Genomic DNA, 57,671 nt, shown 5'->3' with positions numbered 1-57,671 from the left:
GCTCCGAGAAAATAAAGGCGCTGGGCTTTTACTATGTGCTCCACCCCGTTCTATTTGGCGTGCTGGTTTTGTTTCTGGTGGCTGTGGTGGTAAACAACATTCCTAAAAACAGGACTTATCCTTATAACGCCTCCAAGGCATTTATACCCTGGAAAAAACGCCTGAAGCACCGGAGAACGAAGTCCCTTAACCGGAAGCGAAAGCCCCAAGAAGCTTTCGCAGATGGCGGACTTCAGATGTAAGCAGGTATCGAACTGTTTCAGGGTTTTCCGGCACCAGGCTGTTAATTAGCTGATTCATAAGGGCAGCAACATATGCCCCCCGGGCATAGCAGTAACCTGGCAATCACAATTATTCTAATAAAAAAGGCCCTCCGGGTAAGTTTATAAAGCTGCTGCTGCACCTGCTGCTGAACACTTAGATCGGAACAGCAGGTGCAGCAGCAGCTTATAGCGCCTCAGGATGGGCCTTTTTATTAGAATAATTCCGGTTAGTTGAGTTGGGTCCCCGGCTTTAGGTCCGGGTTGAGCAGGTGGCGCTCCAGGAAGTTGGTCATCATCCGGAAACGGTGCAGCGACGTTACTCCCCCACCTACACCATGGTTACGGTTCGGGTAATAAAAGCTCTCGAACTGCTTGTTGGCACTTATCAGCGCATCCTGCATGGCTACCGCATTCTGGAAATGCACGTTATCGTCGCCGGTGCCGTGTATCAGCAACAACTCACCCTGCAGTTTGCCGGCATGTTGCAGCGGAGAGTTGTCGTCGTAGCCGGCTGCGTTGTCTTGTGGTTTTTTCAGGAAACGCTCGGTATAGATGGTGTCGTAAAAGCGCCAGCTGGTAACAGGTGCCACCGCTATGCCCGCCCTGAAAATGCCATTGCCTTTGGTAAGACCGAGCAAGGTCATGTAGCCTCCGAAGCTATGGCCCCAAATGCCGATCCGGTTTTTATCTACGTACTCCTGCTGCCCCAGCCACCTGGCCGTCTCTATCTGGTCTTCTGTTTCGTATTTGCCGAGGTTGGCATAAGTTGCTTTCTTAAAAGCTGCACCACGGGCACCTGTGCCCCGGTTATCTACACTCACCACAATGGCTCCCTTGCTGGCCAGCACCTGATGCCAGAGGTAGTTGGCACCGCCCCAGCTGTTGGTAACGGTCTGTGAGCCGGGGCCACCGTACACGAACATCAGCACCGGGTACTTCTTTTTCGGATCGAAGTCGGCAGGCTTTATCATCCAGCCATTAAGCTGTGTGCCGTCTGCGGTGTTCATGGTAAAGAATTCCTGCTTTGCAAGATCGTACTGCGCCAGCGTGTGCCGCAGCTGCTGGTTATCCTCGAGCACCTTTATCGGTTTGCCGTCTTTGGCCGTGTGCAGGCTAACGGCAACCGGCACATTGGCAGCAGAATGGTAGTCAAGATAGTACTTGTAGTCGTGGCTCATGTTGATGCTGTGCGTACCGGCTGCAGGTGTCAGGCGCTTCTTTTTTTTGCCTTTGCTGCTGATGCTGTACAAATGCCGGTCGAGTGGCGACACTTCTGTAGACAGGTAGTATAGCACATCGTTTTTCTCATCAAAGCCCACAAAGCTGCTCACTTCCCAGTTGCCTTTTGTGATTTGGCGCACGAGCTTGCCATTTATGTTGTAGAGGTACAGGTGGTTGTAACCGTCTTTTTCAGAAGAGTGAATAAAGCTTTTGCCGTCTTTCAGGTAGGTCAGGTCATCGGTTACATCAATATAAGCCTTGTCTGTTTCCTTAAGCACTACAGTGGCTTTGCCAGTGGTGGCGTTGGCATGCAGCAACTCCAGGGTGTTCTGCAGGCGGTTCATTTTCTGGATAGAGAGCAGGTTGCTGTTGTTGGTCCACTTCAGGCGCGGCAGGTACATGTCTGGTTCGTCGCCGGTTTCCATCTTCACGGTCTGGCCATTGCTGAGGTTATACACCGACACTGTTACAACTGAGTTTGCCTCTCCGGCCTTCGGGTATTTATACTTGTAGTCCTGCGGGTAAAGCTCGCCCCAGAGCTGCATGTTAAACTCCGGCACCTGGCTTTCATCAAAGGTATAAAAAGCTATTTTAGAGCCGTCCGGCGACCAATGGAAGCCCTGTGCAAAGCTGAATTCCTCTTCGTACACCCAATCGGCATAGCCGTTTATAATGGCATTGGTTTTACCAGTGGTCGTGATCTGTGTTTCCTGCATGGTGCCCAGGTCTACTACAAACATGTTGTTGTCGCGGGCAAAGGCTACGCGTTTGGCATCCGGAGAGAAGGTGGCGTAGAGTTGTTTGCCGCCATTGCTCAGCCTGGTCAGTTTTTTTGCCGGGATGTCGTAGATATAATAATCGGCTTTGGAAGAGCGGCGGTAGATTTGCTCCGAGCCGGTGGCGAAGAGTACCTTCTGCTCATCAGAAGAGAAAGCGTAGCCGTCGAATTGGATCGGCTGGCTGGCCCCCTCTGGCTTCAGGTGCTCTCCTTCTATGATCGTGGCAACCTGCTGCCCGGTGGTGACATCGTACTGAACAATGTCGTAAACCCGGTTCTGCTGGTCCGGCACCTGCGAGCTGTAGTAGCGGCCATCGTTCATCCAGTTTACCCCGTAAACCGACTTTGCCGCGAAGGTGCCTTTCTGATAAATATCTTCGAGGGTAACTTGCTTTTTCTGCTGCGCCTGCACAGCAAGGGCAAAGCAGCAGAGCAACATAACAGCCAGAACGGCCGGTTTAACTTTAAAGCACATGGATGTAGTTTTAGGTTAACGGAAACAGGCACTTGTACAAATCTCTTTCAAAAATAGCACCCATTTTTCCTGCAAGCAAAAAAAGAGGCTGTTCCGGTTTCCCGGACAGCCTCCCATCAATAAAAACAGGAAAAATCGTTTGCTTAAAAATTGAATCCAAGTGTGAAGACCACGTTTGTGAGTCTGTCGTCGATATTGATCTCAGGAGATGCTCCTGAGTTAAAGGTGTAAGGCGAGTAAAGCGTGTTCATGCTGGTATTGGCATAAGCAATATCAACAAAGTAGTTCTGCAAGCGGATGCCAGTACCCAAAGTAAACGTATTGGTGCTTCCATCCAGCCCGGATGCCTTGTAAGGGTCACCGCCCAGGGCATAACCTGCTCTGAAACGGAATATCTCATAGCGGGCTTCTGCTCCTATTCTTAAGTTAAGGGCAGACTGGTAAGTGTCTTTTATGCGAGTGTTTACCGAACTGAAATAACTTCCGCTGGAGCCAAAGTCGCTGTCTTTTTCGCGGAACCGCATGCCGGCATAATTTACATACTCCACATCGGCCGAAATAAAACCAAGCTTGCCAAGGAAATAGGCAATACCACCTGTAGCACGCAGCGGTGTAGTCAATCCATAAGAGAACTGCCCGGGATCCTGCACCGCACGCTGCTCTCCCGAAATATCAGAATGGTTAGCTACGAGCGAAGTGGCGTAAGACTCGTCGAAGCTGTAGGAGGTAGGCGTCTGGATGGAAGCTCCGATTCGCAGAGCATCCACAGGTCTGTAAATGGCCCCGAGCCTCAAGTTGATGCCAGCGCCTCTTGTAGAGAACTCATCGCGCAGCTGCATGTTGGTAAAACCAGTGGCCGGGTCCGCATCGGACTCACGGTACATCCGCACCTGTGTGTAATTGGTACTCACTATCCCTACCGATGCCCCCAAATATATTTTATCGCGATAGCTGGTCCCGACACCAATATCAAACTGATTTTGGGAGCCTTTCCTTAAAATCTCCTCACCAAAAGCGATATCAACTGCTCTGTCTACAGGTGCTGCGTACTCTCCTTCTTCATCCTCATACACATCTATCAGGTAAGCTCCATAAGCCATGCCTTCCAGAGAACTGTAGTTGTTGAACTCAGCTTCCAACTGGTCTTTTATAAAAGTTTGCCCGTTGGTTACGGTCGCCCTGTTATTGGCCTGCTCCGCAAAATAATCTACCATGGTCCAATCGTCGGTATTACCGCGATAGGTGGTGCGGGAGTTGAAGTTGTTGAGGCGGGTTATGCTAAGGCCAACACTTGTTCCGCGCCAGTCGCTGCCGTCGTCATCACTCTTCCTGTCGGAGAAAACGATGCCGGCCTGTGGGATGCCGAAAGCATTGCGGCTATCAGACACGGGAGCACCAGAATAGTTGCCCTGGTTGGCAATACCTGCATCGGTATTGGCCGTGCTAAAGCCCGGAGTAACCGTTATTTCGGACCGGCGGAACATTCCCAGACCGGCAGGGTTTACAAAAATGCTGGATATATCGGCACCCAGTGCTGCCTGCGCACCACCTATGCCCTGAATGCGAGCGGAACCAGACAAGCCTAAACGGGTATAGCGCAGGGCATCTACCTCGCTTTGAGCAAAAGCGGTTCCACTCCAGCTTAGCAGTAATGCTAAGCTGGCTGAAACTATTTTATTTGACATAATTAACGAAAACTAAGTTTAATTCCCTCTATCGGATGGGCCGACCGCCCCCGCCGCCACCTCTTGATGGTGCCGGCCTTGAAGATGGACTACTCTGCATAGGTGTGCTACGCATTGGAGAGCTGCTTGGCTCATAAGTACGGGTAGGCGTGCTGCGCTCGTAGTTTGGCGTGCTGCGCTGAATATTCTGGCGCTGTTGCTGTGGCTGTACCCGCTGCCTTTGCTGCCTGGCTGGCGCTGCCTCGTTAGTATTGCGCTGCGGACGGGCCGGCTGCGTAGTTTGCGGTCTGGAAGGCAGTGTTTGCTTTACCCCCTGCTCCTGCTGGCCAGTAATAGCCTCGTTTCCTCGCGAAGGCCTCGCCGGACGGGCAGGGCTGGCAGTGTTGCCGCCGCCAGGCGTAATGGCGCGTTGCTCATTCGTCAGACCTTGTCTGTCTGGTCTGCCTGTGGCACCACCTGAGCGTGCAGGTTGTGCCCCGCCTACCGAGCTTCTGTCAATCCTAGGGCCGTACTGCACACGCCTTGTCTGGCCAGGGGCATCGTAGAAGTAGCCGCCGCCTGCATACAGGCCACGGTTCAGGCCAGTATAGTAGCCATTGTAGAAACTGTTATAAGCTCCGAAGCCTCCCATTCCCATATACGGGTTGCCCCAGCCCATTCTGTAGGGGTTGCCCCACATGCCCATGCCTCCCATCATAAATGGGTCCATGTACGGGTTATAGAACCCTCCCATACCGAACCCCAGGCCGATGCTCATGCTGAACCGGCTGTAAGGCCTGTGGAAAGGGCTGTAAAACGGGTCGTAGAATGGATCATAAAAGGCTGATCCGTATCTGCTGTATCCGAAACCAGGATGCACGGCTGCTCCCCAGTAAGGGTCTATAAATGAATAGTTCATGTTATTACGCTGGCTGTAGGCAGCACCCTGGTTATAGGCACGGCCATCGTAGTACTCATCTGCATAATAATCTTCTGTGCCTTCGGCTACATACTCGTCACCAGCGTCGGCAGGTGAGCCAGACCTGAAGTCCTCCATGGTCGCCTCGGCAGCAGGCGCTGCATATTCCGTCCTGTCGGCCGACGAGTAGTACATGTCGTCGTACTCGGAAGTCTGCAAGGCCAAAGGGCTGCTGCAGCTAGCCGCCAACAAGAAGAAAGCAGGTGCTATGGTTAATAAATTTATCTTTTTCATGAGCTTCCTGTAATTGATTGATGTGCGAATAACACTATATCAAAGATAACACACATTCATACAAAATCTTACTTATAGTATTATTTATTAACGTAATTTTGTGCGAGAATGATATGGATATATTCAGGCTAACACCTGCAAAAGTTATTCCAAACTAAAGTTAATTAGTAAAAATACTCTTAAGAATACAAGAACATGAGCAAAGGGCTACCTAAAAGAAGCGATGACTATTCGCTGTGGTACAATGAGCTGGTAAAAAAGGCTGGTTTGGCCGAAAATTCCGCCGTGCGCGGCTGCATGGTCATCAAACCATACGGCTTTGCCATCTGGGAGAAAATGCAGCGTGTGTTAGACGATATGTTCAAGGCCACCGGCCATGAGAACGCTTACTTTCCTTTGTTTGTGCCAAAAAGCCTGTTCGAGGCCGAGGAGCAGAATGCCGAGGGTTTTGCCAAAGAGTGCGCCGTGGTAACCCACTACCGCCTGCAGAACGATCCCGACAACAAGGGCAAACTCCGCGTAGACCCGGCGGCCCGCCTGGAGGAGGAATTGATCGTGCGCCCTACCTCGGAAGCCATTATCTGGAGCACCTACAAAAACTGGATCCAGAGCTACCGCGACCTGCCCCTGCTCATAAACCAATGGGCCAACGTGGTGCGCTGGGAAATGCGCACCCGCCTGTTTCTGCGCACGGCTGAGTTCCTGTGGCAGGAAGGCCACACCGCGCATGCCACTGCCGAAGAAGCCATAGCTGAAACCGAGCAGATGCTAAACGTATATGCCGACTTTGTGGAAAACTACATGGCGGTACCTGTGGTGAAAGGCATCAAAACACCGAACGAACGTTTTGCAGGCGCCCTGGAAACCTATTGCATTGAGAGCCTGATGCAGGACGGCAAAGCCCTGCAAACCGGCACCTCGCACTTCCTGGGCCAGAACTTCGCCAAAGCATTTGACGTGAAGTTTGCCTCTAAAGACGGCAGCCTGGAGTATGTTTGGGGAACCTCGTGGGGCGTGAGCACCCGCCTGATGGGTGCCCTGATCATGACCCACTCCGACGACGAAGGACTGGTACTCCCTCCGAACCTGGCGCCCATCCAGGTCGTAATCGTGCCTATTTACAAAGGCGAGGAGCAGCTGGCGCAGATCAGCGAAAAAGTGAACCAGCTAAAAAAGGAGCTGCAGGCCAAAGGCATCAGCGTGAAATACGATAACCGCGACACCGAACGGCCCGGCTTTAAATTTGCGGAGTGGGAGCTGAAAGGCGTGCCCGTGCGCATCGCCATCGGTGGCCGCGACCTCGAAAACGGCACCGCAGAAGTGGCCCGCCGCGACACCAAAGAAAAAAGCACCCAGCAGTTCGACAGCCTGACGGCCTACATACCCGCCTTGCTGGAGGAGATGCAGGCCAGCATCTTTAACAAAGCGCTTCAGCACCGGGCAGAGCACACCACCAAAGTGAACAGCTACGAAGAGTTTAAGGACGTGCTGGAAAACAAAGGCGGCTTTGTGCTCGCGCACTGGGATGGCTCTTCTGAAATAGAGGAACGCATTAAGGAAGAAACAAAAGCCACGATTCGCTGCATTGCCCTGGACGCAGAAGAGGAAGACGGCGTGGACATGATCTCCGGCAAGCCTTCCAAAAGGCGCGTGTACTTTGCCAAGGCCTACTAGCTGACAGCAGTACCCCGGTTAAAAAGCCATTCTTCTACCTTAGAGGAATGGCTTTTTAATTTTATGTCTCCTGCTTACCTGCTACAAAAGTGGCAGCAGCAGGAGCAACTGGTCATGGAGGGGCAATTTCATTAGAATAATTAGTGAATGCAGCCCTGGTGCCGAGGCAGCTAAGCGAATAACCGTAATTTATACCGACCTCGCACCCGTTTTTCATAATCAAATTGCTATATTTACTAAATCTGAAAGGAGGCGCTATGCTACTAGACTGGGTAACGGTAATACTGCTGATCGGAATCGGACTGGTTCTGATAATTGTAGAGCTGATATTTGTGCCAGGCACTACCATTGTGGGCGTGCTGGGCTTTGCTCTGTCGGTTATAGGCATCTGGATCGGATATGCCGCTCTGGGCACACCCACCGGGCATATTATTCTGGCACTTGCCGTGCTTGCCACAAGCATCGCCGTTTTCTATAGCTTCCGGTACGACGCCTGGTCGCGTTTCTCGCTCAAAGGCGCTATTTCGGCCAGGGTGAATGACGACCAGCAACATACCCTGCTGGTTGGCGATACAGGCAAATCGGTTTCGGCGTTGCGCCCCCAGGGAACCGCGATTTTTCAGAACAAGCATTTCGAGGTGCAGACAAAGGGAGAATGGGTTGCCCCCAACACCGCTATCCGCATCATTACCTTAACTACAAACAAAATTATTGTTGAAGAAATAAGTTAAAACAACCCTATGGAAAATTATTCAGTGCTGTTTCTGATTGCAGGTGCTATCATCCTGCTCATGATCTTTTTATATTTTGTCCCGATTAGCCTCTGGATCACCGCCTTGTTCTCCGGGGTGCGGGTAGGGCTGCTGGAACTGGTGTTTATGCGCATCCGGAAGGTGCCACCCAGCCTGATCGTGAACTCCATGATCAACTCGACCAAGGCCGGCATTAACCTGACCACCACCGAGCTCGAAACCCACTACCTGGCTGGCGGCAACGTGCCCATGGTGATCAAAGCACTGATCTCGGCCGACAAAGCCAACATTCCGCTGACCTTTAAACAAGCCACTGCCATAGATCTGGCTGGCCGCAATGTGTTTGAGGCGGTAACCACTTCCGTAAACCCGAAAGTTATCAACACGCCTAAAGTTGCCGCCGTGGCGCTCGATGGCATTCAGCTGATGGCGCAGGCCCGTGTAACCGTACGAGCCAACATCCGCCAGTTGGTGGGCGGCGCCGGCGAAGAAACCATCCTGGCCCGCGTAGGCGAAGGCATCGTGACCTCCATCGGTTCCTCCATCTCACACAAAGCCGTATTGGAGAGCCCCGATATTATATCCAAGCTGGTGCTGCAAAAAGGCCTGGATGCCGGCACGGCCTACGAAATTCTTTCGATCGATATCGCCGATATTGATGTGGGCGAGAACATTGGCGCCAAGCTGCAGATAGACCAGGCAGGGGCCGACTTAAAAGTGGCAGAAGCCAAAGCCGAAGAGCGCCGTGCCATGGCCGTGGCGGTGGAGCAGGAAATGAAAGCCAAAGCGCAGGAAGCCCGCGCCTCCGTAATTGCAGCCGAAGTAGAGATTCCGCAAGCCATTGCAGCCGCTTTCCGCAGTGGCCACCTCGGCATCATGGATTATTACCGCATGCAGAACATTCAGTCCGACACCGACATGCGCAACTCCATCGCCGATCCGAATGGAGGCCAGAACAAGCCTAAATCGTAAGCCTCCAATAAGAATTGCAAAGGGCCAGCACCGCCAATCTCTAAACGAATGGCCGTGCTGGCCCTTCTGCTTGTAGGCCACAGCAGCAGAGCCTCTGGAGGGCTATTTTCATTCAAATAATTTGGCTCATCTGCTGATTTGAAGATGTGAAGATGAATTATACTCCCCACTGTGCCTGGTTTCCGACTGCGCACAGCGAGGAAAACAACATTCTGAACATTCTTATATTCTGTAAATTTTGTGGAAAGGCAGTGATAGGAAAGTACGAGCGGCAAGCTCGCACCAGCGCAAAATTCAGGAAACAGAAGCCCTGTTTTTCCCTACAGGATTTGCTCCGGAGGGGCATTTTCATTAGAAGAATTGAAGAGAATGAGCTCAAACCCCGGAACTCTTTGTCTCTGCCAACTTTACGGCAAGAATTTTAACGGTCTTTAAATCTTCAAATCTCCAGGCACCTCAATCAACAAAAAAGACCCCACGCAAGCCTTGACGGCTGCATGAGGTCTCTGCTTTAGAAACTGTATATTCTTAAGAATTGCTGGTTAAGGTAAATGTGCGGGTCACGGTGTTGAACGGTCCGGGCAGCACGGTGCCGGCATTGTCGATCAGCTCCAGTTTAATGGTATTCTCGCCCATAGGCAGCCCCTCGATAATGTAAGGCAGCCACCTGTCGAGCGTAAACACAGTGCTGCCGTTTATGGTGGCACGCACCTTGTTGCCGGTAGTAGAGAGGTCGGTGTTAACCAGGTAAAAATCCAGCATGATACGCTCCGTGTCGGCACCGGTGTACTCTCCCTTAGGTCGGCTGTAGAACATGTGCGGCGCATTGGTGTCGAACTCCATGCGCTGCGCAGGCCGCCCTACCGTAATCATTCGGAGGTCATAGGCACCTTTGTGCTTCAGGCTCTCGTGGTAAGACCGCGACAGGAACGACAGCACCACGTGATCTCCCTCCTCAATATCTTTGGTAAACTGGGTCTCGTAGTGTGCCGTATAGGGCTCGTTATCTACGATGTTATGGATATGCTGCCCTTGCTCCGAATTAGCTAAATGCTCAGAGTTAGTGTGCGACGTCATGCGGGTGAGCTGGTAGTTGCTCAGGTCATACGAGAATTCAACCGCACCCGGCTCTACCACGCTGCCAGTGGCTGGCGAGTTCAGGCGCAGCTGCGACTCCGGAAAAGTAGGAGAATCGTTGAAGGCATATACCCGCAGGCCATCTTTAGACATCACAGCACCGCTGGGTGTCGGCCCTGATCTTTCTCCGGTTACATCAGTGGCCATCTGGGCTTCGTTTTCCTGGGTCTGACGTGTGGTATCGCAGGCAGTAGTGCTTAAAAGCAAGGCAGCAGCCAGGAATAAGTAAGTATTTTTCATCTATAATTATGGTTTGGTTGATTGTGGAAACTAAATTAGCACTTTAAATTTTGTATATTGCGAACTACGTGTGTAATAGGAAAAAGTATACAGCAAATTAACTTATGAGCGAGATATTGTTTGATGAAGTCCCTTCATTAGACCTGGCCGATTTTACATCAGGAGACGAAGGAAGAAGAGCGAAGTTTGTGCAGCAGCTTGGTGAGGCCTATCAGAACATTGGTTTTATCGCTCTACGTAACCACGGCCTGAGCGATGAACTGACCCAAAAGCTGTATGCTGCCACCCAAAAGTTTTTTGCCCTGCCCGACGAGGTAAAGCAAAGGTACGAGATTGCCGGATTAGCCGGTCAGCGGGGCTATGTGGGCAAAGGCAAGGAAAAGGCCAAAGGCTTTAACACCGGCGACCTGAAGGAGTTTTACCACGTAGGTCAGGAACTCAGCGCCATCCCCGACAGCGACCCGGTTAAGGCAGAATACCCGGCCAACGTGTGGCCAGCCGAGGTAGCAGAATTTGAGGCGGTAACACTCGAGGCATATCGAAAGCTCGAAGCAGCCGGTAAAGAGGTGCTCAAAGCCCTCGCCATTCTGCTGGAGCTGCCCGAAACTTATTTTGATGACAAGGTGCAATACGGCAACAGCATTCTGCGCGCCATCCACTACTTCCCGATAGAGGACCCGGACAGCGTGCCCGCTGACGCGGTAAGAGCCGCCGAGCACGGCGACATAAACCTGATAACCCTGCTCATGGGAGCAAGCGCCGATGGCCTGCAGGTGCTCCGCCGCGATGGCAAGTGGATACCCATTACAGCCCTGCCAGAGCAGGTAGTGGTAAATGTGGGCGATATGCTGGCCCGCCTCACCAACAACAAGCTAAAGTCTACCATACACCGGGTAGTGAACCCGCCGCGCGAGCTCATGCACACGTCGCGGTTCTCGATCCCGTTTTTTATGCACCCGCGCTCCGAAATGGACCTGACCTGCCTGGAGAGCTGCATAGACGGGCGTAACCCTAAAGCCTACCCCGATGCCACTGCAGGAGAATACCTGAATGAGCGCCTGGTGGAGCTTGGGCTGAAGAAGGTCTGATAATTCTGTATGCTGTTTAGCGAGATCGCCTCTTATGGCGGTCTCGCTATTTTTTGATCTGTATAGCATGAGCCTGCGCTACTATATCTTTCTGAAAGACGTCCTGGTACTTGCCCTTACTTCTTTTGGGGGGCCACAAGCGCATATGGCCCTCATGTTCAAGATGCTGGTAGACAAGCGGAGGTATATCACCGAAAAGGAGCTGATAGAGCTGAACGCCCTTTGCCAGATCCTGCCCGGCCCCACCTCTACCCAAACCATTACGGCCTTGGGCTTTAAAATAGGCGGGCCTAACCTCGCTTACCTCACCCTCCTCGTCTGGATTACCCCCGGAGCCACCATCATGACGCTGGCAGGGCTGGCGATCTCTTACCTGCAGGAAAACGACATTTCCCTTAGCTTCCTGAAGTTTATTCAGCCCATGGCGGTAGGTTTTGTGGCCTATGCCGGCTACATGATCAGCTCTAAAGTAGTAAACACGAAGCTGGCTATCGGGCTGATGGTGGTTTCTGGCATAGTGGGCTATTTTTACAATTCCCCGTGGGTGTACCCCCTGCTCCTGATCGGCGGCGGCGCTATCACGGCATTTCGGTTTAAGCAGCACCCGGAGGAGAAGGGGCAGAAACTCAGGATACAGTGGTCTAACTTTGTGCTGTATGTGGCTGTGCTGGTAACGGCAGCGGTGCTGGGCGGCGCCACTTCGCTGCTCCCGATCAGGCTGTTCGAGAACTTCTACCGGAACGGCAGCCTGGTGTTTGGAGGGGGCCAGGTGCTGATCCCGCTGATGTACACCGAGTTCGTCGATTTTAAGAAATACCTGACTGCAGAGGAATTTCTTTCCGGCTTTGCGATTGTGCAGGCCTTGCCAGGCCCGGTGTTCGCCTACTGCTCCTACATTGGTAGCCTGGCTATGCGGGGTTATGGTATTCCGGGGCAGCTGCTCGGCTCATTCGTAGCCACGGTCGGCATATTTCTGCCAGGCACGTTTCTGATCTTCTTTGTAATCCGGTTCTGGGATGGCCTGAAGAAATTCAGGGTGGTGCGGGCCTCTCTGGAGGGCGTGAGTGCTGTGAGTTCAGGGATGGTGGTATCTGCTGCTATCATGCTGTATCACCCGATCGAGAGCACCATGCTGAATTTCGGGTTGGTGGTAGCCACCTTCTGTCTTCTCATGTTCACCAAAATTCCGCCCCCCATCCTGATCCTGACGGGGCTGTTGCTGGGGTTTGTGTTTGGGTAATGAATTGCTCAAGAGCAGCTGCAGCACGAGCAGCAGAGAGCTCCGGAGGGCTATTTTTATTAGAATTATCCAGGTTGTGCGTTAACCAATACTTATAATAACTATTTCAACCGCCTCCCTTTTGTCATCCAGGAAGGATCTTGTGGGCGAGAGCCTAAAGCAATGGCTATTTTGTCTGAGTTAGCATAGTGTCTGGTACAGCGGTGACAGCAGCGGAAAGCTGCTGTCACCGCTGGTGTCTTTGTTCTTTTTGTCTTGATACAAAAAGAACCAAAAAAATCAAGAAAACAGAAACTCGCTGACCGCTCAAACAGTCTGTTTTCAATTGGTGCACCGGGCTACCTTATCTGCTTTGTTGTTACCTGCCGCAATACAATTTCTCGGGATAGCTACCGCACAACTTGAGTTAGAATAATCATTCCTTTGGATCAAGCCAATAAGATTTTACCAACACTGGAGCAGATATCCACAGGCATAATATTAATCAAAAAGCCGACTCTTGCGAATCGGCTTTTTATTGATTTCAGAAAAAGAAAACTAGCGTAGCAGGTTCAGCAGGTAGTCGCCATAGCCGCTTTTACGCAGCGGTTCAGCAATGCGCCGCAGTTGTTCGGCATTAATAAAGCCCATCCGGTAGGCCACTTCTTCTATAGAGCCTATCTTAAGGCCTTGCCGCTCCTCTATTACCTGCACAAAGGTGGCGGCCTGCATCAGCGATTGTATGGTACCGGTATCGAGCCAGGCGGTGCCTCTGTCCAGGATGCCCACTTTGAGCTTGCCACGGCGCAGGTACTCTTTGTTGATGTCGGTGATCTCGTATTCGCCACGGGCGCTGGGTTCCAGGCTTTTGGCCATTTCCACCACATCGTTGTCGTAGAAATAAAGTCCTGGCACCGCATAGCTGGATTTAGGCTCTCTGGGCTTCTCCTCGATAGAAACGGCTTGCAGGTTCTCATCGAACTCTACTACCCCGTAGCGCTCCGGGTCCTGCACATGGTAGGCATACACCACGCCGCCATCGGGATCGCTGTTCTGCTGCAGCAGCTTGCTCATGCCTGAGCCGTAGAAAATATTGTCGCCAAGTACCAGGGCTACCTTGTCGTCGCCAATAAACTCCTCTCCGATCACAAAAGCCTGGGCCAGGCCGTTTGGCACCTCCTGCACGGCGTAGCTGAATTTGCAGCCTACATCGGTTCCATCACCGAGCAGGCGCTGAAACTGTGGCGTGTCATGCGGGGTGGAGATGATCAGGATTTCCCGGATGCCGGCCAGCATCAGCGTAGACAGCGGGTAATAGATCATTGGCTTGTCGTACACGGGCATCAGCTGCTTACTTACAGCCAGCGTTAAGGGGTGGAGCCTTGTGCCAGAGCCTCCGGCAAGAATAATTCCTTTCATTTATTTTCGGTAATGGTTATCTGTTCTGAGCCAGCTAATGCGCCTGCTCCACAATTTGTCTTTGTTTTTTGAACCACTCAAATGTTCGCCGCAGCCCTTCCTGCAGACTCACCTGCGGCTGGTACCCCAGCAGCCGGCGGGCCTTGGAGATGTCGGCGAGACTATCTTTTATATCGCCAATTCGGACGGCCTTAAATTGCGGCTCAAGCTCAAGGCCGGCTACCTTCGCTAAGGTGTGGTACACCTCCAGCAAGGTGGTCTGCACGCCGGTGGCGATATTGTACACCTGATTCAACGCGGCAGGGTTTTCTATGATGGCAGCTCTGATATTTGCCTGCACACAATTTTCCACGTACGTAAAATCCCTTGTCTGCAGCCCATTGCCATTGATTCTTGGTGACCGCCCGCATAGCAGGGCCTCCATAAACAAGGGTATCACGCCTGCGTACGCGCCTTCCGGATTTTGCCTGGTTCCAAATATATTAAAATAGCGAAGCCCGATAATTTCCATGCCATACGTTTTGGCAAAGACATCGGCATACATTTCGTTGGCACGTTTGGCAACCGCATACGGCGTAAGCGGATTTCCTACCTGGTCCTCCACCTTTGGCAGCACAAGGCTGTCGCCATACACCGACGAGGAGGAGGCATACACGACCCGCTTTACGTTCTGCTCTTTAGCGGCAGTAAGCATGTTCACAAACCCGTTCACATTTACCTCGTTACTCAAGGCCGGATTATGAATGCTTCTGGGCACAGAGCCCAGTGCCGCCTGGTGCAGCACAATATCCACACCCTCACACGCTGCCAGGCAGGTAGCCAGATCGCAGATATCGCCCTCCATCATTTCCAGGGCAGGATTAGCGGCGAAGGGCGCCAGGTTTTGCCGGAAGCCTGTCGAGAAATTGTCCAGCACACGCACGGTGCCTGCGCCATGCTGCAGCAGGTACTCCACCAGGTTAGAACCGATAAAGCCACCACCACCCGTTACCAGGAAAGTAAGGTGGTTGATCGGCTTTGTATAAAAGGGAGTACTATACAAAATAAGTAGGCTATTATCGGTCTGTGTATTGCTGCTCGTAGTAGGCTTTGTAGTTGCCGGAGGTTACGTTATCGAGCCACTCGGTATTTTCCAGGTACCAGTCTACGGTTTTGCTGAGGCCTTGCTCAAAGGTTACCGAGGGTGCCCAGCCCAGCTCGTTCATTAGCTTGGAGGAGTCGATGGCGTAGCGCAGGTCATGGCCGGCACGGTCTTTCACAAAGGTGATCAGTTTCCTGGATTGCCCGGCAGGGCGGCCCAGCTTCTCGTCCATCTGGTCGCAGAGCAGCTCGATCAGGTCGATATTGCGCCACTCGTTCACGCCGCCAATGTTATAGGTTTCGCCTACCTTGCCTTTATGAAAAATATCGTCGATGGCACGGGCGTGATCCAGCACGTAAAGCCAGTCACGCACGTTTTCACCTTTGCCATACACGGGCACCGGCTTTTCGTTCTGCATATTGTAGATGGCCAGCGGAATCAGCTTCTCGGGGAAGTGGTTCGGGCCGTAGTTGTTGGAGCAGTTAGAAAGTTTCACCGGCAGGCCGTAGGTGTGGTAATAAGCACGTACAAAGTGGTCGGAACTGGCTTTAGAGGCCGAGTAAGGGGAGCGCGGGTCGTAAGCCGTCTCTTCTGTGAACAGGCCCTCCTCTCCTAGTGAGCCATACACCTCGTCGGTAGACACATGGTAGAACAGGTGATCCGACAGGTTGTCTTTCCAGTGCTTGCGGGCCGTGTTCAGCAGGTTTACCGTGCCAATCACGTTAGTATACACAAACGCCAGCGGATCAGAAATAGAACGGTCTACATGCGACTCGGCTGCCAGGTGTATCACCGAATCGAACTTATACTCTTCAAAGATCCCTTCCAGGTAAACGGGGTCTACAATATCTCCTTTCAGGAAGGTGTAATTTTCTTTTTCTTCAATGTCTGAAAGGTTTGCCAGGTTACCGGCATACGTAAGGTTGTCGAGGTTGAAGATCTGGTATTCAGGGTATTTGGTAACAAACAGCCTTACCACATGCGATCCGATAAAGCCGGCACCTCCGGTAATTAATATTTTCATTTCTGCTTTTAAAATTACACTTTAACTTATTTAGACTCCTGGAGCGACACCTGCCAGTCCCAGGCGCTTTTCATGGCCTCTTCCAGGGTTTTGGTGGTTTTATAGCCAAGCACCTGCTGCACTTTGGTTACATCAGCAAATATCTTGGGCACATCACCGGCACGGCGCGGACCTATCTTATAATTAAGCTTTACGCCTGTGGCACGCTCAAAGGCCTGCACCGCCTCCAGCACTGTTACGCCGTTTCCGGTGCCCACGTTAAAGAACTCTATGGCTTCTCCGGCGTTGGTCAGCAGCCTTTCTATGGCCATTACGTGTGCTTTCGCCAAATCTACCACATGCAGGTAATCGCGGATGCAGGTGCCATCTGGCGTATCGTAATCATCGCCGAAGATGGTGATCTGTTCGCGCATGCCGATGGCTGTCTGGGTAATAAACGGCACCAGGTTGCTCGGGATCCCCAAAGGCAACTCACCAATCTTGGCAGAAGGGTGCGCGCCGATCGGGTTAAAATAGCGAAGCGCAATAGAGCTGATAGAGGTACCGCTGTCGGCCACGTCTGTCAGGATTTCTTCGCAGATCTTTTTGGTGTTGCCGTAGGGGGAGTTGGCCTTCTGCACCGGCGTCTGCTCCGTTACGGGCAGTTTGTCCGGAATGCCGTACACGGTGCACGAGGAGGAGAACACCAGTTTCTGCACGTTAAACTCGCCCATCACCTGCAGCAACACCACCAGCGAGCCCACGTTGTTATGGTAATAGTTCAGCGGCTTTTCTACTGATTCGCCAACTGCCTTGTAAGCGGCAAAGTGGATAACGCCTGCCAGGCCTGGTTCTTTCTGGAACACGTCGCGCATAGCGGCTGCATCGGTACAATCGATGCGGTGGCAACGCACCGGTTTGCCCACAATAGCCTCGATGCCAGCCAGTGCCCGCTCCTCGGAGTTAGAGAAGTTATCGACGATTACGGGCTCGTAGCCTGCCTCCACGAGTTCCACTACGGTGTGGGAGCCAATGTAGCCTGCTCCTCCGGTTACTAAAATCTTTTTCAAGTTGACTTGCTTTATAGTTAAAGACTGGAAAACGCCAGCTCTTTTAATACACCTCGGTATAAGACTTTTAAATCCACCAAAATTACAGTATTTTTTGTATAAACATTGAATATTTTTCTACTTCTGGTTAGGCTGACCTGCTTATACCATACTATTTGCCTCGATGCTACCTCTCCTGCTACCACAGATAAAGCTATCAGCGAGAGGGTTTTCTGGTAACATAATTATTGCAAATGTAAGGTTTTCAGTTAATTCATACTAATGCCAAGCGAGTTCCGGTTTTCTGGAGGAAGTCTATGATGTAGCAATAAAAAATACGACTGTAGAACCTGCCAATGAGGTAGTAGCAACAAAACCTTCCGGAAGGCCATTTTCATTCGAATAATTACTTTTCTCTTACTTCTGGTTTTCTCTTACTTCTGGCCGAGCATAGCTTCCACCATACGCTCCTTACCGAACAGATCCTGCAGCACCTGCACCTGCCTGTACCCTGCCTGCTGCAGCATCTCCTTGGTGGCGTTGCCATAGCGTTCGTTGATCTCGAAGTACAGGCTGCTGCCCGGCTTCAGCAGTTCCTGCCCCAGCGTAGCTATTCTGCTGTAGTATTTCAGGGCGTCGGTGTCGGGCACGAAGAGGGCCAGGTGCGGCTCGTGGTCCAGCACGTTCGCCCGCATCAGCTCCTTCTCCGACTCCAGCACGTAAGGTGGGTTGCTGATCAGGATGTCGAGGGTGTGCGGTGGTATGGCTGCCATGGGCTCGAACACATCGTGGTGCAGCCAGGTTATGTCGGCCTTGTATTTATCGGCATTGGCACGCGCTACGGCCAGGGCATCGGCCGAAACATCGAGGCCGTACACCTGCGCGGCCTGCAGGTTGGTAGCCAGCGCAATGGGAATGCAGCCGCTGCCGGTGCCGACATCCAGAATCTTCAGGTGCTGCTGTGCCTTGTGCTTTTGCAGGATCAGGTGCACCAGTTCTTCGGTTTCGGGCCTTGGGATGAGCACGCGCGGATCTACCTGCAGCTCCAGGTCATAAAAATGCGCCACGCCCAGCACATACTGCAGCGGCTCCTGCTGCAGCAGGCGCTCCACAATTATTCGAATCATTTCGGCTTTCTGCTCCTCCACCTCCTGCTGCCGCTCCAGGCTTAGTTCCAGCCTCGATTTCTGCAGCACGTGCTCTGCCACCTGCTGCGCCATAGCCCCCGCCTCCGGAGCCGGGTAGAGCTGCTGCAAGGTTTCCTTTATAGATCTGATCGTGTCCTGAATGGTTGCCACAAGCTTTCTTAGTTGTTGATTGCTTATTGTTAATTGTTGTAAACCAGACGTAAGCAGCAGGATTGTAAACCTTGATTATCTTTCAAAGCTGACATCGTTTTGCCGGCTAACTACCTTGCTACTTGTGTCCTATTACTTACCTTTGCCAAAGTTACAAACTAACCATGACATCAGCCGACGAACTATACATGCGCCGCGCCCTGGAGCTGGCCGCTTTGGGCCGTGGCGCTGCCAGCCCTAACCCCATGGTAGGCTGTGTGATCGTGCACAACGGAGCGATTATCGGGGAAGGATGGCACCAACAGTATGGTGGTCCGCATGCCGAGGTGCATGCGGTGCAGGCAGTGCCCGACAAAAGTTTGCTGCCCGGGAGCCGGGTGTACGTAACGCTGGAACCATGCTCCCACTTCGGCAAGACCCCACCCTGCGCCGACCTGCTCATCAGCAGTGGCGTGCGCGATGTGGTTATCTGCAACACCGACCCGAACCCCCTGGTAGCAGGCCGTGGCATAAAAAGGCTGCAGGAGGCGGGCATACAGGTTCAAACCGGCCTGCTGGAGGCCGAAGGGCTGAAGCTGAACAAGCGCTTCTTTACATTTCAGAACCTGAAGCGGCCTTACATTATTTTAAAGTGGGCCGAAACCGCCGATGGCTTTATTGCCGGGCCGGGCTGTGAGCGGGTACAGATCAGCGGCAGGCTGGCGCGGCGGCTGGTGCACAAGTGGCGCACCGAGGAGCAGGCGATTATGGTCGGCACCCGCACCGCCCTTCACGACAACCCGCACCTCGACGCGCGCCACTGGCCGGGCCGCAAACCGCTGCGCATCGTTATAGACAGGCAGCTGCAACTGCCCCCACACCTCCACCTGTTCGACGGGAGCCAGCCGACGCTGGTGTATAATTACCTGAAGCAAGAGCAGATGCAGGAGAACCTCAGCTTTGTGCAACTTGACGAGCAGCAGGACCTGCTGCCGCAGCTTTTCCATGACTTGTACCAACGCAACGTTTTGTCTGTGCTGGTAGAAGGCGGCACCTACCTGCTGGAGAGCCTGCTGCAGGCCGGCCTCTGGGATGAGGCCTTCATCTTCAAAAATGCGAACAAAACCTTGGGAGCCGGCATAAAAGCGCCAGCCATGGCTACCGGAAGGCTAAAGGAGATGCAGACTTTTGGCTCAGATTTGTTGTTTCACTTTAATAATTTTGAATGAGTGAATGAGTGAATATGATGGTGAGCTGTTGATTATAGGAATCTGGACCAGATTTTGGTAACCAATCAACCTAATTACTTCTATCGGGACGCTAATAATAGCGAAACTGTTATCTCCGATTCAACTAAAATTGTCTCCATTCACTCCATCACACAATCTAAATTCTTAGTTAAAAAGCATTCACTAAAACCGAACTCACAATTATAAAAATGGCCGAATCACTTACAATAGACGCAGCACTTAGCAAGGAGGAGAAGTACAAGAGCCTGTTGCCGCAGATAGAAGCATTGGTGGCAGGCGAGACAGACCTGATCGCCAACATTTCGAACCTGGTGGCTGCCCTGAAGCAGGCGATGGGCTTTTTCTGGGTTGGCGTGTATTTCAACAAGGAGGGGCAGCTGGTGCTGGGGCCTTTCCAGGGGTCGGTGGCCTGTACGCGCATTCCGTATCACAAAGGCGTTTGCGGCGCCTGCTACACTCAACAGCAGACTATACTCGTTCCAGATGTAGAAGCATTTCCAGGGCACATTGCCTGCAGCTCCGACTCAAAGTCTGAGATCGTGGTGCCTGTCCTGAAAGACGGTGAAGTAAAACTGGTGCTCGATGTGGACAGCGACAAGCTTAACGATTTCGACAAGATCGATCAGCAGTACCTGGAGCAGCTTATGAAGCTGGTGGCAAGCTGGTATTAGTGCTTCAGTGCCTCGCCAAATCAAATATTAGAAATTGTTGCTTTCCGCCTTACAGCTCATGGATAAGCAGACTTCTTTATTTCTACTTCAGATTGGCTGCACCATGGCTTAAGGAACTGATCCGGCCGCCACTAGCATATTCCGAAAGGGAATTTTCATTCAAATAATTTACAGCCTACCTGGCTAACTTACACACATGCATTTTTCCAGACTAACCTGTATGAACAAGCATACTCTTATTTTAATACTGTGTGCCTTTGCAGCTTTCGCGACTGTGTCCTGCTCCAAAAAGCCTTTTAATGTGGAGCATGTGGAGGTAACCGAGGGGCGCAGCTTCCGCATTTGCCTCGACAAAGCGCTGCTGCCGGAGCAGCAGTACTTTTATTCTATTCAGTTTATTACCAAAGACAGCTTACGCTACACCACAGATGGCGTTTTGGACTCTCCTGCAGAGAGCGGTGATAACTGTTTTACGGGAACCAAGTTCCGCTACAGCATGGACGCCTACTCCGACGAATCTATCCGGTTTATAGAGAGCCTCAGCAACCAGAACCTCGACACCTGCCGCATTCAGATCTATACCGACAGGCAGCTGGAACAGGGGAAAAGGGTGCTGGAAAAAGTGTTTACAGCTGAGGATTTGAGGTAGAAGTTGTGGATTGGTAACGTGCTTGTGTAGCAGAATGGCGCTGCGTCAGCAAGCCGTACTGCTAAACTTTGTTGGCGTGCTGTTTTATTTATTCATTCTTAGAAGCTTGGAGTGCTTCTCTTTTAATCTTTGTTCGTAGTCAGAATCGATTTCTCTTATTAATTCTTCCTGAATTTTAAATAACTGAATTCTGAAATCCTCATTATCTATTCTATTTTCGACTTTTTTTTGTCGCCATTGCAAAAGTTACAGAGTCAAATATCCAAAAAAGAAGTTCTTTCAAGTCTGTAGTTTTTCTTCTTTCAAATTCTTGCCCCCTTTCAACTACTACCCAATGATATTCACTTCCGTGTTTCTCTATGTGTGGTCGGGCAAAGCCTTCTGATTTGATGTATGTCGGCAAAACATAATCAGGAGCGTTAATTTTCCTTGCAAGGGATTCAACTATTTCTTTAAGTTTTTTCATTTCAAATCCACGCCAATTAAAATATAAACCGAATATTGGGTTTATCTGCACTATATCTGGGGAACTTCCATCGCTCACCTAATATATCTTTCAGATCTAACTATTAAGGACATCATAGCAATGCTGAATACTCCTAAGCCAAGATACAATTTTATAAACATCGCAGCTATAGCACCAGCAAACATTTTACAGCTAGCAGCATTTTGGGCATACTGCCAAAATTATTCTAATGAAAAACACCCTTCCGGCAAAAGCTTTGCTGCTGATGCACCTGCTCCTAACAAAAGCACAAACCTCTACAAGCAGCAGGGGCTGCCCCGAAAATCCGGAGCAGCCCCTGTTTATATGCATGCAGGTTTAGTATACCTTACGAAAACAGCGAAGGCGTTTCTGTCTTGAGCTGGGCAATTACGGTTTCGCCGCCTTTGGTCTTCTGGCCGAGTTCTACCTTTATCTCGGTGTCGAGGGGCAGGAACACGTCCACACGGGAGCCGAACTTGATGAAGCCAAACTCTTCGCCCTGGCTTACCTCGTCGCCCTCCTTTACATACCACACAATGCGACGCGCCATGGCACCGGCAATCTGGCGGAACAGCACTTCCGGGCCGGCCGTAGACTCCACCACCACTGTGGTGCGCTCATTCTGCGTGCTCGACTTGGGGTGCCAGGCCACAAAGTAGTTGCCAGGGTGGTACTTAAAGTACTTCACGATGCCGGAAACCGGGTTGCGGGTAACGTGCACGTTTATCGGCGACATAAAGATGGAGATCTGCTTGCGCTTCCCCTTAAAATATTCCGGCTCCTCTATCTCCTCTATCACCACCACCTTACCATCGGCAGGAGCCACGATCAGGTCTTCGTGCAGGAGCAGGTTGCGGTAGGGACTGCGAAAAAACTGCAGGATCAGCAGGAAGACAACTACCGAAACGCCGGAGAAAATTCTGTTAAACGTCATGTTGGCCGCATTGTAGTTGTAGAGCAACAGGTTAATTACCAACAAGGTCAGCAACGTAAAAAAAAGTATTCTTCTTCCTTCCTTATGAATTTTCATCCGTGTTTAAATTAGACGCAGGCATGTTGAGCGCCTGTGAGATTTCTCCTATAGTCAGGGTAAACCAATATCGGGGTTAAAATTAGGCAAACTTTACCTTATTTGGCAATAAATTATTAGCAAGGGGCATATTCTCTCTATGCAGTCTTCTTACTAGAAAATTTTAAGAAAAGCCACTATAAACGGAATGGCCAGCAACAGGCTATCGAAACGGTCTAAGATTCCGCCGTGGCCCGGCAGCAAGGTGCCGGAGTCTTTCACGCCCAGGCTCCGCTTCAGCATCGACTCCACCAGGTCGCCCAGCACCCCGAATATCGAAACGATAACAGCCACACCTATCCATTGGTACAGCTCCAGATCCACGAAAAACAACGACAGCACATAGGCCACCACCACAGCCGTGAGCACGCCGCCTGCCCAGCCTTCCCAGGTTTTGCCCGGCGATACCCGCGGCAGCAGCTTGTGCTTGCCAAAGCTCTTCCCGAACACATATGCCCCTGTGTCAGAAGCCCAGATCAGCAGCAGCACGCCCATAATCGGTTGCCAGCTGTACTCGCCCTGCAGGTAGCCCAGCAGGTGCAGCAAGCCAAACGGAACCCCAATATACAAGGCACCCAGCATGGTAAAGGCAATGTTGGCGAATGGCTGCGGATGCTTGCGGTACAGTTCCAGCACCAGCACCATAAACAGCACAGGCGGCAGCAGGTAGAGTATTTCGGGGGCCACAAACTCGCGCTCCACCATAAAAACGCTTGTATAGATCAGTAAGCCCAGCGTGAGGCCTACGCCCCGGTGCGGCTTTATTCCCTGTGCCCCTACCAAGCGGTAAAACTCGACAATTCCCAGCAGCGTGAGCCCCAGAAAAAGCACAAAATAAGTCCACTCGCTATACAGAATGCCTCCGATAAATAGTGTGGCGCCCAGCACCCCTACGATAATACGTTGCTGCAGATTGTTAAGGGAAGATAATTTCTGACTCATGTAGTTGTGTATGGATCGGAGTGCGACTGTAGCAAAAATAGGATTTAAATAGACAAAGCCAAAAAAGGCAGGCGTTGTCAGCAATTATTTTCGGACAAAACCCAGTGCTGCACCAAACCCAAAATCAGAGATGCGATTGTAGCCAGGGTATGCAGCTCCGGTAACAGACCCGGGTTCGGTGCAGAACTGGGCATGAGATCACAAGTATTGGCCGGAAGCAATTATTCTAATGAAAATGCCCCTCCGGAGGTTCTGCTGCTGCTGCTGCTGCTGCTGCTGTTCTTCACCAGAACCTGAAGAGGCAGCGAGAGTGTGGCAGCAGAGAAAATGGCCTCAACCTGTCATCAATATTAGTAGGCTCTGATTTTTGATTTGATGAAGTACTACGCTTCGTTGTTTCTCCCGGCCGGATCTACCGGGTCGTCGGCCAATGTTGTTTCGGGAGTGCGCTGCTGCAGCAAGGGCTGCTTCATGAACTCGCTGTACAGGTAGTAAAGCAAGGCAGCGCTCAGCACCACCGACATGGCCACACTGTAAAACGGCATCGGCTCCGACGATTCTATATCGGCCTCTATCCTGCCCGTCTGGTACAGGTACAGCAAGAGCACCGTAAACCCATTGTTCACGAAGTGCGCCACAATGGGCACGCTGATTCTGCCCGACCACCAGTACAGGTACCCAAACAAGGCACCCAGAATCATACGGGGCACAAACCCAAAGAACTGCACGTGTATGGCACTAAAGGCAATAGCGGCTACCCAGATGCCTACATGCCCGTTGCCGGCCCAGCGGTGAATCTGCTTCTGCACCACACCCCGGAACAACAGCTCCTCGCCTATGGCCGGAATAACGGCAATTACCAGCAAGCCCACCAGCAATTGCGGAATGGTTGTAAACCTGGCGAACAGCTTCGTGAGCTCCGCCGCATGCTCCTCCTTTTCCCGCGCCCATACCTCAAACCCTTTCATAAACTCAGGCAGCGACATGTTGGCGTTCCAGTAGATAATAAGCGAGTTGGCAGGCATGACCACGATAATCAGCAGGCCGCTCAGCAGCACCAGGCCCAGCATGGGGCGGCCCTTCCAGTTCAGGTAGCGGCCCAGGTCGTAGCCCAGCGACTGTATAAGCACCAGCGGCGCCAGCACAAACATACACATCGACACCACGCCCTGGTAAAACATAATAGCATTGCGGCCCTGCGGGTATTCTGTCGGGTTTTTAAGGGCAGACTCCAGCTCAAACATACCAACACCAAACAGCATGTCGCCAAACACGGCATATAAGAACGTGGCCACAAAAGCCCCACCTATCACAAAGGCAACCAGCAGCAGCAAGACCAAAAACGGATTTGTTTCTTTCGGGATGAAACCTTTCATAGAGAAGTTTAGGTTTAATTGACGTAAATTTACGTTAAAAAATAAATTAAGCTTTGGTAAAGATAGCGAACATAGAACTTGGCGAGTTTCCGCTGCTGCTGGCACCGATGGAGGATGTAAGCGATCCGCCGTTCCGGAAAGTATGCAAAGCCAATGGCGCCGATCTGATGTATACGGAATTTATCTCGTCAGAGGGTTTGATCCGGGATGCGGCCAAGAGTCTGCAGAAGCTCGACATCTTCGACTACGAGCGCCCGATCGGCATCCAGATATTCGGCTCCGAGATAGACTCCATGCGCGAAGCCGCCATTGTATCGACACAGGCCGGCCCCGACCTGATCGACATAAACTACGGTTGCCCCGTAAAAAACGTGGCCTGCAAAGGCGCTGGTGCCGCCTTGCTCCGCGACATCCCGAAAATGGTGCAGATGACTTCCGAAATTGTGAAAGCCACGCACCTGCCCGTAACGGTAAAGACCCGCCTCGGCTGGGACGATAACACCAAAAACATTGTAGAAACGGCCGAGCGCCTGCAGGACATCGGCATACAGGCGCTGAGCATACACGGTCGCACCCGCGTGCAGATGTACAAAGGCGAAGCTGACTGGAGCCTGATAGCCGAGGTAAGGAACAACCCGCGCATGAAGATCCCGATCTTCGGCAACGGCGACATCGACACGCCTGAGAAAGCGCTGGAGTACCGCAACCGCTACGGCGTGGACGGCATCATGATCGGCCGCGCCTCCATTGGATACCCCTGGATCTTTAACGAGGTAAAGCATTATATGGCTACCGGCGAGCACCTGCCTGGCCCGACGCTGGAGGAGCGTGTGGCCGTTTGCCGCCAGCACTTCACGCACTCGCTGGAGTGGAAAGGCGAAAAATTGGGCATTTTTGAGATGCGCCGCCACTACACCAATTACTTCAGGGGGCTTTCGCACTTTAAGCCGCTGCGCATGCGCCTGGTGCAGTCCGAAGACATAAACGAGATCTACGAAACGCTGGAAGAAATTGCCCAGACCATGAGTTATGCGGAGTAGCGGTGCCGCAGGAATGGGAAGAGATCTGCTCTGAATTATTCTAATGAAAAGGGCCTTCCGGAGGGTTCTGCTGCTGCTTAACAGGTATTAGAGGTAGATAATAGATGTTAGACTTTTTCTTCAGTACTGATTGCTAGTGCGAGCTTGCAGCTCGTACGTTCATTCCACCAATTTTAGCATGGGCAAGATCAGCTTTTTTATAGTAGAACTTTTTGCTGTTTTAAGATCAGCGTGAAATGCCTGGACAGTGTAGGTAAGAGCTACAAGCTCGCACCAGCGGCAGCTGATACCTTTGAGCAGCAGGTTCAGTAACCTCCGGAAGGGCATTTTCATTCAAATAATCTGATTAGTGAATTATTGGTCTGAGAGAACGACACGACTTCTACATTTATCAATAACAATCGGCAACCAACAACCAACCAAACACCATCAAAACAACCACTCCTTCCGCACAGGCCAAAACGTCGGTACCGCTACTCGTCTGGCTGCTGATTGTTGTGCTCACGTTTATCTGGGGTTCTTCTTTTATTCTGATCAAGAAAGGGCTCGTCGTGTTTGCTGCCGGCGAACTTGGAGCCTTACGTATCGTCATCGCCTGCCTTGCCTTGCTGCCCTTTGCCCTGGCCAACCTGCGCAAAATCGCTCCCGACCGCTGGAAATTTCTGTTGCTGAGCGGCCTGCTGGGTAACCTGTTTCCTGCTTTCCTGTTTGCTTATGCCGAAACCGAACTGGCAAGCGGACTGGCTGGCGTGCTCAACTCGCTCACTGCCCTGTTTACGCTGCTGATCGGGGCTGCCTTTTTCCAGCAGCGCATTACCTGGCTGCGAGTGGTGGGCATAGTGGTAGGCATAGCAGGCACGGCAGTCCTGATCTTCTCGGGCAATGGCAGCGCCGACCTGAGCAATGCTTTTTACGGGTTGTTTATCGTAGTTGCCACTGTCTGTTATGGCGGCAGCGCCAACATCATCAAGTTCAGGCTGCAGGGCATACACCCCGTGGTTATGTCGAGCATGGCCTTGCTGACGGTAGGGCCTTTGGCAGCCGTCTACCTGAGCACCACAGATGCCTTTCATAAACTGCAGGTTACAGAAGGAGCCTGGGAAGCTCTGCTGTATATTGCCCTGCTGGCTGTTTTCAGCACGGCCATCGGCCTGATCCTGCTCAACAAGCTCATCCACATCTCCACACCGCTCTTTGCCAGCACCATCAACTACCTGATCCCGATCGTGGCCCTCATGTGGGGCGTGCTCGATGGCGAGACCATTCAGGCTTGGCATTACCTGGGCATGGTCGTTATTCTGGCAGGCGTTTTTATCGTGAACAGGGCGAAGTAAAACCCAGCGCGGGAGCAGCAGCGCCTCCGGAGGGCCTTTTTTATTTGAATAATTGACAGAAGCGCAGCGCTTGTGCTTCGTTTTGTCTGACAAGGTTGCTCACCTCCCTCACAATGGCATGGCTGGCACAACCAGCCTCCATTTCTGTTTTATCGAAAACGAGCCATTTGCCAGTTCTATATTTTCGTTTACGCATATTATTTACTTATTTGAGGAGTTAAAAACTTACTCATCCTGTTGCATGACGCTATTCCGGACAGTACTAAGCTATTTGTTCATCCTCCTGACTACTGCTCAGGCTTTTTCGCAGGAAGAAAACAAAAAAGCTGACATTGCTGAGTTTAAGTTGCAGGCCGTAAACGACACAGCCTTTACGCTGCGCGCTACTACCGAAACCGGAAATCTTGTAAAATACAACGGCCCCCTGCCGCTGCGCATCAACGGAGAACGGCAGGAAACAAGCTTTACCGAGGGGGAGGCAATACTTTCGCTGCCGGCACCTGCCAGCCTGATTCAGGTTACTGCCCACTTGGATACGCGCACCATTGCCCGGCTCTACCAGCCCAATGCCGACACTGAGCGGGGTGTGCGGGAGTTTCCGATGTGGATTTCTATTCTGCCCCCGCTCCTGGCCATTTTGCTGGCCCTTATCTTCAAGGAGGTATTGCTGGCGCTCTTTGCCGGTATCTGGGTAGGAAGTTTTGTAATTTATGGTCTTTCCTTTAAGTCTTTGTTTACCGGCCTGTTCGCTGTGGCCGACACCTACCTGGTAAGAGCCCTTACCGATTCCGATCATGTATCGGTTATCCTGTTTTCGATGCTGATAGGCGGCATGGTGGCCATTATTTCAAAAAATGGTGGCATGGCCGGTGTGGTAAACCTGCTCTCTGGTTATGCCAGGTCTGCCAAAAGCTCTCAGGTAGTAACCTGGGGTTTGGGAGTGGCCATCTTTTTTGATGATTACGCCAATACCCTGATTGTTGGCAACACTATGCGCCCCGTAACGGATAAGCACCTGGTCTCCCGCGAAAAGCTGGCTTATATTGTTGACAGCACGGCGGCTCCTGTGGCCTCTATTGCCTTTGTTACCACCTGGGTAGGGGCTGAACTGGGCTACATAAAAGACGCCGCCAGTAGCCTCGGAATTGAAGAAGGGGCTTACTCTCTGTTCTTCAACTCACTGCAGTATGCCTATTACCCAGTGCTTACGCTGGTATTTATGCTGATGCTGATCCTGATGAACCGAGACTTTGGCCTGATGCACAAAGCGGAAACAAGAGCCCGCACCACGGGTGCTGTGAGTGCCGTGCGCATCAATGAGAAATCAGAGGGGAAGCAGCAGCAGGAAATGGCAGAGTTTGCGCCTGTAGATCCGAGCCGAAGCAGAGCCATAAATGCACTGCTGCCGGTGCTGATTGTTATTTTTGGCACCGTTGCAGGCTTGCTTTACACAGGCTACAGCCAGTCCGTCTGGACCGACACCTCGCTTGGCTTCTTCCGCAAGCTTTCGGTTACTATCGGCGACTCCAACTCTTATGTTGCCCTGATCTGGGCTTCGCTGTCGGGGGTGCTGGTGGCGGTGATCCTCACGATCAGCCAGCGCATTATGAGCCTGTACGAAACCATGGAGTCGCTGGTAACTGGCTTTAAGTCTATGCTGCCGGCTATCCTGATTCTGGTGCTGGCCTGGTCGCTGGCATCGGTTACGAAAGAGCTTTACACTGCCGAGTACCTCACTTCTCTTTTCTCGGGCAATGTATCGCCTCGGTTCCTGCCGGAGATCACGTTTTTTCTGGCGGCCATTATCGCTTTTTCTACCGGTTCCAGCTGGGGCACCATGGCTATTCTGTACCCGCTCATGCTGCCGGCTGCCTGGTATGTGTGCCAGCAGCTGGGCATGTCGCAGGAAGAAACGATGCCGATCATCTACAATGTCATCTCGGTGGTGCTGGCCGGCTCTGTTTTTGGCGATCACTGCTCCCCTATCTCCGACACCACCATCCTGAGCTCCCTCGCCTCCGGCTGTAACCACATAGACCATGTAAAAACGCAGTTGCCTTATGCCATAACCGTGGCTTTGGTGGCCAACCTGATCTGCACCAATCTCTCCAGCTGGGGCGTGCATTGGTTTCTGGTTTACCTGATCGGAACCGCTGTTCTCTGGCTGATAATTCGGTACCTGGGCACAAAGGTGAAGGCTGCGCCAGCTTTCCGGCAAGGGACGCTATTCTAACCGAGCAGGCAGAGTGGCTGCTGCAGTGAATTACATTGTGAGCTCATAAAAGTCCTGAACCACGGCCCGGGCACCGTAGCTTTCTTTGTTACTGATAAGCCCCTGGTTTAGGTACTGCCCCTGCTGCTCCGTAGAGATACCAAAGTTGAAGTACTTTTTGTGCGGATAAACATGCGTGAGCAGCTCATGCACCAGCGCATCAAGCGCATTCAGGACCCGGCCTTCTGCCGTGGTGGCGATGTACTGGCAATGCGCCACCTGCTCAGTTTCGTAGATGATTACACCGGCCACCATTGCTCCCTGGCAAGCAGCAGCATGAAGCCGGATATTCTCGGGGAAAAGCAAAGCCAGCCTGCGGAGCTCAGCGGCTGTGTGCACAGGCCTGGTATTGTACTTGCTTTCCAGCAGTTGCTCTTCTATCTGCATAAAGGTTTCGAAATCATCTGAGGGAGCAACTACAATATCTGATTTGGCTGCCTGCTTCAGTTTTCGTTGGCGGAGCTCTGCGTAAGGCAGGCGCTGCTGCAGGTCAATAGCTGAGCTTACATCGCGCCGGCAAAGCACCGCCTGCTGCCGGAACAACGCATACAGATCCTCCTCGGCTGGGAGCCGATGGTAAATGTGCGGAATAGCCTTATACGTTAATGTGCTGAGGCCTCTGGCCCTGAAATAAGAGCGCATGGTCTCAAACACCTCCAGCATCAGCGCCACTTTCATGCTGCTGCCGCTAATGACGCCCCCATACGTTAACCCGCCATGAGACTGAATGACATCGCCTGCCTCATTTGCAGGAAGCAGGGCAACCAGCTTTCCCTTCCGGAAGAACAGCAGCGAATGATCCTTGAACCGATCGGAGTGATAGTCCATGTAGCTGCGTTGCAACAGAAAGGTGCCATTTTTAGAAGCTGCCACAAAGGCATCCCAGGCGGGTTTATGCGCCGGGGTGTATCTTTCTATCGCTATTGCTGCTGCCACGCTTCTTATTAGATATTAGATTATAGATGTTAGAATTTTTGTCTGAATCTTTCAATAGGGCCCCTGCCCCAAGAATTTACAGGATTTTAGGATAAGCAGGATAATCTGGAAGAGTAAATTATTCTAATGAAAAGGAGCCTCCAGAGCATTTTGCCGCTGTTGGTGTTGCTGTTTAATGGCAAGTAAGTTTTACCTCTCCCCTTACTGCTTCCCGAAGACGCTCACAGGAACTGCGCACGCTGCGAGGTCGGTACTATTCTCTCCAATTCAACTTTCTACCTTTAACCTCTCTATCTTCCTAACTCCAAAAAATGTCACCTGTTCAGCACAATCCGAAAGGTGGTGCCCTTGCCTATCTCCGATGACTTTACGGTGAGCTTGCCCTGGTGGTAATTGTCTATAATGCGTTTGGCAAGTGCAAGGCCAAGGCCCCAGCCGCGTTTCTTGGTCGTGTAACCGGGCAGGAAAACAGAGTCCATCTTGCTTTTGGGTATGCCTTTGCCTGTATCGGCAATATCGAGGGCAATGTAGCTCTTGCCGAGCAGCGAAAGCCGCAGTGCAATGCTGCCCCGGCCCTCCATGGCGTCTACGGCGTTTTTGCAGATGTTTTCTATTACCCAGTCGAACAAAGACACATTTACCTTTGCCGTGATCTCAGCCGGGAAATCAGCCTCAATGCTAAAGGCCACTTTGCTTGAGATGCGGTTCTGCAGGTAATTAATGGCATTTTGCGTTACCTGCAGAATGTTCTCGTCGCGGAGCAGCGGCACGGAGCCAATGTTCGAAAAGCGCTCCGTGATCACCTCCAGGCGCCTGATGTCTTTCCAGAGCTCGGCCACAATGGGCTCCTTTTCGAACTTCGGGCTGGTTTTCATGTACTCGTACCAGGCCATGAGCGAGGAGAGCGGCGTGCCCAGCTGGTGGGCCGTTTCTTTGGCAAGCCCCACCCACACCCGGTTCTGCTCGGCACGGCGGGAGTAGCTGAAGGCAAAGTAGGCGATCAGAGCAAAGCAGGCAATCACGACCAACTGCACATACGGGTAGTACCGCAGTTGCGAGAGCAGGGCTGAGTCTTTGTAAAACACATAATTCACAGATCCTTCGGCCCAGGGCACCACCACCGGGTCGTGCTGCTCTTTCATTTTGGTGATCTCGCGCTGCAGCAGCTGTTTTTTTTTATCCTCTGAAATGTTTTCCGGAAAATTAATGTTCTTTGTATCCAGAATGTTCTCATATTCGTCTGTAAGTATTACAGGCACCGTCTGGTTGGCAGAAAGGATCTCCTGCTCTATAAACACGATATTATCGTCGCTGGGGGCATTGATCATATAGCGGAGGCCCTTGGCATAGAGTTGCACCAGTTCCCGCTCACTTTCAGACAGTTTGCTTACCAGTATGTTGGTGTACGTGATGGTGGCAGCGCCAATAATAAGAGCAAAAATCACAACCAGGAGCTTTATCCTGTTCTTCTGGGAATAAATAAGTATCATGCAGACTTAGACGAAAATTATCTGAAATTAGTATAATTTACTTATTACTGGAAAGAACTTTCATTTTATAAAATCTGGTCGTAAATTTGCGGTCTAGCATTTCACACTTTCATTATGCTTCAGAATTTCAAAGCAATCAGTCTCTCCTATAAGAAAGCCCCGCTGGATATCAGGGAACTGATTGCCTTAGATGAGATCTCATGTAGGCAATACCTCCAAACGCTAAAAGGCTTTATTCAGGCCTCCGATATTCTGGTGCTCTCTACCTGCAACCGCACCGAAGTTTACTACAACTCCGACACCGATTACAGCACCGAGATCGTAAAGCTGCTGGGCATTACCAAAGGCATCGAGAACATCAGCAAATATTTCGACTACTTTACCATCCTGAACGAGCACAACGATGCCGTGCAGCACCTGTTTGAGGTGTCGATGGGGCTGGAGTCGCAGGTGGTGGGCGATATGCAGATTACCAACCAGGTAAAGCAGGCTTACCAGTGGGCCGCCGACAACGAGACGGCAGGTCCGTTTCTGCACCGCCTGATGCACACGATCTTCTTCACCAACAAGCGCGTGGTGCAGGAAACTGCCTTCCGCGATGGCGCTGCCTCTACCTCCTATGCCTCCATTGAGCTGATAGAGGAACTGACGGCTGAAATACCGGACCCTAAGATTTTAGTGGTTGGCCTGGGTGAGATCGGCGCAGATGTTTGCCGCAACCTCAAAGACAAAGGCTTTAAAAACGTAAAAATAACCAACCGCACCCTGAGCAAAGCTAAAATCCTGGCCGAGGAGTGCGAAATGGAAGTGCTGCCATTTGAGGAGATCGTGCAGGGGCTAAAAGAGGCCGATGTGATTATCTCTTCGGTTGCCCGCGAAACGCCTTTCTTTACCAAAGAAATGATTAAGCGCCTGAACGTGCTCACGTTCAAGTTCTTTATAGACCTGTCGGTGCCGCGCAGCGTGGAGACGGAGGTGGAAAGCATTCCGGGGGTGCTGGTCTACAACATAGACACCATCCAGAACAAGGCCTCAGAGGCACTGCAGCAGCGCATCGACGCTGTGCCGAAGGTAAAGGAAATCATTCTGGAGTCTATCGAGCAGTTCAACGACTGGTCGAAGGAGATGGTGGTGTCGCCTACCATCAACAAGTTGAAAAACGCGCTGGAAAGCATCCGGCAGGAAGAAATGGCGCGCTACCTGAAGAAACTGAGCCCCGAAGAAACCAAGCGCCTCGATAACATTACCAAGTCGATGATGCAAAAGATCATAAAGCTCCCGGTGCTCCAGCTAAAGGCAGCCTGCAAGCGGGGCGAAGCCGAAACGCTGATTGATGTGCTCAACGACCTGTTCGACCTCGAGAACAAATCTGTAAACTCTGAACTGTAGTAGCTTCTTAACCAGAGGGGAGGTGCAGCCGTGAGGCAAATGGCAGCTTGCAAGAATTAAGTGAATGGCCATTTTTTCTTAGTTAACAAAAAAGCTAAAAGGCTCCCTGAAGTGATTTTCTGATCTTCGGGGAGCCTTTTAGCTTTCAATAAACCTTAAGCGCTTCGGGCTACTACAATGCATAATCTCTTAGATATCAACACAGCATTCTTCCAGGCAATCGATCACATCAATTAATTTGGGGATCGAGAGTGAGTAGTAAATCTTGGTTCCAACCTTAAAGGACGATAATACACCTTTGTCTTTTAGCGTTATAAGATGCTGAGAAGCAATTGCCTGAGGCAGATCCAGGTACTTGTAGATCTCTGTTACCGTCATTTTTTCTTCCTTACCCAGCAAATCCACAATCGCTAACCTTTTCGGGTGCGCCAGCACTTTCAGCATGGCCGCCGCTTTATCTATTTTTTTAGATTCAATTCTAGACAACAAACTTTTCATAATTTAAAATAATACCTAAACAGTTTCTACATACATTTAACATTCCTTGTCACATTTATACGGCACTTACAATATTTGGCTATACGCCGGTGAAAGCATTTTAATTGTTTTATGAACTCATATAATGTAATCGGACTAATGTCAGGCACCTCGCTCGATGGGCTCGACATAGTACTTTGTAGGTTTACGTACAAAAACCAAAATTGGATATATAATATACTTAATGCTACTACATTAATATATGATGATTATTGGATTGACTCTCTCCGTGATTGCGAAACCTGCACCGGCCGAAAGTTAATTGCACTTGATCATGAATATGGCAGGTACCTGGGCCAGCAGGTAAAGGCATTCGCGGAGCAGCATAAAAGCAAGGCAGATTTTGTGGCCTCACACGGCCATACGATCTTTCATCAGCCAGACCAGCATATATCCTTACAACTGGGCCATGGGGCTTATCTGGCAGCTCATGCCGGCCTGCCAGTCGTGTCAGATTTCCGCACGCTCGACATAGCGCTGGGCGGGCAGGGAGCCCCGCTTGTTCCTATAGGCGATGAGCTCCTTTTTTCAGAATATGACTTTTGCCTGAACCTGGGCGGTATCTCTAATGTGTCTTTTTCTTATAACGGTCAGCGGCTCGCTTTTGATATAAGCGCCTGCAACATGCTGCTAAATGCGCTGGCAAACACGGCAGGGCTGGCGTATGACGAAGACGGGCACATGGCCAGAAGCGGCACGCTACAGCCAGATTTGTTACAGCAGCTCAACTCCCCTCCCTACTTCTCTGATAGCTACCCGAAGTCGCTGGGCAAGGAATGGGTGCTACAAAACAGCTTAGCGGCGCTGGCAGGTTCGGCGGCCTCACTACCCGATAAACTGCACACCACCTGCCACCATATTGCCATCCAGCTAAAAAATGCCCTGCCTGTGCTGCACCAGGACCAACACCGGGTGCTGCTGACAGGCGGAGGGGCCTTTAATAAATACCTGGTGGCGCTTATACAGCAGTACCTGGGGCAGCAGTACCGGGTGGAGGTGCCGGAGCCGGAGGTGGTATCGTATAAGGAGGCGCTGATTTTTGCATTTCTGGGGGTACTGCGCTGGCAGGGGCAGCCCAACTGCCTGAAAACAGTAACTGGTGCTGCCACAGACAATATCGGCGGGTCTATCTACCTTGCCTAGCACCTGTCTGAATCTGCTGAAAGGAGCAGGCGCAAGTTTATAGAAAGCCAAGCCAGTTAATGCCAAAGCAGCACAAAATGCCTCAGGAGGGGCTTTTTCATTCAAATAATTGGAGACATAACCTATTAGGCCCAAAGAACCCTGTTATACACAAAAGAGCCGGAGAAGCTCCGGCTCTTTTTTTCACCCTTATATCTTATTTTACTTTACTTTATCCTCTGTTTCTAATTTCAATCCTCCCTCCTGCAGGCATGAGGCGAGTATCCCCTGTAGGCTATTATCAAATATTTCGTGTCCTGTTAAATTTTTAACGGGATAAAATTTCAGTTGTTATTGCAATGTCCTGACTTTTTGAGTTCTGGATAATAACATCAGGTGAAAAGGGATAAATGAATGGTGAACAGAGATGTCACTTGCCGCCTGTCAGCAGCGCGTATACCTGAATGCTGGTAGGATGCCGGAAACGAGGCGGGAGCAGGCCGCTTCCCAACAGGATCAGAAATCGAAATACTCGCCCTGTTGCGGCTCCACTGCTTTCTCCTCCTTCTGTTTTGGTTTTTTACCCCGAAACAGGTCGCGCAGCTGCTGGCCTTCCTGCTTTATGTCTGTTTTTATTTTCTCGCGCACCCTGGCCTCGTCGTAGCCAATTTTAAAATTATTTTCTTTCCCCTTCAGCCTTAGGAAGAGCATGCTCCTGCCTGCATCCGGGTCTTCGGCCACCACCCCGTAAACGGCATCCCTGTCGGGCTTTTTCTTTTGCAACAAGGGGAGCTTTATCTTGTAGTCCATGTCCTGATCGAAGGTGTGGGTGCCGGAAACAGACACCACGGGCACTGTAGACAGGTTGGAGCTGATATCCATCTCCGGTATGTAGATGGTGCGCTTCTGGATCCAGAAGTTATTGTGCAGCTCTGAAAACCGCATGTTGGCCAGCTCGGCGCGTTTCACAAACACCGACATCTTTTGCATGGGAGCAAAGTTAATGAGCTGGCCATCGCGCACGGTGGCGGCAATCTCGGCCTGCATCAAGTCGGTTTTGGAGTTTAGGTGGCTGTCGAAGTACAGTTCTGAAGCGATTTTAGCCGTCAGGCGCCCCCGCAGGTGATGCTCCTGTATAAATTGCTGCCCGAAGTTCTCGAACACGTAAAAAAGGCTGTCTACCTGCATGTTGGTAAGGCGGGTTTCGGTGGTCACCTTCAGGTGGTCGCGTTGCCGGGCATCCAGGGCTCCCCGCACCGAAAAACTGCCGCCAATGGAGTTGAAAGAGATGTTCGGAGATGAGATGACCTTATTCCGCAGTTCTATCCTGCCTTTAATGTTATCGCCCTTAAACCTCCTGAACGTTACGTTTCTGATGTTGGCGCTTAAGTCGAAGGCCACATGCGGCGACACGACAAATTTATAGGCAGCTCCCCCACCCTTAGGGCCTGCCGCCACTGTAGTTACGGCACCTGCTCCCTGACGGGCTTCTTCAGGGGTATTAAACTTCTCGCTCAACAGCTGGTTCAGGTCCAGCAGGTTGCTGTTAAGATTAGCCTCCACCAGCAGCCGCTGCTTGTCTACCAGCAGCCAGGCAATAATGTTCCGGAACATGCCGTTCAGCACAAAATCAGATTTGCCCAGCTTGCCTTTAAAATCAGACACGGCCACGTCGCTGCGCTTAAACATAAAGTTGCCACTCAGGTTGGTCAGTGGCAGCGGCAGCTCCTTCAGCGAAAGCGATACCTGGTGCAGCGTAACGTCGCCGGAGGTGTTGATGGCGCCGCTCGCCGGATTCTTCTTAAAGGCATTCAGGTTGCCTTTGTAGGCCAGGCTGACATCTGCCAGCCCGCTGCCACCCTTTATCTCGCTCAGCCTGGCCAGCGTCAGCAGGAAGCCTACATCCAGCATCCCCTTCACATCGAACGCGATGGTGGGGTTGTCGAAGTTCTGGTAGCTCAGGTTGCCGGAAAAAGCCCTGCCATTCAGCCTTCCGGTCAGCCCCTTCAGTTCCAGGACAGAGGTGGCGGCGTTGTGTTTGGCTCCGTTAGTGAATGTGCCCGAAAAGCTCACCTTCTCTACCTTCTGCTTTATATCCGGATGATAAAAGGAGGCATTGCGGCAGCCAAAGTTGAAGGAAATTTCCGGCGTTTTCTTTTCAGACATTTCGCCCTGTACGGTGCCATCAAAATAAACGTCGCCTTCGCTGCGGTACTGGCTGTAAGTTCGGGTAACATCCTGTGGCAGCAACGACAGCAGCGACTGCACATTGGTGTTTTTACCTTCCAGCTTCAGATCGAGCAGGGTTGGCCCTCCGTATCCGATAGTACCGCCAATCTGATAGGCGGCTTCCTCTATTCTCACTACCGATGGTTGTATGGCTATGGTTCTGTTTTCCCGGTTTATGGCCAGAAGAGTTTGCACGTTGATGTTTTTTTCCTTGAAGTACTCCCTGCTGCCTAACATTATCCGGTTAACTTTTGCATTACCGGCCGTCTGCATCTCAATGATACCTGATGATAGCGCAAGGGAGGCTTCCATTTGATGGGCAAAAGCCTCGTAGGTATGGTTCAGTCGCTTGTCGGTGTAGCTGAAGGCCACCTTGCTTATCGTTACCTTATCAAGGTTAAAGGCGAAGTCCCCTTTTTCGGAGCTGTCGGCGGTGGTGGCGGTAGTGGTGTCGCGGGCAAAGACTTCGTAGTTCACCTCGCCCGACTCCAGCACTCTTACATGCAGTTCGCCGTTTTCTACATACACCTGCCGGAGGTTGTAGTTACCCTGCACCAGATCGAGAAGGCTGAAGGTGAAGTACAGTTTTTCGGCACGGCCCAGCGAGGCATTGCTCTCTGGCAGGCTCTCCAGCACGTTTACCTTGTCGAGCGCGACGGCCACATGCGGGAACTTATCGAAAAGCGAGAGCGAAATTTTTTCTACTTCTACTTTTGTGCGGATGTGCTTGTTGGCCTCGGTCACGAACAGGCCGATAATCTTATCCTGGTAAGCATACACGCCCCCAAACACAATGCCTGCCACCGCCACCAAAATAAGGGCAGCATAGAATAGCACTTTTTTAACAACGCCTCTTCTCTTCAATGGAAATATCAGGTTTAAAGCACCTTATAAAAACCAAAGGTACTGTTTTAATAAAGGGGTGCAAAGGGGCCTGAGGCCACAAAAAAAAATTTTACATTTTTTTTTCAAATGTTTTGCAGTTTCAAAAAAACGCCCCATATTTGCATCATCAAACGGGGACAAAAGGTCTCTAAAAAGAAAAAACGGGGTGTTAGCTCAGCTGGTTCAGAGCACCTGCCTTACAAGCAGGGGGTCACTGGTTCGAATCCAGTACGCCCCACAAAAGGACAACTGCAAAGTTGTCCTTTTTTTATTTCCACCTGTCGCAGTACCAACTGCATGGCTGCTGCTTACCATCACCGGCTCCTTCTCATCTCTGCTTCACTAACGGCCTACCTGAGCAATAAGTATCGGTTGAATATAAAGCCACTAGCCGCTTCATAAAGAAGAGTGGCCTGAGTTCCGCCTGCTGTTCCTGCTGACAAGCTCCAGAGATATCCGGCACCAATTATTCTAATGATTTTGCCCCTCCGGAAAGTTTGCTGCTCCTGGTGCTGCTGGAAGAGACATAAGATAAAAGACTTTCTTCTAAATCAGAATAATTAATCGTTTGTTGCTATCTGTTGATTGTTTCCTGAGCTAGACGTAGTTTCCGTCTACGCTCTTTCTAAAAGGTTGGCCTCGGATTAACCTCGCTGCCTGAAGCAGCGAAAAAAGACGTGACGCCAGCAGTAATCTGGAAACTGGCTATGCGTGCATGTTGCTTCTGCGAAGCAAAAGTAGTCGGAGATTACACACAGGGATGGGGCGCCCTGACAATGCATTTCTAAATCTTTTCATCTCCGGATCTTCAAACCAACCATTCAACAATCAGCAATTATTTAAATGAAACTACCCCTCTGGAGGGTTTTGCTACTCGTGATGCTGCTGGTCTAATTACGCGAGAGAAACTGCTGATGCAGAGCTATGACCTGTGGGATGATGAGTTGTTGGTCGTCGTTATAGATAATGTGGTCGGCACGGGCTATCTTTTCCTCTTCCTGCAGCTGCCTGCTTATAATGGCTCTTACATCGGCTTCGGTGCGGTGGGCATCGCGGTGCAGCAGGCGCCTGATACGTACCTCCATCGGCGAAAACACGGTGATGATCTCATCCATCTGCCGCCACGCCTGCGACTCGTACATCAGGGCGGCCTCTTTTAACACATAAGGTGCAGGCGCCTGGGCAGCAGCCCATTGCTCAAAATCGGTGGCAACGCGTGGGTGAACCAGCGCGTTTAGCCGGGCCAGGCGCTCCGGATTGTTAAATACCTGGCTGGCAATGTAGGACCTGTTCAGAGTGCCGGCTGTATCATACGCATCGGGGCCGAAGGTATTTATCAGATCGTCCTTCAGGGCGGCATTCTGTTGCATGACCTGTTTGGCTCTGGCGTCAGAATCGTAAACGGGTACTCCCAGCAGCTGAAACACCCGGCATACAATAGACTTCCCGGCACCTATGCCTCCCGTTATACCTATCTTTAGCATACTTACCTGTCTGCTTCTACTACCGCTTTTATTCGTTCCGGCCAGATCCTGACCCGCCGCGCACCGGTCGGCTTCTGAATCAGTTCCGGCACCAGCGTAGAGTCGCGGGGGTTGTATTTGGCAAAGTCCAGCACTGCCCTGAATGTGTCGCGGTTCATGACCGCCACCGAGTCTTCCAGCAGCTGGTACCGCACCAGCACAAATGAAGGTCGCAGGTTAAGTGTATGGCCCGCCGGTGCATTTACAATTTCTGGTATAATCTGTCTTTCTTCCTGCACAAGCGCCTGCACGTTTACCGTAACGATGGCCTGCTCGGCGTTGGCCTTCACAAGCGGCTTGTTGTCGAAGTTGATCGGTATTTCCAGTTTGGCGGAAGCGCTGAGTGTGCCTGGCAGGCGCAACAGGAAAGGGTCCGGAATGCTGTTGACCATGGTAGCAGGCCCCAAAAAGGTAATTGAATCCGGCTCTATCTGCACGGGCCCAACAACCGAAAAACGATCTTCCGTAATTTCCTGCTTTGGGTCCAGGTTCAGCGCGACGCGCCGCCTTATCTTCTCATCAAAGTCGAAGTAGATGGTGTCGGTCACGACAAAGTTCAGCACCAGGCCATCTAACGAGTTGACCAGGGCTGGCCGTAAAGACGAGCCCAGCACATAGTTGTTGCGGGGCAGGGAGCCAATTTGTACTTCGGCAGGCTTTACATCTACCTTCAGCGATTTCCGGAGCAGTTTCCAGCCTTTGCCGGTTACGTTTATAATTATTTCTTCCGGCAGCGGCTTTACCGGCACCAGCCGCGACTCGGGGTATACGAACCTGATCGGGTAGGTAGTTTGCGTGGAGTAGCTCTTGTTGAGGGCGTTGAGCAGCCAGAAAGTAGATGCTGCCACAAAACAAAGCAATACTATTCTCCAGTATTGCTTTGTTCGAGGTTTAAAGGGTCGCAGTGCCCAAAGTACTATATTTCTGAATTTCTCAGCCGGCAATGTTGCTTTTATTTATTTCACCTTTGTCGTAGCTTCCATCGAGATGGAGGCCTTATCAAAAGTCAGGCGGATACCTTTATCTACTTCTAATACTACAATATCGCTCTCTACTGTTATTATTTTTCCGTGCAGGCCACCAATTGTAACAACATCCATTCCTTTTGTGAGTTCGTCACGAAATTTTTTCTGGTCTTTCACCTTTTTCTGTTGCGGCCGGATCATAAAAAAATAAGCTACCAGAATAATGGCTCCGAACATAACCAGCTGCACCGGAAAGCCATCGGCTGCGGCCTGAAGAAATATAGTTTGCATAATGTATAAAATGAGTGTGCGTTAACGCAGAATTTAGTTTTAGTTTCTTCTTACCGGACCTTCAGCCCCGGCTGTAGGATAAGCGCCTTCTACAGTGCCTTTAAGCGATAACTGCACGATGTTTGGCTCTGTGTTGGCCCTTACTGTAATAACTGGCTGCTGCTGCCCCGACTTGCCTGTGCTGTTAAACTGCACCTTAATCTCGCCACTCTGGCCAGGGGCAATCGGGTCTTTGGGTGGTTGCGGCACTGTACAGCCGCATGTAGCAGAGGCACTCTCAATTACCAGCGGGGTGCTGCCTGTGTTAGTGAACTTAAACGTGTGGTTTACCACCTCACCCTGCTTAATGGTTCCGAAGTTATGCTCCTTTTCCTCAAAAGCGATTACAGCTCCGTTGCCTGCAGGCGTTGCTTCATTTTCTGAAGACGCCACATTGGGGTTGTCGATGGTTCCGGCTGCCTGTTCAGTAGCGGCAGTTGCCTCTCCGGCAGTTGTATTATCTCCGGTATTGCTTTGGCCGCAGCTGGTTGCAAAAAGGGCAACAGCCAGGCTTAAAGAAAAAAACAGGTTCTTTTTCATGGTAAATTTAGTTCTTGTTCTGCCTATAACTTGGCAATGATATTCTGTGTAAACTCCCTGGTGCCGGCACGGCCGCCAAGGTCTCCGGTACATTCTTCCTTAATAGCCAGCGTAGCATCCAGCGCAGCATCTATTTTGTAGGCGTACTCCTTCAGGCCAACGTGGTGCAGCATCATAATGGCAGAGCGCAACAGGGCTGTAGGGTTTGCCAGGCCTTTGCCCGCAATATCGGGGGCAGAGCCATGCACGGCCTCAAAGATGGCCATCTCATCGCCGATGTTGGCGCCAGACACAACGCCCAGGCCACCTACCAGGCCTGCGCACAGGTCAGAGAGGATGTCGCCAAACAGGTTGGTGGTCACGATCACATCGAACTGCTCCGGCTTCATTACCAGCTGCATGCACATATTGTCGATGATCTTGTCTTCCATCTGTATGTGCGGGTAGTCTTTGGCTATATCTCTGGCTACGCTCAGCAGCAGGGCTCCGGCATGCTTCAGGATGTTGGCTTTGTGCGCCACTGTTACTTTTTTGCAGCCGTGCTTATCGGCATACTTAAAAGCGGCGCGCACTATTTTTTCGCAGCCTGTGCGCGTAACCCTCGAGATTGCATCAGCAATCTGCAGGCGCTCATCAAAAACTTCCAGGCCAGAGTAAAGCCCTTCGGTATTCTCGCGGAAAAGCACCAGGTTCACGTTTCCGAACCTGGAAGTTATACCGGGTGTGGTTTTGGCAGGCCTTACGTTCGCGTACAGGTCGTACATCTGGCGGATCTGCACATTCACACTCTTAAAGCCTTTGCCTACCGGTGTGGTGATCGGGCCTTTGAGGGCCACTTTATTTTTTTCCAACGATGCCAGCAGCGAAGCTGGCAAAAGCTCCCCCATGGTATCGAAGGTAGTTTGGCCGGCATTCTCTACATCCCAGGTTACAGGCACCTGGGCGGCACTGAAGATGGATTTTACAGCATCCGTGATCTCAGGCCCAATGCCATCGCCGGGTATAAGTGTTATATGTGTCATGCGTTAGATTTCCTTTCTGCTGTTAATTTCGTTAATAAGAGAGTCTACATCTCCTAACAGCTTTTCGGCCTTTTCCTTGGCATCCTGAATTACCCGTTGTCCTTCCGATTTGGCAGTAGATGGCATCATGTCGCGGTTCAGCATCAGTTGCTCCAGCAGGTCAGACAGCGTATCGCGGTATTTCTCCAGGCGATAGCTGAACCAGCTGCGGGTTTCTATTCCCTTTTCAGGGGCAAACAGAATGCCAACTGCGGCGCCAACAGCAGCACCCGATACAAAGGCTACTAAGGCAGTTGTCGTCTTACTCATAGTTATTCCAAATTATATAGTCGCGTACGTGTTTTTCTCTTATACGATGGTTGCAGGAGGCTTACTTGTTATCGATCAGACCTCTGCCAGACTTCCGGATGTCGCCACTGGTAGTTAGCTCCTGCGCCATTTTATCTAATACACCATTAACGAATTGTTTGCTTTTTGGTGTACTGTAGAGTTTAGAAATTTCTATATACTCGTTGATCGTTACTTTTACGGGTATACTCCGGAAGATGTGCATTTCGCAAAGCGCCATTTTCAGGATAATCTTGTCAAGTGAGGCCACGCGCTCTACATCCCAGTTCTTTACGCTGCCAGAAATAAGGGCTTCGTATTTTTCATCGTCCTGGAGGGTCTGGTGGTAAAGTTCCTCAAAAAAGGCTTTATCGTCTTCCCAGTTGGCCGACAGGTCCAGCAGTTTCAGGTCTTCTTCCTGTGGCTCCTCGCCAAACAATTTAACTGTTTTATTGACCAGGCTCTTTACAATAGCTTTGTTCTCGAACCAGTTCAAATCCTGCTCTTCAAACAAAGATTGTAAGTTTTTTTCTTTAAAAATAATGTTTTTAAAAATATGTTTGGTTACTTCCAGGTCATCTTCGAGCGTGGGTTCGGGCAGTGCCAGGTAGTTCAGGAACGCCTCATCCTGCTTCAGCACGTTCTTGTAAGCCAGCCGTATTTCGCTTATATCGGAGCCCCAGCTAATGCTTCTGCGGATAATGTGCTCCTGGTACGACTTGTTTTCCAGGATCCGCTTCACCACCCTGTTTCGTAAAAACTGTTTTACATCGGGACCTTTGGCCTCTGTAAAGCGCTTCTCTTTCTTTTCTTCCTCCTCCTCTATCAGGCTTACCAGCAGCTGCAGAATCTGCAGGGTGGCCAGGTAATGGTCGTAGATGCGCTCCACGGCGCCTATCATCTGATTGCCGTAATACCTGTAGTCTTTTTTGAGCTGGTTCTGATACCAGCCGATAGCTCTGTTTACCGCCCCGATAATTTCTTTGTCTGTCTCGTCGGTTCCGAACTGTTTGGTTTCGTGCCACTCTTTAAAGAGGAGTGTGGCGATCTGCTTTTTTCCTTCGAGCAGCTTTTTGTCCTGCACCTCCATAGAATTAAGGTCTGGCGCGAAATCTGCCCCTATCTGATCTAGGGCCAGCAGATAATCTGAACCTTGGGCCTGCATGTAGGCATAGATCGCTTGCATCGCCTTAATTCGTAATGTCCTGCGGTTGAGCATAATGTTTAATGTAAAGAACGTTTTGTTGTGAACTAGTAATTATTTGGGAGCACCAGGTGCTGCTATACGAGTATGTGATCGGCCTTACTTCTTTCCTATTTTTGCAGCTTTGCCTCTTAATGCAAAAGTGCCACAGGTAGTGCAGCACTTCTATTCTGAAAACTGGTTTTAGTAGGTAGACCTTACCTTGCTGATGTTGGCAATCCGCTTTTCGGCCATTTTAACAGCAGCCTCGTGCGTCGACATATCATCTTCTTCGGCTTTATCAAGCAGGTCGAGGGTATAGCCGTAGATGCGCTCGGCCTGTGCGTAGGCTCTTTCGCGGTTATAGCCAACCAGCTCGGCATATACATTTATTAGCCCGCCCGAGTTAATCAGGAAATCGGGCGCGTAACAGATACCGCGCCTGAGCAGAGCATTGCCATGCACCGTTTCGTCGCGGAGTTGGTTGTTAGCGCTGCCGGCAATTACGGTGCACCTGAGCCGGTCTATGGTTATATCGTTGATGGTGCCACCAAGGCCGCAGGGTGCGTAGATATCTACCTCCAGGTCGTAGATATCGTCCATGCCCACCACCTGTGAGCCGTACTTGGAGGAAACCTCGCGCAAACGGTCGGCATAAATATCGGTGATAAAGACTTTGGTGTTCTCCTTGGCCAGCAGTTCTACCAGATACGCACCTGCACTGCCTACTCCCTGCACCGCTATTTTTTTGCCATCGAGCGAGTCGGAGCCGAAGGCTTTTTTGGCAGCGGCCTTCATGCCCATGTAGGTGCCATAGGCTATTACCGGCGAAGGGTCTCCGCCGCCACCCATTGTTTCCGGCTTGCCCGCAACATACTCCGTCTCCATCCGGATGTACTCCATGTCTTTGGAAGTGGTGCCAATATCCTCGGCCGTTACAAAAGAGCCGTTCAGGTTTTTGATAAACCGCCCGAACTTCCGGAACAGCGCCTCCGACTTGTCTTTGGCGGCATCTCCGATGATCACGGCTTTGCCGCCTCCCAGGTTAAGGCCAGCTATGGCTGCTTTGTAGGTCATGCCGCGAGAGAGGCGCAGCACATCTTCCAGCGCTTCGGCCTCTGAGGCATAGGCCCACATGCGTGTACCACCCAGCGCAGGTCCCAGCACGGTGCTGTGCACCGCGATAATGGCTTTCAGGCCAGTGTCGTGGTCGTGGCAGAAAACCACCTTTTCGTGGTTGTGCGCCGCGAGCTGATGAAAGACCGACATTTCCTGTTGCTGCTGTTTTACTTCTTTCGTCTTTACCATTAATGCAATTGATTAAGGGTTGCTTATCTTTGTACAGAGTGGGTGATACAGCCTGCCGTTTGCGAGCGCAAAATTACTCCTTTTTTTTAAGAATTCAATTTGCACTTTGTAAGTCTACGTAAAAGCCAGGGTGCCTGAAGCTATAAAACTGTGAAATCACTAAGCTATCTAAATAAATACCTCCTAAAATATAAAGCGCGGCTCTTCTGGGGGCTCGTATTTACGGTTATCTCCAACTACTTTCAGATACTGCCGGCGCAGGTGGTGCGCTATGCCTTCGATCTGATAAAAGAAGGCATAAACCTGCACCAGCTCTACGAGGGGCTGAGCCAGCAGGCGACCATTTATGACATTTTTGCGAAAAGCATCCTGGTGTACGGCATCGTTATTCTGGCCATGGCGCTGCTGCGCGGCCTGTTTTTGTTCTTTGTTCGCCAAACGCTTATCGTGATGAGCCGCCTGATCGAGAACGACCTCAAAAACGAGATTTACGAGCATTACCAAAGCCTGCCGCTCAGTTTTTACCGCAAAAATAACACCGGCGACCTGATGGCCCGCATCTCGGAAGACGTAAGTCGGGTGCGCATGTACCTCGGGCCGGCCATCATGTACGGGCTCAACCTGGTGGTGCTTTTCATCATGGTGATTCCGTATATGCTCTCTGTGAACGTAAAGCTCACCCTTTATACCCTGCTCCCGCTGCCGATCCTGGCTATCAGTATTTACTATGTCAACAACATTATTCAGCGCAAGTCCGATGAGATTCAGCGCAGCCTATCCGGCATTACTACCTTTGTGCAGGAGGCTTTTTCGGGTATCAGGGTGCTGAAGTCGTTTGTGCGGGAAGATGATTCGCATAATAACTTCACCACTGCCAGCAACACGTACAAAGACAAATCGCTGGACCTGAACTTTGTGAACTCCCTGTTTTTCCCGCTCATCCTGTTCCTGGTAGGCCTGAGCACCATTATTACCATCTATATTGGCGGGCAGGAGGTAATGAACGGCAGCATAACCACAGGTAATATTGCCGAGTTTGTGATTTATGTGAACATGCTCACCTGGCCCGTAACGGCTCTTGGCTGGACAGCCAGCCTGGTGCAGCGGGCTGCTGCCTCGCAGGAGCGCATCAATGAGTTCCTGAACACCAAAACCACCATTATTTCCCGCAAGAACATCAGCAAGCAAATAGAAGGCGATATTGTATTTGAGAACGTGAACTTTGTTTACCCGGACACCAATATTCATGCACTTAAAAACGTTTCGTTCCGCATTCAGCATGGCGAGACCCTGGCGGTAATTGGGAACACCGGCTCCGGCAAGAGCACGATAGCCACGCTGCTGCCCCGCATGTTTGATGTAACCAGCGGCCGCATTCTGATTGACGGGGTAGATGTGCGGGATTATAACCTCAAAAACCTGCGCAGCCAGATCGGGTATGTGCCGCAGGATGTGTTCCTGTTCTCCGACACTATCAGCAACAACATCGGGTTTGGCCTGCCCGAAATACAGGAGGAGCAGATGGTGCAGGCGGCAAAAGATGCCGATGTGTACGAAAACATTATCCGGTTCCCGGAGCAGTTCGAAACAAAGCTGGGCGAGCGGGGCATTACCTTGTCGGGGGGGCAGAAGCAGCGGGTTTCCATTGCCAGGGCCTTGGTGCGCGAGCCAAGCATCCTGATCCTCGACGATTCGCTTTCGGCTGTAGACACCAAGACCGAAAACGCAATCCTCAACAGTCTGCAGCGCATTATGGCCAACCGAACTTCCATTATTATTTCTCACCGGGTATCATCGGTGAAGCTGGCGGACCGCATTCTGGTGCTGGATGATGGCGAGATCGTGCAGCATGGTACGCATGAGGTGCTTATCCGGGAGCCAGGTTTGTATAAAGAGCTGTATGAACGCCAATTACAGACCGAAGAATTGGACTGATACCAGCCTTTTTTGCATAGGTTTCTGACAGGCAAAGCAATAAGAGTCCGCAGGCTGGAATTTTTTGTGACAGATTCTGTTATAGATACGTATAGTTATTCTGAAAATCAAAAAATATCCGACGTATGGCCATCGACTTGCAACAAATAGGGAAAAGGTTTAGGTTTTACACCCACCTGAAAGAGCTTGAAATTCCGCAGATTCAGAAAATAACGGGCAGCGACACCCAGGTGCTCGAAAACATTATCTGCGGGCAGGATTATTTATTAGATGAGCTGGTCGCCATCATCAAGCATTTCCCTGATTTGAACTCGAAATGGCTCATATATGGCGAAGGCGGCATGTTTAAACCGATGGATGAAAATGGCAACTGCCACGAACCTAAGAAAGACTGCCTGAAAAAAGACAAGGCTCAGTACCTGAAACAGATGCAGGAAATGCTGCTGGAGCTGGAAGCTGCCGAAGTAGCGAAAGACCATAAACCGGATATGGACGCCCTCCGGGCGAAGATAGTAGAGCTAAAAGACAATACAAGCGCGACGGCAGAGTAAACCGGCAGCAGGCAGGGCTTATAGAAAGCTGGCATTTGAAAAAATGGCCAGCTTTTCGTGTTTTAGCCCCATCTTCCTGGCTCAGCTTAAACAGCAGCAGGAACAGCAGTGCCTCTGGAGGGGCTTTTTTGTTCGAATAATTGGTTTTTTAAAGATGCTCCAGGCCCTCGCAGGAGCTGCGCACGCTGCGAGGGCCTGGAGCATAAATTTTTCTGGTTATTTACCATATAAATCAAAATCTGTATATTCGGAAAATCATCTTAATTAAAATGAAAATCCTTTACCGCCTGCTGCTGTTACTAGGTGTATTTACAGCTTGCAACAAGGAGGAGGTGGCACCTGAGCTGCAGTACCCTTCTACTTACGCCAGCAAAAACATGCATAACACCACATCGGTCCGGATGTACACCAGCAACGGAGAAGTAAAAGACGCTGCCGTTATAAGTGCTTTTCTGCAAAAGAATACGCAGCTTACTCCATTTTACCACTTAAAAGACAAGGCAATAGAGACTGGTGGAGCCGAAAAACTCACTTTTCTAAATGCACAGGAGGCCGAATTAGTAAGTGGCACCAATACCCAACGTTTTAATATTGCAAAAAACGGACTTGAACTAATACTCACCAATCAACAGGAGACTACCGGAACGTATAACCGGGAAAGTGAAGCATTTGCTGATTTCACATATGCTATCAGCAAGTATAAGCCAATTGTGTATGATAAAGTAGCTATGCCACTGCAGGACATAAGCTATTTCTACAAAACGAAATCACAAATCTTTATTACCCTCAAAAAAAATGAGGCCCACTTTCACCGGTTAGCTGTTACACTTAAGAGAGGGACCAAGGAAGCCTACAGATTTAACACACTTCGCTACAACAATCAGTTTGACCCAACCGGGCTTTCACTGCTCCGCAACACCGATACGTTAATTGTGCAGGAATTTGTGGTTGTGGCCGCAAAAGAATAGTCACTGCTCTCCCATCTGCAACACCAGCAGGAGCTGCGCGCGCTGCGAAGGCTTTATGTTTAAGCTTTTAGACGCAACCGCTCCGCCAGCGCGGGGGTTTGCAGCTCCCGCAGCGCGTCTGCCGCTATCCATTTAGCACTTTTTGAGGGCTGCTGTTTTATTTCTTCCGCTGCCGCAATGGCTGCCTGGTTCAGCATAAGGCTGCGCTTGCCTATTTGCCGAAGCGCCCAGTTTACTGCCTTCTTCACAAAATTGCGGTTATCATTGGCCTGCTCTAGCATGAGCGGGAAGAACTGCAGAAACTGTTCGTCAGGAGCCTTTTTTGCATGCATGGCAAGCGTAGCTATCATGGCAAAGCCGGCCCGCTTCTGGTATTCCTCCTCCCGCCGCGCCCACTCTTTGGCTTTACTGATGGCAAAAGGCGTTTTATCGAACAGCACGCCACAGGTCTGGTCGCACAGGTCCCAGGAGTTGAAGTCTGCTACCCATGTCTCCATCAGCTCCTCTGTTACCTGCTGCGGATCGGCTACGTAAACTGCCAGCAGCCTTGCCTCATGCACGCCCGTCTGCCACAGCTCCAGCGCCAAGGGGTGGTTCCGCTTCAGTTCCTTCGCCAGCTTCTGGATAACCGGCATTTTGATACCCAGCGCGGTGCCTGTCTGGATACCAAACCGGCCCATGCCCGCTCTGTCTGTCGAGTTGCCAAGTGTTTTCAGGTGTGCCAAAACAAGTGCTACATGCATGGGAGATTCTTTTAGCAAATTGATGACACTCGGTTTTATGCTCTTTGAATTCGGAGGGGCAGCTGCAGCGCCTCCTGAGGGGCATTTTGATTGGAATAATTTGTTTTCAATTATGTGAGATCGGATTATTCTAATGAAAATAGCCCTCCAGAGGCAATTGCACCTGCTGGTGCTGCACCCCCCGCTGTTTGGGGTCTTCCGAAGGAGGATTTTAAACAGCGGGGGAGGGGAGGGATCACCAATCTTTGTTCTGCAATTATTTGTAAACTTCCCTAATCCATGCGTAAACAACTATACATGCCAAAGGAATAACAGTGTAAAGCATGTTAAACACTATATCATCACTACTGATCTTCCTGCTCGCTAATTCATCTTTATCCCCTTTCCTAAACCAAGTAGCTCCGATTGCAGGTTGCTGTTTGGTCTCTATAAAATGAAATACTCTCATCATATGCAAATAGACATAAAGGCCTAATGGCAGTTTAACTAAAGCAAGGAAGGTGCTGTTAATTGAGTCATGATTATAGCTAAATCCTAAAAGGCACAAAGGCACCAGCCATAATAGGCAATTATAGTAATTCCCCATATCTATCCTAAGTATATAGAACACAGGGGGAAAGAGAAGCACAATGGTAAAAAATGATAAAACAGGAATAACTAAAAACATAATGGGTACAGAAGGATATTCTGTACTGTTAACCCAAAGAATGGAGACAGTTACAAGAAATAATAACACCATTGGAATTACCTTCTCACTCAGCCTCATTGGTTTACGATAATACCCCAAATCCATTACTACTATCTTTTGATTTTATTCCGCATTTAACTCTTTGGTTTTAAATTAAATAATTCAACTACTCCCGCACCGGCACCTCTACCACACCTTTCTTATCTTCCGGGAACCACTCCACGTAGAACGGCTCCAGCTTCAGATTATGCTTCTCAGCGTGGTCGAAGAGGGCTTGGTAGAGTTTGTTGGGAGCCAGCATGTAGTGGGCATTTACCTCGGCCCGCAGCACTTTGCGGTCAGCGGGCACGGTTCGCAGCTCGAAGCCTGCCGGCAGCTGCTGCGTGGTGTCGGGCACCAGCACGCCGATAAAGGCGCTGATGGTGTCGTTGGCTTCGTCGGGATTGTTGTAGTAGATGTTGGCCGGCACGCCCGCCAGCTCCTTCTGGTCCAGCACCTGTGCCACCTGCCGGAAAGTGTTGCCCAGGGCCTCGTCTTTGGTGTGCCCCCTGAAGGGCTTTCCGGCCACAAGTAACTGCTCAGAGCTGGCACTGGTAACGGTAGTGCCGCTAAAGCCTCCCAACCAACCGTAAAAAATGGCTCCCAGGGCAATCAGGAGCAGCATAATAGCTAAAAATCGTTTATTCATAAGTTAATCATATTCTTGTACTGCATCTGGTAGAGCTGGGCATAGAAACCATTGTGCCGGAGCAGTTCTTCGTGGTTGCCGGTCTCTTTGATCTCGCCACGGTCCATTACTATAATTTTATCGGCTTTCTGGATGGTGGAGAGGCGGTGGGCAATCACGATGGAGGTTCTGCCACGCATCAGCTGCTCTATGGCGTACTGTATCAACTCTTCGGTTTCGGAGTCTACGCTGGAGGTGGCTTCGTCGAGAATGATGATCTGCGGGTTGTACACCATGGCGCGCACAAACGAGATCAGCTGCCGCTGCCCCCCGGATAAGGTGGCCCCGCGCTCCATAACCGGGTAATGCAGGCCACCGGGCAGACGCTCAATAAACCTGCGGGCTCCCACCAGGTCGGCGGCGTGCCACATCTGCTCCTCCGTAATGTTTTTGTTGCCCAGGCTGATGTTGTCGGCAATGGTGCCGGAGAACAGGAACACATCCTGCAACACTACCCCAATGTGGTGCCGCAGCGCGCTCAGGTCAAACTCCTTCAGGTCGTGCCCGTCTATCAGAATATGGCCGCTGTTGATTTCGTAGAAGCGGCTGAGCAGGTTGATCACCGATGTCTTGCCGGCACCCGTTGCTCCTACAAAAGCCACCGATTCGCCGGCCTTTACATCAAAGGAGATATTCCGTAGGACCCACTCCTCGTTCTGGTAGGCAAACCATACATTCTGGAAAGAGATATCGCCCTTAACCGTGGCTGGGGCAAACGAACCGTTGTCGGCGATCATCTCTTTGCTGTCGAGCAGGCGCATGAGGCGCTCGGTACTCACCACCCCCAACTGCAGCGTGTTAAAGCGGTCGGCAATCTGCCGTATCGGGCGGAAGAACATCTGGATGTACATGATAAAGGCCATGAGCGTTCCCAGCGTAATGCTATCGTCGAGCACGCCGTAGGCGCCGTACCACACCAGCAGGCCCAGACCGGCCGCTGCAATAATCTCGGCCACCGGAAAGTAAATGGAGTAGTAGAGTACCGAGCGGATGTTGGCACGGGTGTGCTCTTTGTTGATCTCGCGGAACTTCTCCATCTCGCGCTCCTCGTTGTTGAAGATCTGCACAATGCTCATGCCCGTGATATGCTCCTGCACAAACGAGTTGAGCCTTGCCACCGCCGTGCGGACCTCCTGGAAAGTGCCTTTTATCTTCTCCTTGAAAATGTAGGTGCTTATCAGCATCAGCGGAAAGGTGGAGAGGCTTACCAGCGTCAGCTTCACATCGATGTAAAACATGAAACCCACGATAAAGACCAGCTGCAGAATATCACCGATCATGGCTGCCAGGCCTTCGCTGAACACATCGGAGAGCGTTTCCACATCCGACACGTTGCGGGTTACGAGCGTGCCGATGGGCGTACGGTCGAAGAACTTGAGGCGCAGGTTGAGGATGTGCCGGTAGAGCTTTACACGGATGTCGCGCACCACGTGCTGCCCCAGCCAGCCGGCGAAGTAGGTGTGCAGGTACTGCACGATGGCATGCACCACCAACAGCACGGCCAGTATCACGAACATGCGGTTAAGGCCTTCCCAGTCGTTCTCCAGAATATCGTGGTCTACGGTGTACTGGATAAGGAAGGGCCGCACCGCCGAAAGCACGGCAGAGGCAAAGGTCAGGAAAACAATAAAGTAAAACGTCCTGCCGTAGGGCTTCACAAACGTGAAGAGCCGCTTCAGCACATCGGAGTCGAATGCTTTACCTGTTGCTTTAGGCGTATTTTCCAAATTTCAGAATTCTTTGTAGTTGTAGGATCTAAGCTAACGCAAATTCAGTCTCTACTGTACGTGCTCCTGCTCCTAACAGATTGTAAAGTTAAGATTTTTAGACGGGATAATGCCTCTTACCGCTGCCGGATTTTGGCTGTGGCTTAGCTGCCACTACCGTTCGTGCACAAGAAGCTGCACAGAATCTCTCCCCAACAAAACGCTCGCAGGAGCTGCGCACGCTGCGGGGTTTGTGCTAAACCAGATTATTTGAATCAAAATGCCCTTCCTGAAGCGCTGCTCTCATATTGCTAGGTAGCATCGGTCTGAAAGCAAAAAAGCAAGGCCCCGACTGAAATAGCTGGGGCCTTGCTTATCAGAAGCTTCTGCACCCGCTTTCTTACACGCAGGATGCCAGAAAAATGAAATCGCTTACTTGTTCAGAACGATCTTCATGGTTTTTACTTCACCAGCCGTTACGAGCCGGGCCACGTAAACACCTTTTGCCAGCTTGCTGCCGCTTAGCTGATAGGCATGTGTGGCTCCTGCCACGCCTTCGCCTGTAGCCAGGGTATTCATCAGCACACCCTTCGCATCAAACAGTTCCAGGCGGTAGCTGCCGGCCTCTTTCAAGGTAAAGCTGATTTGAGTCGACTCGCCGAATGGGTTCGGGTAAGCTTCCAGGCTTTCATCCTCTACTTCAAGCGCAACCGCTTTTTTATCCTTAGAAACAGAAGCAATGGCAGCTGTGTTGCTGCAAGGCCCTACAGAGCAACCATGGGCGAGGTGAGCCTTTACAGCACTTGCTGCTATGCAGATTTCCTGGCCATTGTGGCACACAAGCACTTTGTCGTTTTTGTTGCCGCAGCGCGCATCTACTACCGTTATGGTAACAGATCCTGAAACAGGGCAGCCTTGTGTAGTGGTAGCCGTTGCCGTGAAGGTGTAAACACCGGCAGCCGTTGGCGTGAACACCGTGGTAGCCCCTAGGGTTTTGCTTAAGCCGGTAGCCGGAGACCATCCATAATTGCTGTCACCTGCCGCGGCTGTAAGCGTAATGGTCTGCGACTCGTAGCCCAGTACAATTGTGTTTGCACCAGCTCCTCCTGAAGCAGAAACAGCCAGAGCAGACGATTCTCCTGCCACAGTTACTTGCTGTAGAGCGGTAGCCTTGTTCCCAGCCTTGTCTGTCACGGTCCAGGTTACAGTGGTTGTTCCTAACGGGAAAGTAGCAGGGGCATTGTTTGTTACGCTAGCGACTGAGCAGTTATCGCCTGTAATCGGAGTACCCAAAGCCACACTAACTGCACCGCAGGAAGTTCCACGATGAACAGTAACAGCAGCCGGGGCTGTAATGGTAGGCAAGGTTGTATCAGGAGCGGTTCCGATCTCAACTGTCTGCACTACAGACTCGCAACCGGTGGCTGCTTTAACCTGAATGGTATACGTACCGGCAGCTAAATTTCTGAATACATTTTGTGTGCTATAGGCTCCGCCATTAATCGCATACAGATTACCACCTACGGCAGTAACAGTAATAGAACCATTGTTGCCACCCACGCAGCTTACAGCGGTCTTGGTGGTAGTAAAGGTTGGCATCGCGTTAATAGTCAGGTTGCCCGAAGCCGAAATTAGGCCATAGTCGCTCACTACCAGCCTGATCTTATAGCCAGAACCAGCCGGGATATGGGCAGGAACAGCAGCCGAAATCTCTGCTGCTGTTGCATCTGTAAACGTGGCAATGGTAACAGGAGAGCCAAAGCTGCCTGCCGCATCAGAAAGCTGCAACGTGAACGCAGTGCCTGGCTTGTAAAAACCTACCGCATTAAAAGGCACCGTTAGTTCTGTGCCATGGCAGTAAGAGATTGTGCCGGCAGGTGAGAACTCCAGCTCGTTGGTTCCTAAATAAGAGAGCAGGTTCCGGTGGATGTTGGCCACCTCGTCTGCCGGAGCCCAGTCGCCGTAGTCGCCCTGGAAAAAGGCCAGCGTAAGTCCGCCAAAAATAACAGTGCCATTTCCCCATTTTTTCTCAGCCAGGTATACCTCATCTGATTCCAGGTCTTTGATGATGCTGGTAAGCCCGTCGCCAAGCACTTTATGGTGTGCAAAGGCACTGCCGCTCCACTCGCTGCCCACTGTTTTAAGAGGTCCTCTAAAGATCGGGTGCTTTGTGTTTGCTTTCTCGCCGTAGAAGCCATAAGAACCATCTTCTGCCCATGAAAGCTGCACGCCGCCAAAGCCAATATCGATGGTGTAAGGACCCTCACTTGGGGCAGCATTTATCAGCAGCTTACCGCCCTCGCTCACCCACTTCTCCAGGGCCGCACGGTTGGCATCCAGAAACTCAATCATCTCTTCGGTGCCGCAGTTACTTCCTTCTATAAAGATGAAGTCGTTGCTTTGCGAAAATAAAGCGGAGACATTGGTAGTTTCGAAGTGCTGCTGTTGCCAGTTTCCGGGGCCAAAAACGGCCTCCATGGCCACCTCGTTGCCACTAAGCTCCCAGAAGGCCCCGCACGTATTGGTGCGGATGTAAACTTTGCCCTGGGCAAAAGCCTGCAGGCTGCTTGTTACGAATACCAGTAAGAGTAATGCGCGTAAAATTGTCTTCATATAAAGAGTGCTTAATATTATTTAGAAGAAATTGCAAAATCGTACACCTCGAAGCCGGTTACGCCTTTGCGAAGCAGCGACACATACTTGAAGGCGGGAGTCAGGAGTTCTTCGGCGTTGCCAGCCAGGGTGCAGTCTTTAATTACAGCCTCGCCTGCAGGCAGGAGCAGGGTTTTAGCCTGGCCATCGTTTACACTGATTTCTTTGCCTCTTAAGATGAACTTCTCTTTCCAGGAAGCCTCCACAGCGGTTTTGTTCGTGTTTTTCAGCCTGATAAGCACGACATCCTGCTGCTCGCATTTGGCATACCTGTAATAAAGGCTTACACCGTCTTTGGCGCTATGCAGGGTCCAGTCGTTTTCGGGCGACTGCGCATAGCCTGGCCGGGCAAAAAGGAGCCCGAAGCCCAGCAATAAACAGAAGCATAGGAGCTTCCGGGCAGGAGACCAGACCTGTGCTACAGACGCAGTTCTCCCCAATGAATTTTTGTGATTCATAAAGACTAAATAAAATAGTTGGGCAATTATTAACTTTTCGATAAAAGCATTACGGGGATAGTCTATTCAGCATTATTGCTGTCAGGCTACGATCGTGCAAATGTATAATTCCATTGCTGGCTTACATCAGCATTAAATACCGCACATGCAGGCGCCAGATTAATGGCAAACAACGCAGGGGCAGCATTATTCGGATTTTATGGTAAGGTATATCAGTTTCTCCTATACAAGGAGCAGGAACAGAAGAGGAGGTAAATTTCCTTTACATAGTAAAAATCAGTTAGAACAATAAATATATCATAAATTTCCGGATACAGGCTTCATCTCTATTTCAACACAACACTTTAAAGCAATAATCCTGAAGGTGAAGCTGGTATGTAAATATATAATTAACTATATGTTAAGCCTGTCGGCCTACACTAATCCTATGTTATAGCAAGTATACCAGGAAGTTTTTTAATAGTATAAAATTATTTTTTCAATTATTAAAATAACCCAAAACATTGTTTATATAAACATAAACTTTTTTTTAGCTCTGCATTTTCATGTAAATATAAAATTTATAATATATATACAACGTGTTTTTAACGGAAATTTCGCGCTTTCCACTACCTGAATTCAGGTAGTAGGAAGGAGCTTGTTTTTCACTACAGAAGAAGTGCTTTGCCCATTGCCATCTGACAGATTTCCTTTCCCTGAAAAGTCTGTTTTTTTGTGATATAATAGCTCGGCAGCCAGGTTCAGAAGAAGAGCAGACAACAGGCTGTATGCATGGCAACTATCAAAGATCACCTGCTGCTTTTGAAAATAAATCTGCCGGATACTCCACCTGTGCCAGGTACAATCCTTCAGCCGGGGCGGCCCCGCTGGCCCGGCTCCTATCCTGACTGGCAATGGCTTCTTCGAACTGCGCCACCGTGAGCTTTCCTTTGCCCACATCGAGCAGGGTGCCTACTACCAGCCGCACCATGCCCCGCAGAAAGCGGTTGGCCCGGATGGTGAAGCGCAGTTGATCTCCCTCCTGCTCCCAAGCGGCCTCGTATATGCTGCAGTTATAGTGCCTGGTATCGCCTTTCACTTTGGAGAAAGTGGTAAAATCGGTGTGGCGGAGCAGTGCCAGGGCGGCTTCGTTCATTTGCTGCACATGGGGCTGGCGGCTGAGGTAGTAGGCGTAGTAGCGCTGAAACGGATCTTTGGCGAGCGTGATGCGGTAGTGGTAGGTGCGGGCAAAGGCATCGAAGCGGGTATGGGCATCGTCTGGAACCCTGTAGAGCTGCCTGGCCACTATATCGGCGGGCAGCAGGCGGTTAAAGCGGTAGCAGGCCTGGGCCACATCCAGCGGCTCCGGCACATCGAAGTGCACAAACTGCTGGCTGGCGTGCACGCCGGTGTCGGTGCGGCCACTGCCTACCGAACTGATCGGGTGGCGCAGCACCTTGCTCAGGCAATCGTCGAGCACTTCCTGCACGGTGTGGGCGTTGGGCTGTGTTTGCCAGCCATGGTATCGGGTGCCGTCGTAGGCTATTTCCAGAAAGTACCGCATGGGGCAAAGGTAAGAAGACTTTGTCTAGTTAAGAGTGAAGCGTTAAAAGTTATGAGTTGTTTTATGGGGAGCAATTATTCTAATGCTTTTGCCCCTCCGGAGCCAAAAACTCTGCTGCTGTTACACCTTCTCGAAAATTACGGCTACTCCCTGCCCTACTCCCACGCACATAGTGGCCAGGCCGTAGCGGGCATTAGGCTGGCGGTGCAGTTCGTGCAGCAGGGTGGCGGTAAGGCGGGTGCCGCTGGCTCCGAGCGGATGACCGATGGCAATGGAGCCGCCGTTTACGTTTACTTTGG

The 57,671-nt window shown here is 51.0% G+C and carries 51 protein-coding genes and 1 tRNA gene (2 of these 52 cut by a window edge); 18 read left to right on the top strand and 34 right to left on the bottom strand.

Going from position 1 to position 57,671, the window contains the following annotated elements:
* On the top strand, positions 1 to 242 hold the 3' end of the coding sequence (locus FJM74_RS12095; protein WP_187262864.1) for an HPP family protein. It extends 424 nt beyond the left edge of the window; 242 of the gene's 666 nt are visible here — the last part of the coding sequence; its start codon lies off the left edge, out of view; its stop codon occupies positions 240 to 242.
* A gap of 248 nt (positions 243 to 490) precedes the next feature.
* On the opposite strand, the gene FJM74_RS12090 is transcribed toward FJM74_RS12095, so the two are convergent.
* From FJM74_RS12090 to FJM74_RS12080, 3 genes are all read right to left on the bottom strand, one after another.
* Entirely contained in the window at positions 491 to 2,737 is a 2,247-nt protein-coding gene (locus FJM74_RS12090; protein ID WP_187262863.1) for a S9 family peptidase, read from the bottom strand.
* Between the two features lie 143 nt (positions 2,738 to 2,880).
* Positions 2,881 to 4,422, bottom strand: coding sequence for an OmpP1/FadL family transporter (locus FJM74_RS12085; protein ID WP_187262862.1), 1,542 nt, complete (start codon positions 4,420 to 4,422; stop codon positions 2,881 to 2,883).
* A 28-nt stretch (positions 4,423 to 4,450) separates the two neighbouring features.
* On the bottom strand, positions 4,451 to 5,614 hold the full coding sequence (locus FJM74_RS12080) for a hypothetical protein (RefSeq protein ID WP_187262861.1): 1,164 nt from the start codon (positions 5,612 to 5,614) through the stop codon (positions 4,451 to 4,453).
* 195 nt (positions 5,615 to 5,809) lie between these two features.
* Here FJM74_RS12080 and proS point away from each other — a divergent pair, with 195 nt between their 5' ends.
* From proS to floA, 3 genes are all read left to right on the top strand, one after another.
* Positions 5,810 to 7,288 carry a proline--tRNA ligase gene (proS, locus tag FJM74_RS12075; RefSeq protein WP_187262860.1) on the top strand — a complete coding sequence of 493 codons (1,479 nt, stop codon included), beginning with the start codon at positions 5,810 to 5,812 and terminating at the stop codon, positions 7,286 to 7,288.
* A gap of 257 nt (positions 7,289 to 7,545) precedes the next feature.
* A complete protein-coding gene (locus FJM74_RS12070; protein ID WP_187262859.1) occupies positions 7,546 to 8,019 on the top strand; it encodes an NfeD family protein in 474 nt (157 codons plus the stop codon).
* A 9-nt stretch (positions 8,020 to 8,028) separates the two neighbouring features.
* Entirely contained in the window at positions 8,029 to 9,012 is a 984-nt protein-coding gene (floA, locus tag FJM74_RS12065; protein ID WP_187262858.1) for a flotillin-like protein FloA, read from the top strand.
* A gap of 528 nt (positions 9,013 to 9,540) precedes the next feature.
* Here floA and FJM74_RS12060 read toward each other — a convergent pair.
* The gene (locus FJM74_RS12060) at positions 9,541 to 10,389 is read right to left on the bottom strand and encodes a hypothetical protein (RefSeq protein WP_187262857.1); all 849 of its coding nucleotides are present in this window, start codon (positions 10,387 to 10,389) and stop codon (positions 9,541 to 9,543) included.
* A 104-nt stretch (positions 10,390 to 10,493) separates the two neighbouring features.
* Between FJM74_RS12060 and FJM74_RS12055 the strand changes: the two genes are divergently transcribed.
* Together FJM74_RS12055 and chrA are read left to right on the top strand one after the other, a co-directional pair.
* Positions 10,494 to 11,477 carry an isopenicillin N synthase family dioxygenase gene (locus FJM74_RS12055; protein WP_187262856.1) on the top strand — a complete coding sequence of 328 codons (984 nt, stop codon included), beginning with the start codon at positions 10,494 to 10,496 and terminating at the stop codon, positions 11,475 to 11,477.
* 67 nt (positions 11,478 to 11,544) lie between these two features.
* On the top strand, positions 11,545 to 12,717 hold the full coding sequence (gene chrA, locus FJM74_RS12050; protein ID WP_187262915.1) for a chromate efflux transporter: 1,173 nt from the start codon (positions 11,545 to 11,547) through the stop codon (positions 12,715 to 12,717).
* A 537-nt stretch (positions 12,718 to 13,254) separates the two neighbouring features.
* Here the strand turns inward: chrA and rfbA are convergent.
* From rfbA to prmC, 5 genes are all read right to left on the bottom strand, one after another.
* Positions 13,255 to 14,115, bottom strand: coding sequence for a glucose-1-phosphate thymidylyltransferase RfbA (gene rfbA / locus FJM74_RS12045; RefSeq protein WP_187262855.1), 861 nt, complete (start codon positions 14,113 to 14,115; stop codon positions 13,255 to 13,257).
* Positions 14,116 to 14,149: 34 nt separating this feature from the next.
* On the bottom strand, positions 14,150 to 15,157 hold the full coding sequence (locus FJM74_RS12040; RefSeq protein WP_187262854.1) for an SDR family oxidoreductase: 1,008 nt from the start codon (positions 15,155 to 15,157) through the stop codon (positions 14,150 to 14,152).
* 13 nt (positions 15,158 to 15,170) lie between these two features.
* Positions 15,171 to 16,220, bottom strand: coding sequence for a dTDP-glucose 4,6-dehydratase (gene rfbB / locus FJM74_RS12035; RefSeq protein ID WP_187262853.1), 1,050 nt, complete (start codon positions 16,218 to 16,220; stop codon positions 15,171 to 15,173).
* Positions 16,221 to 16,246: 26 nt separating this feature from the next.
* Positions 16,247 to 17,269 (bottom strand): UDP-glucose 4-epimerase GalE, encoded by a 1,023-nt coding sequence (gene galE / locus FJM74_RS12030; RefSeq protein ID WP_187262852.1) that lies wholly within the window; start codon positions 17,267 to 17,269, stop codon positions 16,247 to 16,249.
* A gap of 413 nt (positions 17,270 to 17,682) precedes the next feature.
* Positions 17,683 to 18,546, bottom strand: coding sequence for a peptide chain release factor N(5)-glutamine methyltransferase (gene prmC / locus FJM74_RS12025; protein WP_187262851.1), 864 nt, complete (start codon positions 18,544 to 18,546; stop codon positions 17,683 to 17,685).
* Between the two features lie 164 nt (positions 18,547 to 18,710).
* Between prmC and ribD the strand changes: the two genes are divergently transcribed.
* The 3 genes from ribD to FJM74_RS12010 all read left to right on the top strand — a co-directional run bounded on the left by ribD (position 18,711) and on the right by FJM74_RS12010 (position 21,095).
* A complete protein-coding gene (ribD, locus tag FJM74_RS12020) occupies positions 18,711 to 19,754 on the top strand; it encodes a bifunctional diaminohydroxyphosphoribosylaminopyrimidine deaminase/5-amino-6-(5-phosphoribosylamino)uracil reductase RibD (protein WP_187262850.1) in 1,044 nt (347 codons plus the stop codon).
* A gap of 209 nt (positions 19,755 to 19,963) precedes the next feature.
* Complete coding sequence (locus tag FJM74_RS12015; RefSeq protein WP_187262849.1) at positions 19,964 to 20,446, top strand: GAF domain-containing protein; 483 nt, start codon at positions 19,964 to 19,966, stop codon at positions 20,444 to 20,446.
* 220 nt (positions 20,447 to 20,666) lie between these two features.
* On the top strand, positions 20,667 to 21,095 hold the full coding sequence (locus tag FJM74_RS12010; RefSeq protein WP_187262848.1) for a hypothetical protein: 429 nt from the start codon (positions 20,667 to 20,669) through the stop codon (positions 21,093 to 21,095).
* Positions 21,096 to 21,306: 211 nt separating this feature from the next.
* Here FJM74_RS12010 and FJM74_RS12005 read toward each other — a convergent pair whose 3' ends face one another.
* The 4 genes from FJM74_RS12005 to FJM74_RS11990 form a co-directional block, all read right to left on the bottom strand.
* Positions 21,307 to 21,561 carry an Imm63 family immunity protein gene (locus FJM74_RS12005; RefSeq protein ID WP_187262847.1) on the bottom strand — a complete coding sequence of 85 codons (255 nt, stop codon included), beginning with the start codon at positions 21,559 to 21,561 and terminating at the stop codon, positions 21,307 to 21,309.
* A gap of 367 nt (positions 21,562 to 21,928) precedes the next feature.
* Positions 21,929 to 22,612: a phosphatidylserine decarboxylase family protein gene (locus tag FJM74_RS12000; protein WP_187262846.1), complete on the bottom strand. Its 684-nt coding sequence runs from the start codon at positions 22,610 to 22,612 to the stop codon at positions 21,929 to 21,931.
* A gap of 153 nt (positions 22,613 to 22,765) precedes the next feature.
* Positions 22,766 to 23,593 (bottom strand): phosphatidate cytidylyltransferase, encoded by an 828-nt coding sequence (locus tag FJM74_RS11995; RefSeq protein WP_194349992.1) that lies wholly within the window; start codon positions 23,591 to 23,593, stop codon positions 22,766 to 22,768.
* Positions 23,594 to 23,976: 383 nt separating this feature from the next.
* Entirely contained in the window at positions 23,977 to 24,969 is a 993-nt protein-coding gene (locus FJM74_RS11990; protein ID WP_187262845.1) for a CPBP family intramembrane glutamic endopeptidase, read from the bottom strand.
* A gap of 53 nt (positions 24,970 to 25,022) precedes the next feature.
* Between FJM74_RS11990 and dusB the strand changes: the two genes are divergently transcribed.
* Both dusB and FJM74_RS11980 read left to right on the top strand, forming a co-directional pair.
* On the top strand, positions 25,023 to 26,009 hold the full coding sequence (gene dusB, locus FJM74_RS11985) for a tRNA dihydrouridine synthase DusB (RefSeq protein ID WP_187262844.1): 987 nt from the start codon (positions 25,023 to 25,025) through the stop codon (positions 26,007 to 26,009).
* 497 nt (positions 26,010 to 26,506) lie between these two features.
* Positions 26,507 to 27,343, top strand: a complete 837-nt coding sequence (locus tag FJM74_RS11980) for a DMT family transporter (RefSeq protein WP_449426610.1) — start codon at positions 26,507 to 26,509, stop codon at positions 27,341 to 27,343.
* A 40-nt stretch (positions 27,344 to 27,383) separates the two neighbouring features.
* On the opposite strand, the gene FJM74_RS11975 is transcribed toward FJM74_RS11980, so the two are convergent.
* Entirely contained in the window at positions 27,384 to 27,539 is a 156-nt protein-coding gene (locus tag FJM74_RS11975; protein WP_187262843.1) for a hypothetical protein, read from the bottom strand.
* Between the two features lie 45 nt (positions 27,540 to 27,584).
* Between FJM74_RS11975 and FJM74_RS11970 the strand changes: the two genes are divergently transcribed.
* Positions 27,585 to 29,576 (top strand): Na+/H+ antiporter NhaC family protein, encoded by a 1,992-nt coding sequence (locus tag FJM74_RS11970; protein ID WP_187262842.1) that lies wholly within the window; start codon positions 27,585 to 27,587, stop codon positions 29,574 to 29,576.
* A 30-nt stretch (positions 29,577 to 29,606) separates the two neighbouring features.
* On the opposite strand, the gene FJM74_RS11965 is transcribed toward FJM74_RS11970, so the two are convergent.
* Together FJM74_RS11965 and FJM74_RS11960 are read right to left on the bottom strand one after the other, a co-directional pair.
* Complete coding sequence (locus FJM74_RS11965) at positions 29,607 to 30,551, bottom strand: GNAT family N-acetyltransferase (protein ID WP_317175554.1); 945 nt, start codon at positions 30,549 to 30,551, stop codon at positions 29,607 to 29,609.
* A gap of 314 nt (positions 30,552 to 30,865) precedes the next feature.
* A complete protein-coding gene (locus tag FJM74_RS11960) occupies positions 30,866 to 32,041 on the bottom strand; it encodes a sensor histidine kinase (protein ID WP_187262841.1) in 1,176 nt (391 codons plus the stop codon).
* Positions 32,042 to 32,155: 114 nt separating this feature from the next.
* On the opposite strand from FJM74_RS11960, the gene hemA reads away from it, so the two are divergent.
* Entirely contained in the window at positions 32,156 to 33,430 is a 1,275-nt protein-coding gene (gene hemA / locus FJM74_RS11955; RefSeq protein ID WP_187262840.1) for a glutamyl-tRNA reductase, read from the top strand.
* Between the two features lie 189 nt (positions 33,431 to 33,619).
* On the opposite strand, the gene FJM74_RS11950 is transcribed toward hemA, so the two are convergent.
* Positions 33,620 to 33,928 carry an ArsR/SmtB family transcription factor gene (locus tag FJM74_RS11950; protein ID WP_187262839.1) on the bottom strand — a complete coding sequence of 103 codons (309 nt, stop codon included), beginning with the start codon at positions 33,926 to 33,928 and terminating at the stop codon, positions 33,620 to 33,622.
* Positions 33,929 to 34,039: 111 nt separating this feature from the next.
* Here FJM74_RS11950 and FJM74_RS11945 point away from each other — a divergent pair, with 111 nt between their 5' ends.
* A complete protein-coding gene (locus FJM74_RS11945) occupies positions 34,040 to 35,110 on the top strand; it encodes an anhydro-N-acetylmuramic acid kinase (protein WP_187262838.1) in 1,071 nt (356 codons plus the stop codon).
* 495 nt (positions 35,111 to 35,605) lie between these two features.
* Here FJM74_RS11945 and FJM74_RS11940 read toward each other — a convergent pair whose 3' ends face one another.
* Entirely contained in the window at positions 35,606 to 38,182 is a 2,577-nt protein-coding gene (locus FJM74_RS11940) for an AsmA-like C-terminal region-containing protein (RefSeq protein WP_187262837.1), read from the bottom strand.
* A 184-nt stretch (positions 38,183 to 38,366) separates the two neighbouring features.
* On the opposite strand from FJM74_RS11940, the gene FJM74_RS11935 reads away from it, so the two are divergent.
* Positions 38,367 to 38,441: transfer RNA gene (locus FJM74_RS11935), tRNA-Val, on the top strand.
* A 652-nt stretch (positions 38,442 to 39,093) separates the two neighbouring features.
* Here the strand turns inward: FJM74_RS11935 and coaE are convergent.
* The 8 genes from coaE to FJM74_RS11895 all read right to left on the bottom strand — a co-directional run bounded on the left by coaE (position 39,094) and on the right by FJM74_RS11895 (position 45,401).
* Positions 39,094 to 39,687 (bottom strand): dephospho-CoA kinase, encoded by a 594-nt coding sequence (gene coaE / locus FJM74_RS11930; protein ID WP_187262836.1) that lies wholly within the window; start codon positions 39,685 to 39,687, stop codon positions 39,094 to 39,096.
* Between the two features lie 2 nt (positions 39,688 to 39,689).
* Complete coding sequence (locus FJM74_RS11925) at positions 39,690 to 40,574, bottom strand: YbbR-like domain-containing protein (RefSeq protein ID WP_317175553.1); 885 nt, start codon at positions 40,572 to 40,574, stop codon at positions 39,690 to 39,692.
* A gap of 108 nt (positions 40,575 to 40,682) precedes the next feature.
* Positions 40,683 to 40,982, bottom strand: a complete 300-nt coding sequence (gene yajC, locus FJM74_RS11920) for a preprotein translocase subunit YajC (protein WP_187262834.1) — start codon at positions 40,980 to 40,982, stop codon at positions 40,683 to 40,685.
* Positions 40,983 to 41,021: 39 nt separating this feature from the next.
* Complete coding sequence (locus FJM74_RS11915; protein ID WP_187262833.1) at positions 41,022 to 41,561, bottom strand: DUF1573 domain-containing protein; 540 nt, start codon at positions 41,559 to 41,561, stop codon at positions 41,022 to 41,024.
* Between the two features lie 23 nt (positions 41,562 to 41,584).
* A complete protein-coding gene (locus tag FJM74_RS11910) occupies positions 41,585 to 42,583 on the bottom strand; it encodes an isocitrate/isopropylmalate dehydrogenase family protein (protein WP_187262832.1) in 999 nt (332 codons plus the stop codon).
* 3 nt (positions 42,584 to 42,586) lie between these two features.
* Positions 42,587 to 42,892, bottom strand: a complete 306-nt coding sequence (locus tag FJM74_RS11905; RefSeq protein WP_187262831.1) for a YtxH domain-containing protein — start codon at positions 42,890 to 42,892, stop codon at positions 42,587 to 42,589.
* 61 nt (positions 42,893 to 42,953) lie between these two features.
* Positions 42,954 to 44,096, bottom strand: a complete 1,143-nt coding sequence (nusB, locus tag FJM74_RS11900; RefSeq protein WP_241739095.1) for a transcription antitermination factor NusB — start codon at positions 44,094 to 44,096, stop codon at positions 42,954 to 42,956.
* Positions 44,097 to 44,297: 201 nt separating this feature from the next.
* The gene (locus FJM74_RS11895; RefSeq protein ID WP_317175552.1) at positions 44,298 to 45,401 is read right to left on the bottom strand and encodes a Glu/Leu/Phe/Val family dehydrogenase; all 1,104 of its coding nucleotides are present in this window, start codon (positions 45,399 to 45,401) and stop codon (positions 44,298 to 44,300) included.
* A gap of 150 nt (positions 45,402 to 45,551) precedes the next feature.
* On the opposite strand from FJM74_RS11895, the gene FJM74_RS11890 reads away from it, so the two are divergent.
* From FJM74_RS11890 to FJM74_RS11880, 3 genes are all read left to right on the top strand, one after another.
* Positions 45,552 to 47,336, top strand: a complete 1,785-nt coding sequence (locus tag FJM74_RS11890; protein ID WP_187262829.1) for an ABC transporter ATP-binding protein — start codon at positions 45,552 to 45,554, stop codon at positions 47,334 to 47,336.
* 125 nt (positions 47,337 to 47,461) lie between these two features.
* Positions 47,462 to 47,887, top strand: a complete 426-nt coding sequence (locus tag FJM74_RS11885; protein ID WP_187262828.1) for a hypothetical protein — start codon at positions 47,462 to 47,464, stop codon at positions 47,885 to 47,887.
* A gap of 269 nt (positions 47,888 to 48,156) precedes the next feature.
* Entirely contained in the window at positions 48,157 to 48,855 is a 699-nt protein-coding gene (locus FJM74_RS11880) for a hypothetical protein (protein WP_187262827.1), read from the top strand.
* Between the two features lie 59 nt (positions 48,856 to 48,914).
* Here the strand turns inward: FJM74_RS11880 and FJM74_RS11875 are convergent, their stop codons facing one another.
* From FJM74_RS11875 to FJM74_RS11840, 8 genes are all read right to left on the bottom strand, one after another.
* A complete protein-coding gene (locus FJM74_RS11875) occupies positions 48,915 to 49,598 on the bottom strand; it encodes a DNA alkylation repair protein (RefSeq protein WP_187262826.1) in 684 nt (227 codons plus the stop codon).
* Positions 49,599 to 49,854: 256 nt separating this feature from the next.
* Positions 49,855 to 50,391, bottom strand: a complete 537-nt coding sequence (locus FJM74_RS11870) for a hypothetical protein (RefSeq protein ID WP_187262825.1) — start codon at positions 50,389 to 50,391, stop codon at positions 49,855 to 49,857.
* Between the two features lie 61 nt (positions 50,392 to 50,452).
* Positions 50,453 to 50,974, bottom strand: a complete 522-nt coding sequence (locus FJM74_RS11865) for a GyrI-like domain-containing protein (RefSeq protein ID WP_187262824.1) — start codon at positions 50,972 to 50,974, stop codon at positions 50,453 to 50,455.
* Positions 50,971 to 52,740 carry an ABC transporter ATP-binding protein gene (locus tag FJM74_RS11860; RefSeq protein ID WP_187262823.1) on the bottom strand — a complete coding sequence of 590 codons (1,770 nt, stop codon included), beginning with the start codon at positions 52,738 to 52,740 and terminating at the stop codon, positions 50,971 to 50,973. The genes FJM74_RS11865 and FJM74_RS11860 overlap by 4 nt, the downstream gene beginning before the upstream one ends.
* Positions 52,741 to 53,151: 411 nt before the next feature.
* Positions 53,152 to 55,332 (bottom strand): T9SS type A sorting domain-containing protein, encoded by a 2,181-nt coding sequence (locus FJM74_RS11855; RefSeq protein WP_187262822.1) that lies wholly within the window; start codon positions 55,330 to 55,332, stop codon positions 53,152 to 53,154.
* A gap of 17 nt (positions 55,333 to 55,349) precedes the next feature.
* Positions 55,350 to 55,829, bottom strand: a complete 480-nt coding sequence (locus FJM74_RS11850) for a hypothetical protein (RefSeq protein WP_187262821.1) — start codon at positions 55,827 to 55,829, stop codon at positions 55,350 to 55,352.
* Between the two features lie 781 nt (positions 55,830 to 56,610).
* Positions 56,611 to 57,372, bottom strand: a complete 762-nt coding sequence (truA, locus tag FJM74_RS11845; protein ID WP_187262820.1) for a tRNA pseudouridine(38-40) synthase TruA — start codon at positions 57,370 to 57,372, stop codon at positions 56,611 to 56,613.
* 120 nt (positions 57,373 to 57,492) lie between these two features.
* Positions 57,493 to 57,671: the end of an acetyl-CoA C-acyltransferase gene (locus FJM74_RS11840; RefSeq protein WP_187262819.1), read on the bottom strand. It continues 1,021 nt past the right edge of the window; the window shows 179 of its 1,200 coding nt (coding positions 1,022-1,200); its start codon lies beyond the right edge, outside the window; the stop codon is at positions 57,493 to 57,495.

The organism is Pontibacter beigongshangensis (assembly GCF_014332515.1).
GTDB lineage: Bacteria > Bacteroidota > Bacteroidia > Cytophagales > Hymenobacteraceae > Pontibacter > Pontibacter beigongshangensis.
The sequence above is the reverse complement of the archived record's forward strand: the minus strand, read 5'-3'. Positions and strand labels throughout refer to the sequence as shown.

What these genes read in the sequence shown, in the direction of transcription:
- hemA (WP_187262840.1), top strand. Translation starts at nt 32,156, where the DNA reads ATGCTTCAGAATTTCAAAGCAATCAGTCTCTCCTATAAGAAAGCCCCG.
- FJM74_RS11910 (WP_187262832.1), bottom strand. Translation starts at nt 42,583, where the DNA reads ATGACACATATAACACTTATACCCGGCGATGGCATTGGGCCTGAGATC.
- nusB (WP_241739095.1), bottom strand. Translation starts at nt 44,096, where the DNA reads ATGCAAGCGATCTATGCCTACATGCAGGCCCAAGGTTCAGATTATCTG.
- yajC (WP_187262834.1), bottom strand. Translation starts at nt 40,982, where the DNA reads ATGCAAACTATATTTCTTCAGGCCGCAGCCGATGGCTTTCCGGTGCAG.
- FJM74_RS11865 (WP_187262824.1), bottom strand. Translation starts at nt 50,974, where the DNA reads ATGAATAAACGATTTTTAGCTATTATGCTGCTCCTGATTGCCCTGGGA.
- FJM74_RS11960 (WP_187262841.1), bottom strand. Translation starts at nt 32,041, where the DNA reads ATGATACTTATTTATTCCCAGAAGAACAGGATAAAGCTCCTGGTTGTG.
- chrA (WP_187262915.1), top strand. Translation starts at nt 11,545, where the DNA reads ATGAGCCTGCGCTACTATATCTTTCTGAAAGACGTCCTGGTACTTGCC.
- FJM74_RS12070 (WP_187262859.1), top strand. Translation starts at nt 7,546, where the DNA reads ATGCTACTAGACTGGGTAACGGTAATACTGCTGATCGGAATCGGACTG.
- FJM74_RS11970 (WP_187262842.1), top strand. Translation starts at nt 27,585, where the DNA reads ATGACGCTATTCCGGACAGTACTAAGCTATTTGTTCATCCTCCTGACT.
- FJM74_RS12060 (WP_187262857.1), bottom strand. Translation starts at nt 10,389, where the DNA reads ATGAAAAATACTTACTTATTCCTGGCTGCTGCCTTGCTTTTAAGCACT.
- rfbB (WP_187262853.1), bottom strand. Translation starts at nt 16,220, where the DNA reads ATGAAAATATTAATTACCGGAGGTGCCGGCTTTATCGGATCGCATGTG.
- proS (WP_187262860.1), top strand. Translation starts at nt 5,810, where the DNA reads ATGAGCAAAGGGCTACCTAAAAGAAGCGATGACTATTCGCTGTGGTAC.
- floA (WP_187262858.1), top strand. Translation starts at nt 8,029, where the DNA reads ATGGAAAATTATTCAGTGCTGTTTCTGATTGCAGGTGCTATCATCCTG.
- ribD (WP_187262850.1), top strand. Translation starts at nt 18,711, where the DNA reads ATGACATCAGCCGACGAACTATACATGCGCCGCGCCCTGGAGCTGGCC.
- FJM74_RS12055 (WP_187262856.1), top strand. Translation starts at nt 10,494, where the DNA reads ATGAGCGAGATATTGTTTGATGAAGTCCCTTCATTAGACCTGGCCGAT.
- FJM74_RS12015 (WP_187262849.1), top strand. Translation starts at nt 19,964, where the DNA reads ATGGCCGAATCACTTACAATAGACGCAGCACTTAGCAAGGAGGAGAAG.
- FJM74_RS12080 (WP_187262861.1), bottom strand. Translation starts at nt 5,614, where the DNA reads ATGAAAAAGATAAATTTATTAACCATAGCACCTGCTTTCTTCTTGTTG.
- FJM74_RS11895 (WP_317175552.1), bottom strand. Translation starts at nt 45,401, where the DNA reads ATGGTAAAGACGAAAGAAGTAAAACAGCAGCAACAGGAAATGTCGGTC.
- FJM74_RS11870 (WP_187262825.1), bottom strand. Translation starts at nt 50,391, where the DNA reads ATGGATTTGGGGTATTATCGTAAACCAATGAGGCTGAGTGAGAAGGTA.
- FJM74_RS12000 (WP_187262846.1), bottom strand. Translation starts at nt 22,612, where the DNA reads ATGAAAATTCATAAGGAAGGAAGAAGAATACTTTTTTTTACGTTGCTG.
- FJM74_RS12010 (WP_187262848.1), top strand. Translation starts at nt 20,667, where the DNA reads ATGAACAAGCATACTCTTATTTTAATACTGTGTGCCTTTGCAGCTTTC.
- FJM74_RS11950 (WP_187262839.1), bottom strand. Translation starts at nt 33,928, where the DNA reads ATGAAAAGTTTGTTGTCTAGAATTGAATCTAAAAAAATAGATAAAGCG.
- FJM74_RS12085 (WP_187262862.1), bottom strand. Translation starts at nt 4,422, where the DNA reads ATGTCAAATAAAATAGTTTCAGCCAGCTTAGCATTACTGCTAAGCTGG.
- FJM74_RS12090 (WP_187262863.1), bottom strand. Translation starts at nt 2,737, where the DNA reads ATGTGCTTTAAAGTTAAACCGGCCGTTCTGGCTGTTATGTTGCTCTGC.
- FJM74_RS11915 (WP_187262833.1), bottom strand. Translation starts at nt 41,561, where the DNA reads ATGAAAAAGAACCTGTTTTTTTCTTTAAGCCTGGCTGTTGCCCTTTTT.
- FJM74_RS11905 (WP_187262831.1), bottom strand. Translation starts at nt 42,892, where the DNA reads ATGAGTAAGACGACAACTGCCTTAGTAGCCTTTGTATCGGGTGCTGCT.
- coaE (WP_187262836.1), bottom strand. Translation starts at nt 39,687, where the DNA reads ATGCTAAAGATAGGTATAACGGGAGGCATAGGTGCCGGGAAGTCTATT.
- FJM74_RS11945 (WP_187262838.1), top strand. Translation starts at nt 34,040, where the DNA reads ATGAACTCATATAATGTAATCGGACTAATGTCAGGCACCTCGCTCGAT.
- FJM74_RS11885 (WP_187262828.1), top strand. Translation starts at nt 47,462, where the DNA reads ATGGCCATCGACTTGCAACAAATAGGGAAAAGGTTTAGGTTTTACACC.
- FJM74_RS11880 (WP_187262827.1), top strand. Translation starts at nt 48,157, where the DNA reads ATGAAAATCCTTTACCGCCTGCTGCTGTTACTAGGTGTATTTACAGCT.
- FJM74_RS11975 (WP_187262843.1), bottom strand. Translation starts at nt 27,539, where the DNA reads ATGCGTAAACGAAAATATAGAACTGGCAAATGGCTCGTTTTCGATAAA.
- truA (WP_187262820.1), bottom strand. Translation starts at nt 57,372, where the DNA reads ATGCGGTACTTTCTGGAAATAGCCTACGACGGCACCCGATACCATGGC.
- FJM74_RS11850 (WP_187262821.1), bottom strand. Translation starts at nt 55,829, where the DNA reads ATGAATCACAAAAATTCATTGGGGAGAACTGCGTCTGTAGCACAGGTC.
- FJM74_RS11855 (WP_187262822.1), bottom strand. Translation starts at nt 55,332, where the DNA reads ATGAAGACAATTTTACGCGCATTACTCTTACTGGTATTCGTAACAAGC.
- rfbA (WP_187262855.1), bottom strand. Translation starts at nt 14,115, where the DNA reads ATGAAAGGAATTATTCTTGCCGGAGGCTCTGGCACAAGGCTCCACCCC.
- FJM74_RS11875 (WP_187262826.1), bottom strand. Translation starts at nt 49,598, where the DNA reads ATGCATGTAGCACTTGTTTTGGCACACCTGAAAACACTTGGCAACTCG.
- FJM74_RS11995 (WP_194349992.1), bottom strand. Translation starts at nt 23,593, where the DNA reads ATGAGTCAGAAATTATCTTCCCTTAACAATCTGCAGCAACGTATTATC.
- FJM74_RS12005 (WP_187262847.1), bottom strand. Translation starts at nt 21,561, where the DNA reads ATGAAAAAACTTAAAGAAATAGTTGAATCCCTTGCAAGGAAAATTAAC.
- FJM74_RS11990 (WP_187262845.1), bottom strand. Translation starts at nt 24,969, where the DNA reads ATGAAAGGTTTCATCCCGAAAGAAACAAATCCGTTTTTGGTCTTGCTG.